The following is a 57,671-nucleotide window of genomic DNA, read 5'->3' as shown; positions in this document are numbered from 1 at the left end:
CCACGCCGTCGTCGTCGGCCCGCGGCAGGTCGCCCCCGCGGTGTGCGACGTGACGGTCCCGGGCGCGTCGTCGCCGCCCTCGCTGCGGGTGCTCCAGCACCGCTTCGCGGACGGCCAGGCCCGGCTCATGGCGATGCACTTCCGCACCGGCCGCCCCGACAAGGCCATCGTCTCGCTCGCCCGGGAGCTCAGCGCCGATCTCATCGTGGTGGCCACGCACCCGCAGTCGCCGCTCCAGCGGCTGTTCGGCGGCTCGACCGCCGATCGGATCGCGCGGAACGCGCCGTGCCCGGTCGTGGTCGTGCGCCCCAAGGAGGACGACGACGCCGACGCGGCCGAGTACGACCCCAGGCTGCGCTGACGGCCGGCGCGCGGCCTTCCCCGCGCCGCTCTTCCCCTGGCGCGACGACCTGCCGCGCGCTGACGCCCGCGCGCGCCCGACTTACCGCGCGCCGGAGGCCGGCAGCGCGCTGGCCTCCGCCGCCGGGCCGAGCTTGTCGGGCGCGCTGACGCCCTCGGCCGTGCCCCCCTCGCGCGTGTCGGCGTAGCCCCACGCCACGCCGGCGGCGTCGACGAGGATGTTGTTCGCGTCGCCGATCGGCATCGGATCCAGCACGACGGCGTGCCCCCGCCGCGCGAGGTCGTCGAGCGCGGCCTGCGGCGGCGGCGTCAGCCGCTCGACGCGCACCCGGTCCGGCATCCACTGGTGGTGGACGCGCGCGTGCCGGACCGCCTCGTCGATGGTCATCCCGTGATCGACCAGGTTGCGGAGCACCTGGGCCACGGTGTTCGGGATCGTGTCGCCGCCGGGCGAGCCGAGGAGGAGCGCGATCTTGCCGTCCCGGCTCACGAGCGTGGGCGTCATCGAGCTCGCCATGCGCTTGCCCGGCGCGACGGCGTTGATGCCCGTCTCCGAGAACGCGCCCATCGCGTTGCCGAGCAGGATGCCCGTCCCGGGGATCACGATCTTCGCGCCGAAGCTCGCCGACTGCGTGGTCGTGCACGAGACCGCGTTGCCCTGCGCGTCGATCACCGAGAAGTGCGTCGTCTGCGGGGACTCCGGCAGAAGAGCGTCCGCCGCGCTCGCGATGTCGCCCGCCGCCGTGGCGCGCTCCGGGTCGATGGGCGGGCTGCGGCGCATCAGGGTGCTCCCGTCGAGGAGCCTCGCGAGCAGCTGCCCCGTCTCGGGCGGGGCGAAATCCGGGTCGGCGCCCACCTTGCGCCGATCCGCGTACGCCCGCTTCGCCGCCTCGACGAACAGGTGCAGCGACAGCCCGGAGTCGGCGGGGGCCTCGTGCGCCTTCACCCGCTCCAGCGTGAGCATGATCTCCGCGAACGCGACGCCGCCCATCGACGGGGGCGGCATCGTGTCGACGGTGAAGCCGCGGTACGAGAACCGGAGCGGCGCGCGCCATTTGGCCTGGTAGGCCCGCAGGTCGTCCTCGGTGATGTGGCCGCCGCGCTCGCGCATCGCCGCGGCGATCTTCCGGGCGATCGCGCCCTCGTAGAACGCGCGCGGCCCCTCGGCGGCGAGCGTCTCCAGGGTGCGGGCGAGATCGAGCTGGCGCACCAGCTCGCCCTGGGCGAGCGGCCCCTTGCCCCGCCCCCAGACGGCGCTCGCGGCGCGATCGGCCCTCAGCCGCGGCCACGCCCAGCGCAGCGTCAGCGCCTGCCGCGCTCCGAGGCGGTGCCCCTGGCGCGCCAGGGCGATCGCGGGGGCCAGGAGCTCGGCGAACGGCCGCGTGCCGAACCGCTCGTGCGCCAGGGCGAGGCCGGCGACCGAGCCCGGCACACCGGCCGACGCGTAGCCGTGCGCCCCGGCGCGCACCATGGCCATGTTCGACGCGGTGGTCACCGACGCGGGCGCGGCCTCGCGGAAGTCGATCGCCTGCGTCTCGCCGTTCGCGAGGCGGACCATCATAAAGCCGCCGCCGCCGATGTTGCCCGCGCTCGGGTGCGTCACCGCCAGCGCGAACGCGACGGCCACCGCCGCGTCGATCGCATTTCCCCCGCGCCGCAGCACGTCCGCGCCGGCGCGCGTCGCGTGCTCCTCGACCGAGGTCACGAGCCCCGCGTCGCCGCGCACCGCCCGCGCGCCGCCCGAGGCGAGCGCGATCGGCGGATCCGGGGGCAGCGGCTCCGGCGCCGCCGCCGGGGCCGCAGGCTGCGCCGCGGCGCTCGCAGCCTTGGCCGCCGCGGCGGCGCTCCCGGGGGCCGGCGCGCTGGAGGCGGCGGGCGCCGCCGCGGGCGGGGCGGGCGGCGTGCGGGCCTCGCAGCCGGCGAGCAGCGCGAGGGCGAGCACCCAGCGCGGCCTCGAACGACGATGCAGGGTCATCAGGGTGGGCGCGAATCTACTACGGTGCCGGAGAAAGCCAGGCCGGGCCGCGCAGGGCGACCCGGCCCGGGGATCGGTTCATGGCGCGAGGCGCGCTCCCCGGCGGCGCGCGACGGCCGCGGAGGAGCCTCGCCTGGAGGCGCCTCCGCGGCAGCGCCTGCGCCGTCAGGGGCGCCGGGCCCCGCTCAGGACCGCTTGCGGCGGCGCGCGGCGGCCACGCCCGCGCCCGCGACGAGCGCCGCGAGCCCGGTGCCCGCGAACGGCGCGGACGAGGACGACCCCGGCGCGGCGGCGCAGGAGACGCTGGCCTCGGCCTCGGCGTGCGCGTCGACCTTGATCTCCAGCGTGCTCAGGTAGTCGAGGCAGTCCTGCAGGCTACCGACGACATCGACGTACTGGCCATTGCAGAACAGCGCGCCTTCCGGCTGGGAGCACTTCGTCTTGCACCCGCCCTCGAGATCGACCGTGCAATCCGCGTTGCAGTCGACATTGCAATCGAAGTTCGCCTCGGCCTTGCACTGCCCCGAGCAGCTCGCGTCGCACTTCGCTTCGCAGTCCGCGCTCGGCGGCGTCACCTCGCAGCTCGCGCTGCACTCGCCGTCGCAGCTCGCCTCGCACGCCCCCTCGCACTCCGCCTGCGCGCTGCCCCCGCTGGCCTCCGCCGCGCACCGGCCGCTGCAGTCCGCCTTGCAGCTCGCCGAGCAGCTCGCCCTGCAGTCGAACTTCCCGGGGTCGACTTCACACTTGGCGGAGCAATCCGCGGAGCAGTCGACGTTGCAGTCGGCCGTCACGTTGGCGTTACACCGGCCCTCGCACTTCCCGGCGCACGCCGCCGTGAGGTTGATCGGCTTGCAGCTCGTCTCGCACCCGCCCGAGGTGCGGAACTCACACGCTGCGCTCGCAGCTAGCTGGATATTTCCACAAGCCTCCGGGCCGGGCGCCGCCGACGCGGAGGAAGCAATGGCGAAAGGAACAGCAAAAGTGAATGCGCTTACAAAAAGCTGAGCAATGGTCCGTCGCATGTCAATTCTCCTAGGTTGAGAGAGCGCGGGTTCCGCGTGTGGCCTCTGCGGGTGTTGCAATCGGACGACCAGCACCCCCCCTTGAAGCATTTCCCGAGAAAAAAATCTCGATGGTCGCGCCCGCTCCGCCGTGGCGTGTCGAGGAGTTCACGGCGCGATGGCGCGACATGCCACACTGTTCGCATGTCCGGACAGGTGAGAGGACCTGCGGTCCGGTGATCAGCGGCTCACAGTGTCGGCGATCTGCCCTTTCCCGTAGCGCGCCACCACGCCCTTGCGCGCCCTGCCCGGGGTCGGCTGGCTGAGGAAGTCGCCGCCGACCGCCCAGAAGGCCCCTTCCCCGTCGGCCCAGACGGCGTGCAGGTCGGCATACGGCTCTTCCGTGAACTCGTCGATCCAGGCCCCGTCCACGAGGCGCTGCTTGAGGCCTCCATAGCCGACGATCGCGACCTCGCCCGGGCGGCCGCAGGCGACGCCGTTCACGTCGTTGGTGAGCTCGATGTCGAGGCGGCGCCACGCCGTGCCGTCCGAGCGGAGCACGTCTCTCCCGCCGACCGCGTACACCTCTTCACGGCTGCAGCCGGCGGCCGTGAACAGGGTGCCCTGCGCGATCGGCGGCTCGGACTGCAGTGCCCAGGTCGCGCCCGCGCGGTGCCAGATCACGCCGAATTCGCCGACGGCATAGAGGTCGTCGGACGACTGCCCCCAAACCTTATAGAGCGCGCGGCCGGGCTCCTCGGGCAGCGGCTCCCTCGACCATGCGCTGCCGTCCCAGTGAAGGACGATATCCTTCTCCGCCCCCGCGCCGCCGCCGGGCGTGCCGCCGACGGCCCAGGCGTCGTCGGGAGCGAAGGCGATTACGCCCCACAGCGTAGCGTCCGTCCCGGTCTCGTGCTCGGTGAACGCTGCTCCGTCCCAGCGCGCGGCGCGGCCGCGTTCGCCGACCATCCAGACGTCCTTCGGCCCGGAGCCGGCCACCCACCAGAACGTCTCCTCCCCGCCGGCCGGGAGCTCACGCCACGTCGACCCATCGTAATGCAGCGCGAGCGACGCGCGCCCGGTGTTGCCGAGCGGCCCCCCCACGGCGAACACGTCGTCCGGCGCCGTCCCCCAGATCGACAGGACCGCGCGATCGAGGTCGCCCTCGTCGAGCAGCACGCGCCACGCCGGCGGTCCGTCCTCGGACGGCGGCGTCGCAGGAGCGTCGGAGCAGCCGCCGAGGGCGGCCGCCGCGAGCGCCATCGCGGCAACGGGGTGCAAACGGGTGCGCATCGGGCAGAAGACCAGCCTGGAGCGATCCTGTCGGCGCGCGCGGCGCGCGCCTGTCCGGGGGCTCAGTTGCAGAACACGTCGTCCTGCTTCGGATAGTAATAGACGAAGATGTTGCAGTGCTCGTTCTTCTCGACGATCGGGCCGAACGTGTAGCAGCAATCCAGCCGATCCTCCGAGGTGTTGTTCTTGGTGGCGTCGTACTCGTCGAGGCCGCTGCAGCCCACGGAGGGGTCCGGCTGCTGCCACTCGTACGTGCAGCCGTACCAGACGCCGCCGTTCTTCGGGAGCTCCAGGTCGAGCTGCGGCGAGGTGAGCATCGGCGGGTCATCCCACGCGTTCGAGGTGTAGAAGCGCTCCGAGGCCGGGGGCGTGCCGATGGATGTGCCGTCCCACGCGTACATGTCGAACCGCGTGCCCCGGCTGTGGAAATGGCCGTTGGCGCCGATGATCCGCACGGGAGAGGGGCTGTTGATCTGGCACGAGCCCTCGAACGTGGGCCGCGGATTCGACTGGCAGACGCGGATGGATTGCTTGGTCGCGAAGACGGTGCCCATCTCGGCCGTCACCTGCTCGTCGGGCAACGACCAGAAGTTCACCCGGACGCGGCCGACCGCCTGGGGGGTCTTCTGCGACGTCGCGTTCACGTAATGCGTCTGCAGCATGAGCCACTCGTCGGGCTGGAGGACGTTCGCGACGCCCTCGGGGAACTCCCAGTCGAGCCGGCCGTCCTGCTGCGAGTTCGCGATGAGCGGCCAGTCGGCCCAGTTGGGGCTCTTGAAGCACTCGCCCACGCCGTTCTGGTTCTTCTGGATGAGCCCGCCCTCCGGCCCCAACCCCTTGATGGTCCGCACCCGGAAGATGTTCATGTGGTGCGAGCCGTCGCGCTGCGCGATCTGCACGCGGTGGAGGTTCACGGGCGCCTGCGGGTCGAGCCCGTTCGACGCGGCGAGCTCGCTGACCTTGAAGAAGTAGCAGTCCTGCTGCTCCACCCCCGGAGGCACCTCGATGTCCTCCGTCTGCATCTGGAAGCCGTCGCCCACCGGAGGCGGATCGAGCAGCGACGCGTCCACCGTCGGCCCCGGACCGGAGCCCGTCGAGCCCGGTCCAGGGCCCGGGCGGTCGTCAATGCAGGCGGCAGCACCCAGCGCGAGGGCAAGCAAACCGAACGTCAGCCGTCGAGCAGCCATGAGGTCCTCCAGTCAATGGAGCAGCAATGATGGAGATATACACCGTTGGGCAATTTCAGGACCATGATGTCACGCGGCCGGCAGGGATCCGGCGCGAGCCGGGCCGTCGTGGCCGAACGGGGGTAGGAGCTGCTAGGATGTGGGAGAGGTTCAACCATGGCGGCGTCCAAGAAATGCGGTCCACACACGGAGCTCGCCTCGAATGAGGCGACGCGCGTCACCCGGTGCGGGTGCGGTACCGTTCACGTGACACTCCTCGGCCCCGGCGTGACGTTTCGCATGCCGGCGGACGCGTTCCGCGGCGTCGCCTCCGGGCTCAAGGCGGCGGCCGAGCGGCTTGACGACGACGCCCGCTTCGGCACGACCTCCATCAATTAGCTTGCGCACCCGCCGCGGTGCGGCCTACCAGTTGCTTCGCCGCTGAGCATCCCGCTCCTCGGATGGCGCGGGTCGAACGAGGGCGCCTTTCGTGTACGACGACGACGCGGAGCACTGGGTCGGCAAGACGTTCGCTGGAACGTGGTGGATCGAGCGCGTGCTCGGCACCGGCGGCATGGGGAGCGTGCTGCTCGGGCGGGCGGCGGACGGCTCGCAGGTCGCGCTGAAGGTGCTGCACCCGGAGCTCAACGCGATCGCGGAGGTGCGTAAGCGCTTCCTGCGCGAGGGCTTCATCGGGAACTCGCTCGGGGGGGCGGACGCGGTACCGGGCGTGGTGCGCGTGCTCGGCTCGGGCGAGTCGCCGGAGGGGCTCGCGTACCTGACGATGGAGGTGCTCCAGGGCGAGACGCTGTTCGATCGGATGGCGCGCACCGGGACGATGCCTCCCGGCGAGGTGCTCGCGCTCGCGGATCAGGTGCTCGAGACGCTGGCGATCGCGCACGCGCGCGGCGTCGTGCACCGCGATCTGAAGCCCGAGAACATCCACCTCGGGATCGACGGCCGCGTGCGCATGCTCGACTTCGGCATCGCGCGCGTCGTCGACGGGCTCACGGGCCTGCCCGAGAAGACCGCGACAAAGACCGGCATGATCATGGGCACGGCGACGTACATGGCGCCGGAGCAGGCGACAGGCCTCATCCACGACATCGACGGGCGCACGGATCTGTTCGGGCTCGGGGCGACGATGTTCCGTCTGCTCTCGGGCCGGCAGGTGCACGGCGACGTGACGGAGGCGATGGAGGTCATCGCCGCGGCGACCGAGCAGGCCCCGCCGCTCGCCTCGGTCGCGCCCGGGATCTCGCCCGCGGTCGCGGCCGTAGTCGATCGATCGCTCGCGTTCATCAAGTTCCATCGCTACCCCAACGCGGAGACCATGCGCGCGGACGTCCGCGCGGTGCGCGCGGGCGGGCTGCCCCCGTACGCGCAAGCCGTCCTCGACGGTCGCATCCGCGCCGGCCAGCCGCTGTCGCAGCCGGCGCCGCCGCTCGCGTCGCCGCCGATGACACCGTCCCCCGGCGGCGTGTCGCCGAGCGCCCGCCCGCAGCCGACCGTGCTGGAGCACGCCGCCGCGCCGAGCCACTCGATGAGCCGGCCGGAGCGCACGCTCGACGACAGCGCGACGGTGCCGCCCGGCTCCGGCACGCCGCTCACGCAATGGTCGACGGGCAAGCTGCTCTTGCTCGTCGGCGGCGCCTCGCTCGCCACGGGCGTCATCGTGGCGGTGATCGTCGTTCTGCTGCTGCTGAGCTGCTGACGGGCGGCGCTGCCGGCGGGACCTCGGAGGGCGCCGCCGGCAGACGCGGCGTGGAGGAAGGGCTGCCGGCGGGGCCGAGGGGCCCCGCGGCGGTCAGGAGCGGTCCTCGAGCGGCGTGTAGGCGATGGCGTTCTCGCCCGTGTAGATCTGCCGAGGGCGGCCGATCTTGCCGCTCGGATCGTCGTTCATCTCCTTCCAGTGGGCGATCCAGCCGGGGAGGCGACCGAGCGCGAACATGACGGTGAACATGTTCGTGGGGAAGCCGAGCGCGCGGTAGATGATGCCGCTGTAGAAGTCGACGTTCGGGTAGAGCTTCCGCTCGACGAAGTACGGATCCTTCAGCGCGGTCTCCTCGAGCCGCTGCGCGATGTCGAGCAGCGGATCCTTGATGCCGAGCTTCGCCAGGATCTTGTCGGCGGCCGCCTTGATGAGCACCGCGCGCGGGTCGTAGTTCTTGTAGACGCGGTGACCGAAGCCCATCAGGCGGAAGCCCGAGGTCTTGTCCTTCGCGAGCTTGACGAACTTCGAGACGTCGCCGCCGTCGGCGCGGATCGCCTCGAGCATCGTCACGACCTCCTGGTTGGCGCCGCCGTGCAGCGGGCCCCACAGCGCGCAGATGCCCGCGGCGATCGAGGCGAAGAGGTTCGTCTTCGCGCTGCCGACGAGGCGCACCGTCGACGTCGAGCAGTTCTGCTCGTGATCGGCGTGCAGGATGAGCAGGAGGTTGAGGACCTTCACGATGTCCTCGTCGATCTCGTACGGCTCCGCCGGGACCGAGAACATCATGTTCAGGAAGTTCGCGCAGTACGAGAGCGAGTTGTGCGGGTAGACGAACGGCTGGCCGATCGACTTCTTGTACGAGAACGCGGCGATCGTGCGCACCTTCGAGAGCAGCCGCGCGATGGTGATGTCGAGGAGATCGGTGTTCTTCACGTCGATCGCCTCGGGGTAGTAGCTCGACAGCGAGAGCACCATCGCGGACAGGATCGCCATCGGGTGCGCCGTCGACGGGTAGCCGTCGAAGAAGCGCTTCATGTCCTCGTGGATCAGCGAGTGCCGGGTGAGCAGCGTGGAGAACCGCGACAGCTCGCTCTTGTTCGGCAGCTTGCCGTAGATCAAGAGGTACGAGGTCTCCACGAAGGTCGACTTCTCGCCGAGCTGCTCGATCGGGATGCCGCGATAGCGGAGGATGCCCTTCTCCCCATCGAGGAACGTGATGGAGCTCGTGGTCGAGGCCGTGTTGACGAACGCCGGGTCGATGCAGACGTACCCGGTCTTCGCGCGTAGGGATGCGACGTCGATCGCCTTCTCCCCCTCGGTGCCCGTGATCACCGGCAGCTCGATCGTCTGCTCCACACCGTTCTTATTCAGCGTTAACTTCGCGGTCTCCTGCACGCCTCCTCCTTCCGCCGCAGCGCGGCGTAAGCTATCACGAGGTGAGGGAAGATTGCTTCCCCAAGAAATTGAGGTGATGCGTTTGAGCGAGCCGGTCGTGCGGGGGGAGCTGGCCCACCACCCGGAGGCGCTTCGGCTGGCGGCCGAGGTGCGCCGGGTCCACGGGCGTTACGCAGACGAGGTCGTCGCTCGGTATCGCCTGTGCCCGTTCATGCGCGACGCCGCAACCGGTTTCGGACGCTTTTACGTCCTGCTCGACCGCGAGCCCGTCCTGGAGACGGCGCTGGCGGCCGTGGCCGAGGCGGAGTCCGCCGTGGTGCACCTGATTTTCCCGTGCATCCACGCTCCGTCGCCCCAGTTCGAGCGGTTCTCGTCGCGCCTGGGTGAACAGCTGCGGCGGCTGCGCAACCCCGCGCCGGTCCTCGCCGCGTTCCACCCCGAGATGGCCGGGGACGAGACGAACTCGCACCGGCTCGTCGGCCTCCTCCGGCACGCGCCGGATCCGTTCATTCAAACGATTCCAGAAGGGTTGAACCATTCGGGGACTGTCCTCGCGGGGGCGGGCGTCGAGCCCGCCGCGGACCCGGCCGAGGACAATTACCGGCGCCTTCAAGGGGCTGGGATCGTCGAGGTCAAGGCCAGGCTCGCCGAGATCATGGCGGATCGCGACGCGAGCTATGCCCCCTCCCTGGCGCGGCTCGGGCTGACCCGCCCCGGCCCGCGCTTCGGCCCCGCCCCGGCGCGCTAGCGCTCGGGCGGCCGGCCGGGCGCCTGGCTCGCCCCGCCGGCCCTGGCCTCGCGCTCGGCCATCAGCGGCATCAGGTACGGGAAGCCCGCCGCCATGGTGTCGAGGTCGGGATCGATCTGGGCGGCCAGCCAGAAGAGCAGCACGCAGGCGCGCTCGACGTAGAACCAGTCCTCGGGGTACTCGAACGAGCGCATCAGCTCCTGGAGCTCGCCGCGCTCCAGCTCGGGGTCGGCCAGCTTCTCGAGCTGCTCGGGGCGAGCGCGCATCAGCGCCGCGGGCGTGCGATCCCGGATCTTGAGCAGCTTCGCGAAATAGGTCTTCACGGTCCGCTCGAGGAGCGCGTCGTTGCCCCCGGGCGCGACGAACCCCATCCGCCGGAAGCCGCGCACCACCGCCGCGTCGTCCTGCGCGAAGATGCCCTTCAGGATGTCGAGCAGCCCGTCGATGAGCTCGTCGCGGGCCTCGCAGCTCGCGCCGAAGTCGAGGACGACCAGGCGAAAACCGCCGCCCTCGTCCGCGCTCCGCGGGGCGACGAGGAAGTTCCCCGGGTGCGGATCGGCGTGAAAGAAGCGATCCAGAAAGAGCATCTTGTAGAAGGCCTGCACGAGCTTGAGCGCGACCTCCGAGGGCAGGACGCCCGCGCTCCGCAGCGCGTCGAGGCGGGTGATCTTGATGCCCTCCATGAACGTCATCGTGAGGACGTCGCGCGTCGTGAGCTCGTGGACGACCTCCGGGAACGCGACGCCCGCGTCCCCCGCGAAGTTCTGCGCCATCCGCTCCATGCACGCGGCCTCGTGCAGGTAGTCGGTCTCGCGGCGGAGCAGGTCGACCAGCGACTCGTGCACCCGCTCGATGTGCCCGACCGGGACGAACCGCTTGTAGACGAGGATCGCGAGGCGCAGGACGCGCAGATCGACGGCGATGATCCCGCGGATGCCCGGGTAGAGGAACTTCACCGCGACCTTGCGGCCGTCGCGCAGGCGCGCGACGTGCACCTGCCCCAGCGACGCGGCCGCGAGCGGCGCGCGCTCGATCGACGCGAACAGCTCGCCCGCCGAGCGGCCGAAGCTCGCGCGCAGCGCGGCCTCGAGATCGCTGAAGGGGTGGGGCGGCACCTGGTCCTGGAGCTGCTCGAGCTCCTTGCCGTAGGCCCGCGGCAGGAAGCCGCCCATGATGGACAGCACCTGGCCGAGCTTGATGAAGACGCCCCGCAGCTTGAGCATGGCCCGCAGCAGGCGTCGGGCGTTGTTCTGATCGACGCGAGCGCGGCGCGCGACGAGCCAGCCGGGCAGCTCGCGCGCGGCGCCGCCGCTCCCGAGGCGCCTCGCGAACACCCGCCCGAGCCCCAGCTGGATCAGGTAGCTCGTCAGGATGACCGAGAATGCAAACAGCGCGCGGAGGAGTCGGACGGCGAGCGTCATGTGCGGCAGGGCAGCCGCACCATGCTACCGCAGGGGCCGCGCGGGGCCAGCCAAGCTCGCTCCCCGGGGACGATCCAGTCCCGGAGAGGGGGCCGCCGCGGGCCTTCCCCGCGCCGAGGAGCCCTCCGGCGAGCCGGGTAGGCTCAGGAGAGCGAGTCCTTGATCGCCTTGATCGGGCGAGCGCGGACCGACTTGCTGGCCGGCTTGGCCGCGAACGTCATCGGCTGCTTGGTGAACGGGTTGATCCCCTCGCGCGCCTTGGTGGCGGGCTTCTTGACGACGCGGAACTTCGCGAACCCGGGCATCGTGAAGATGCCGTTCTTCTTCAGCTCCTTGTACGCGATGTCGGTCAGCGCCTCGAGGATCGCCTTGACCTGCTTGCGCGAGATCTCGTTCTCGTTCGCCTCGACCACCGCGTTGATCAGCGCGCTCTTGCTGAGCGACGTGCTCTTCTTCCCGTCCGTTTTCTTCGCCGCCATGTTCATTCCTCCTGAGGTTTGTGGCCTCTTGCGCGCCAAAGGAAACACAACGGCCGCCGCAGATCCAGTGTCGAATCGTCGATCGGAGCTACAAAAGAAGGGGTTTCATGCCCCGGGGGGCGCGTCGCGCCGCCGGAGAGACCGCCGGGGGGGCCTGACGCGGGTCGCCAAAACCCCAGGAAAACGGCCGAAATCGACCGGTCTTCGGGCCTCGCGCGCCCTCCTCGAGGGCGGTCCGACGCCGGGCGCTCGGGGTAGGAGATCACCCGATCCCCTTCCGTTGAAGGCGATCTGGGCCGCACGCGCCCTCCTCGGGTCGAGCCTCCTCGGCCGACGGCCCTCCTCCGCCCCGCCCCGCGCGCGCGATCGCGCCGCGTCGCCCCGCTCGATCCAGCGCTGCGCGCGCGCGACGCGCCTCGCCGTCGCGCCCCGCGCGGCGGGCGAGCGGCGCTGCTCCCGCGCCCAGCAGCGGCGGCTCGCGGCCTCGCGACGGCGGCTCGCGGCCTCGCGGCGGCGGATCGGCGCGAGCCTCTCGGGACCTTTCGGCGACTCGTCGCGAGCCTAGCGGCGGCTGACCGCCGAGCCCGCGCCCCACTTCCGCTTGGCCGAGAGGCCCAGGATCGTCAGCGACTGCGGCGCCTGCGTGAACTCCATCACGTCGCCGAAGCCGACGTTCACCGAGTGGATCGGCCCGTCGAAGAAGAGCTTCGCGTCGTGCGTCTTGCTCCGCACGACGAGCGAGGAGCCCGGCTGGATCAGCGCGTGGCGGAAGCGGTACTCCTCGCCGTGGGGGGTGTACGGCTCGCGCACGACGAGCTGGAGGCGCGTCGAGGTGAGCGGCAGGACGCGCCCGCCGGCGGAGCGCTGCGCGGCCGTGGAGCCGGCCGCCGGGCCGATCCAGAAGCCGCTCGACTTCTGCTCCTCCTCGGCCTTGCCCAGCCGGATCACGTAACGCGACGTGGCCGCCGGGGAGACATGACAGAAGAGCGCGTCGTTCAGGACGCGCGCGGTGGCGAGCTTGTCGTTCACCGTGACCTGCATGCGGGTGAGCACCGTGCGGCGGAGCGAGCCGCGCAGCGCCTTCGCGATCGCGTCGGCCGCGTCCCCGCTCGTCGCGCCGCAGAAGAAGCCGACCGAGTGGCCGGGGGCGCTGTTGATGCCGAGGATCGGCACGTCGCCGACGTTGTGCGAGGCGCTGAGCAGCGTCCCGTCGCCGCCGACCGTGATCACGAGGTCGAGCTCGCCCGCGTCGAACGACTGCGCCGCGCCGGCGAGGATCTCGACGCGGGCGCCGAGGTCGTCGAGCGCCGCCTTGACCTCGCGCACGGTCTGCTCGTGCGCCTCGTGCGACGCCTTGAGGCGCGCGATGGCGGCGTCGCCGGCCTCGATGAGCCGCGTGATGCGCGGGTCCTTCCGCTCGTCGCGGTAGATCCTCCAGGCAGTGCGCTTGACGACGAGCGCGACGCGGGGCGAACGCCGCTGCGCGGGCGCGAGGGGTTGTTCCGCCATCAGAGCTCCGCGAGGCGCCGGAGCGCCACCTCCGTCTTCGCGTCCTCGATCTCGCCGCGGCGGGTGAGCTCGATCGCCTCGTCGAGCGGGACCGCCACGATGACGGCGTGCCGCTCGAGCGGGGAGCCGTCCTCGAGGGGCGCCCCCTGGCGCGCGGGATCGACCTCGACGTGGAAAAAGAAGTGCCGCTCGCCCACCATGCCCGGCGCCGGGAACGTCGACGGGCCGAGCGGCTTCAGCTCGGACGGGGGCACGTCGAACCCCGCCTCCTCGAGCAGCTCGCGCGCGGCCGAGCGCTTCAGGCCCTCGGGGCTCCGCTCGTCGAGCTCCACGAGCCCGGCCGGCAGCTCCCACAGCGCGCCGAGCGTCGGCGCCTCCGGGAACGGGCACACCTCGGGCGCGCGGGTCGCGGCCGGAGGCCGGAGCGCCGAGCGGAGGTAGACGTGACGGCGCCCGTCCGCGCCGCGGTAATGCGGGGCGATCACCACCGCGTCGAGGCGCTCGCGATCGACGCTGTCGTAGGTGAACGGGTCGCTCAGCGTCCCGTCCGGGAACTCGACGCGGAACACTTGGCGCCGCACGTTGAGGAAACCAGGGCCGTCCAGCGAGGGGATCGTCTGGACCAGCCTGAGCGCGAGCTTCGGGAAGGGAGGTAGCCGCATGCGTCGAGGCGCGAAGCATAGCGCCAAACGGCCGCCGATCGCGATCGCGCCCTCGCCGGGACGGCGACGCGCGGCCATGACGCGGGCATGGCACGCGGGCGCGTGGCACGCGGGCGCCCCCGCCCGGCCCCCGGGGGGCGCGGCCTCCGGGCTCAGCGGAGCACGAGGACCCAGACGTCGTAGAGCGCGTGGGTCCAGACGGCCGGCGCGAAGCCGCGGAAGACATAAATCCCCGTGAGCACGAGCCCGCACACCATGCGGAACACGAACGAGGGCAGGTTCCAGGGATCGCCCATCGAGCCGACGTAGTGCCAGCCGGAGAAGACGGCCGCGGCCACGACCGCCCAGCCGACGAGCAGCACCACCCCCTGGACCCCCCGGCCGAAGAAGAGCTTGATCCCGAGCGCGCCGAGCCCGTAGAGGCCGACGCGGAACGCGATCTCCTCGTAGAAGCCCGCGCCGAGCGACATCACGACCCCGGTGAAGATGTCGTTCGACAAGACGGGCGGGCCGAGCCGGAGCGAGCCGACCACGTAGGCGCCGGCGAAGCGCATCAGGATGGCGTAGAGCGCGCCCTCGGTGGCGAGCAGCGCGAAGCGCCGCGTCTTCAAAGCGTGGCCGCGGCCGAGGACGGAGAGGACGATGACGAACGCGGCGCCGACGGCGAACGTGAGGCCCGCGTAGAGCGGGAGGCTGTGCTTGGCGAGCGCCCGGAGCTCGGCGGTGACCGGATCCGCCGCGTTGCGGATGGGGAGGAAGGCGACGCCGATGTGGTAGAGGACGAAGATCGGCATCGTCAGCGCCAGATCCGTCAGCGCGTCGCTCTTCGCGGTCGGCTTGTCGCCGGGAGGAGCCGCCCCCGGCCGGGCGAGCGCCGGCCCGGCGCCGAGCATCAGGACGGCCTCAGGCGATACACGATGACCAGCACCTCCGCGGACCACAGGACGAGGTTCAGCACGAAGGGGGTGTCCCGGAGGATCTCCTGGGTGGGGCTCTCGGCCTTCGCGCTGCCGGCCACGAGCTGGAGGAACCGGATCACCCCGAAGAGCGGGTGGATCGTGGTCAGCCAGAGGTACGGGTTCTCGAAGAAGCGCTGCGTGTCGTGATCGAGCGTGTACGCGAGGTAGGTGCCGATGGTGGCGACGCCGGTCACGGCGAGCGCCGCCGTCAGCGCGCCGGGCGTGTAGGCGTCCAGCGCCGCGCGCTGCTTCGAGGCGTTGGCGCACGCGAGCTCGTGGCGGCGCTTGCCGAAGCCGAGGAAGAGCGCGAGCAGGGCGGTGCACGCGATCATGAAGCCGGAGAGCGGCGTCTTCGTCGCGAAGCCGCCGGCGAGCACGCGCAGCACGAAGAAGACCGCGATGCAGCCGACGTCGAGGTACGCGATCTTCTTGAGCCGGAACGAGTAGGCGACGTTGAGGACGTAGTAGCTGGCGGCGACCACCGCGAAGAGCGGCGGGCCGAGCAGGCTGGCGCCGAGCGCGATGACCGCGAGGCCGACCGCCATCGCCTTGGCGACCGGGATCGGCACGCGGCCCGAGGCGATGGGCCGGAAACGCTTGACCGGGTGGACCCGGTCGGCCTCGGCGTCGACGATGTCGTTCAGGATGTAGACGGCGCCGGCGAGCAGGCAGAAGATCGCGAAGGCCCCGACCGCGCTCATGATGATCGAGGGGTGGGTCAGGTGCTTGGCGAACACCACCGGGGCGAGGACGAAGAGGTTCTTCACCCACTGGTGGGGGCGCATCGCCCGGATCATCCCGCGCACGCGCCAGAGCAGCGTCCCCCTGGGGGAGTCGGGCAAGATGGGCGGCTGCGCGATCAGGCCGCCCGAGGGGGGCCCGCTCTCCGGCGGACGCGAGCTCGGCACGCCGCTCCGCGGCGGCGACGAGGGAGGCTTGCCGGCGGGGACGGAGCTCATCGCGGCGGGTGAGCCGCCCTGCTCGGCCGGCGCAGGGTTGTCCAGCGCGCCGGCGTCCGGGCGAGCATCGGCGCCTGGCGCCTCCTGGGCAGGCAAGGCGGGGGCACTGTGGCGAAAGAGAGGACCCGAGGCGGTCACGGCGGCCGGAGCATACCCGGGAGCACCGGTCACGGCCATTCCGCGGCAGGCAAAAGAGCAGGAACGTGGACGCTCGGGACTGTCGGAACCGAGCGGCGGCGACGGGCCGAGCGCCCCGGGGCCCAGCCGACGCGCCTGGGGGAACGTGGCGCAGCGCACCCGGGCCCGCGGCCCCCGCGGCGCACGTCGCGAATCCGCGTTCGCACCGGCCGCCCCGGCTTGTGGAACGCAAAATGCGCATCCCCGCAGGCTGGCCGTAACCTCGTGCTACCATCGCCCGTGATGACATCAGCGCTCTCGGTCGCGCGTGAAGCTTCGCCACTTCTTCTGAAGCTTCGCTCTGCCGTGGAGCAGGCCCTCGAAGGGAAGCCAGAGGCGGTCGAGCTGGCGCTCATCGCGCTGCTCGCCCGGGGCCATGTCCTCATCGAGGACGTGCCCGGCGTCGGCAAGACGACGCTGGCGCGAGCGCTGGCGAAGGCCGTAGGGGGCGAGCTCCGTCGCGTTCAGTTCACCAGCGATCTCCTGCCGAGCGACGTCCTCGGGGTGAGCGTCTTCGACCAGCGGCTCGGGCAGTTCGTGTTCCGCCAGGGGCCGATCTTCGCGAACGTCCTGCTCGCCGACGAGATCAACCGGGCGAGCCCGCGGACCCAGTCGGCGCTGCTCGAGGCGATGAACGAGGGGCAGGTGTCCATCGAGGGGACGGCGACGCCGCTGCCGGAGCCGTTCTTCGTGCTCGCGACCCAGAACCCGCAGGATTTCGCCGGCACCTTTCCCCTGCCGGAGTCGCAGCTCGACCGGTTCATGGTGCGGATCCGGATCGGGTACCCGCCGCCCCAGGTGGAGATGCGGCTGCTCCTCCAGGGCGGCGAGCCCGATCGCGCGCGGAACGTGCCGCAGGTCATCGATCCCGCGCAGCTCGTGGCGCTGCAGCGCGAGGTCGATCGCGTCGAGCTCGACTCGTCGCTCGCGACCTACCTGCAGGCGGTGCTCGCGGCCACGCGCTCGAGCCCGACCCTCTCGCTGGGCGCCTCGCCGCGCGCCGGCATGAACCTGGCGCGCGCGGCCCGGGGGCGCGCCGTCCTCTACGGCCGCTCGTACTGTATCGCGGACGACATCCATGACCTCGCGGTCGCCGTGCTGGCGCACCGGGTCCGGCTCTCGGCCCACGCCGAGGGCTACATGCCGACCCGCGACGAATGCGAGGCGGCGGTGCGCGATCTCGTGGCGCGGGTGCCGGTCCCGCTCTGAGGGGGCGATGGGCGCAGAGGACCGGGAGCGGGGATCTCTCAGCGGCAGCTCCCGCGGCGCCGAGCGCGAAGGCGGGGCCGCGCGCAGCGCGATCCGGCCGAGCCGCCTGAAGCGCGAGCGGCCCCCGATCGAGCAGCGCCCGCTCTTGCCCTCGCGCGGGGAGCAGGCGGCTTCATGGACGAAGGTCCTGCTGGCCCTGAGGCCGCCCCGGAAGCTCAAGTTCACCCGGGAGGGGAAGTACTACCTCGGGATCACGCTGGGCGTCGGCTTCGCGGCGATCAACACGGGCAACAACCTCCTCTACCTGCTGCTCGGGATGCTGCTGTCGCTGATCGTCGTCTCCGGCGTGATGAGCGACCTGTCGCTCCGACACCTCACCGTGACCCGGCGGCTCCCGGCCCGCGCCCAGGTGGGCCGGGCGCACCTCGTCGAGATCGAGGTCTACAACCACAAGAAGCGCGTGCCGTCGTACGCGATCGAGGTCGAGGACCTGCGCGCCGGTCAGCCGGCCGACAAGCGCTGCTTCTTCCTGAAGATCAGCCCCTCCAGCGCGCAGGTGGCCGCCTACCGGCGGACGCCGGCGAAGCGCGGCCGCGACCGGCACACCGGGTTCCGCATCGCGACCCGCTTCCCCTTCGGGCTGTTCGAGAAATCGCGCGAGGTCGAGGCCGAGGGGGATCTCATCATCTACCCCGCCGTCGATCCGGTGCGGCTCCCGGTCGAGGACGCGGGGCGGCGCGAGGGCGGCGCGAGCCTCAGCGGGCGCGGCGGCGGCGACGAGACGTTCGGGCTGCGGCCGATGCGCGAAGGCGACGATCCGCGCGACATCTACTGGAAGAAGAGCACGATGCGCGACCAGCTGGTGCTGCGCGAGCGCACCCGGGAGACGCGGCCCGACGTGCGGATCGTCGTCGACACGGTGCGGCCCGCCGGCGAGGGCGACGGGTTCGCGCAGACCTTCGAGCGCAGGATCCGCGAGGCGGCCTCGCGCGCGGTCGCCCACATCAAGCGCGGCGACGCCGTGGTCGTCGCGACGACCGTGGGCGAGCGGGTGCGCGGCGACCGCAACATCGGCTCCGACGCGATCCTCCGGTTCCTGGCGCTGCTCGAGGCGGTGGACGAGGGGCGGTTGCCGGAGCTCGGCGAAGCGCGCGCCGCTCGGGCGTCCGCGCGGCAGGTCTCCAGCCCGGGCCCCACGAGCGGCGAGCGCCGCGCCACCACGCCGAGGACCGCTTCATGAGATTCGGGATGGTGCATCGGGTCATGACCGACGCGCTCGCGGCGCTCGGCGTCATCGCCCTCGTCGCCAGCGGGCAGTTCAACCGCTACGTGAGCTGGGCCATCCTCATCGGCCTCGCGCTCGCGCTCGTCGTGCGCGAGTCCTGGCAGCGGCACCCGGCGCTCCGCCACCTCGACACCGGCGTCCTCCTGGTCGTCATCGCCGTCCAGGTGGTCCGCATCGTCGCGACCGACGCGAGCGTGCTCGACGTGCTCGTGGAGTTCGCCGCGGCGCTGCAGATCATCCGGCTCGCGACGCGGAAGGGCGCGGCGCACGACCAGCAGGTCATCGTGCTCGCGCTCCTGCACCTCATCGCCGGGACCGTCCTCGGCGGCGGCCTCGGCTACGGGCTGTGCTTCCTCGGCGTGCTCGTCGTCGCGCCCGGCGCCCTCGTGCTCAGCCACCTCAGGCGCGAGGTCGAGGGCAACTACCGGCAGGGGGCGCGCGACCGGACCGGGCTGCCCGTGGACGTGCCGCGCATCCTGCGCTCCAGGCGGGTCGTCGGGCGCTCGTTCCTCGCCGTCACCTGCCTGCTCTCGATCCCGATCTTCGTCTTCACCGCGCTCCTGTTCGTCATCTTTCCGCGCGTCGGCCTCTCGCTGCTCCTCCTGAACCGCGGCCACACGGGGCGGATGATCGGCTTCTCGGGCAAGGTCGACCTGGGCGCGGTCGGCGTGCTGCGCAGCGATCCCAAGCTGGCGATGCGCGTCGAGATCCCCGATCTCCCGGAGCCGCCGCCGCCGCGCCTCACCATGCACCTGCGCGGCACCGCGCTCGACGCGTACGACGGCCGCACCTGGACCCAGAGCGAGGCGTTCAAGCGCCCGACCGAGAGCGACGGGGGGCTCGTGCCGATCGAGCGGTACCCGGATCCGTCGGTCGATCCGGTGATGCGCATCGATCTCGAGCCGATCGATCCGCCCGTGATCTTCATCCCGCCGAACGCGACGGGGCTCCGGTTCAAGAGCCGCGGGCAGCTCGGCATCGACGCGAACACGATGGCCCACCGCGGGCCCGAGGGAGAGTTCCGGTACCAGCCCCTCGACGACCGCGGGCTCGTCTACGACGTCTTCCTGTCGCGCAAGCGGTCGCCGACGTTCCAGCGCCTGCCGGCGGGCGAGCGGCGGCGCTACCTGGAGCTGCCGAAGGACCTGCCGCCGCGCGTCGTCGAGCTCGCGCAGCAATGGACGCAGGGCCTGGAGCGCCCGGCCGACCGCGCGCGCGCGGTCCAGGATCGCCTGCGCACGGAGTACCGGTACGACCTCGCGTCGCCGTCGGGGGCGGACCCGCAGCCGCTCGATCACTTCCTGTTCGAGTCGAAGCGCGGGCACTGCGAGTTCTACTCGACGGCGATGGCGATCCTGCTGCGCGCGGTGGACGTGCCGACGCGCAACGTGACCGGCTTCGTCGGCGGCACCTACAACCGCTTCGGCCGGTTCTACGCCGTGCGCCAGGGCGACGCCCACTCGTGGGTCGAGGTGTTCCTCGACGGCGAGGGGTGGCAGACGTTCGATCCGACGCCGCCGGCCGACGCGGCGCCGAAGAGCGAGCTGGTCGGGGTCTGGGCGTACCTCCGCGACTTCATCGAGGCGACGAGCCAGCGCTGGGACAGGCACATCGTCGGCTACGACCTGAACCAGCAGGTGAGCCTGCTCCAGACGCTCACGTCGCGCTACCGGAGGTCCGGCTCGAGCGGCGACGTCGCGCTGTCGCGCCCGCGGATCCTCGCCGTCGCCGCCGTCGCGCTCGCGCTGGGCGGCGGCCTGCTCTACTGGCGGTTCCGCCGCGCGCGCCGCGGGCGCGACGAGTCGCGCGCCGACGGGGGGCGCACCCCGAGCGCGATCCTGGCGACCGCGCTCTACGAGAGCCTGGAGGTCGCCATGCTCGCGCAGGGCGTGCCGCGCCCGCCCAGCATGCCGCCGCTGCGCCACGCCGAGGCGCTGGAGCACGCGGACCACCCGCTGGCGCGCGAGATCCTGCAGCTCACGCAGGTCTACCTGCGCGCCCGCTTCGGCGGGGCGCAGCTCACCGAGGACGACAGCCGCGACTTCGAGCGACGCGTCAAGGCGCTGCGCTCGACCGATCGCCGCGCGCTCGCGGCAGGCAACGTCGGGCTCCACGCGTCGCCCTGATCGCGGGCCTCGGCGGCGCGCGGCGCGCCGCGCGCCGCGCGCGGCGACGCTCGGCCGCGCGCGGCGCCTTGCTCAGCGGCGCCGCACGGGGCGCTTCGCGATGAACGCCTGGCGGATGCCGGTGACGGCGCGGCGGGTCGGGCCGCCGGAGACGAACGGGTCCTGGGCGGCGAGCTCGCCCAGCCGGTCCACGAACGACTGCGCCACGACGCGCTCGCCCAGCAGGCTGACGACGTTCGACTGGCCGCGCATCGTGGACGCGAGGACCGTCGCCGTCGACGTGTCCGGCACCGCGGCGGCCGAGAGCGCCTCCAGCACGCGCTTGATCGGCACGATCGACTGCGCGGTCGCCAGCTTGCGATCCGAGGGGCCGAGCGGCTGCGGGGCGTACTCGAGCCAGATCCCGGCGACGTTCAGGTGGCCGAGGAGCCTCTTCGACCAGCTCGGATCGAGCTCCACGTAGAGGGGCCGGACGTCGGCCAGCGTGGAGAGCGCGAACTCGCTGGGCTCGCCCGCGAGCGCGAAGTCGCGCAGGAGCGGCGCGAGCTTGCGCTCCGCGGCGAGCAGGCTCGCCGCGACGTGGCCGCGATCGAGCAGCGGGATCGGGACCACGAGGACGTCCGGCCGCTCGCCGCGCGTGATCCGCGCCGCCCAGACCCGCCACGCGATCGCCGGCGAGCGCACGAGGATGGCGGAGCTCGGATCGAGGCTGCCGTACGCCTCGTCGGTCCAGACCTCGGCGGCCGTCTGCTCGCTCCGGTCGGCGGCGAAGCCGGCCTCCTCGCTCGTCAGCGCGACCAGCGTCAGCTGGAAGACGACGAGCAGCACCGCGCCGCTCCGCGAGAACGGCACGCGCGTGTCGAGCAGCGCCCGGACGGCGGCGTGCGCCCCGAGCGCCGAGCCGACGGCGATCGCCGCGACCGCGAGCGACCGCAGGGGGGTGAGCGGATCCGCGGAGAGCACGCCGGCCGCGCGCGCGGGCAGGAGGGTGTCGAGCGCGAGCAGCACGAGGAACGGCGCGACGAGCCACCGCGCGCGCGGGCGCAGGAGCGAGAGCGCGAGGCCGGCCGCGGCGATGAGGAGGGAGACGACGCCGATCTCGCGGCTCCACGCGGCGAGCGCCGTGGTGCGCGCGCTGGCGACGTCGGCGGCGGCGAGGCTCCCCGCCGTGAGCGCGCGGCCGATGTCGGCCCACGCGCGCGGCGCGAGCGGCCGGAGCACGAGCGGCGCGAGGAGGAGCGCGGCCGTGAGCGCGCCCGCGCCGGCGGCGGCGCCGAGCAGGCGCCGGGGCGGGCCCGCGGCCGCCGCCTCCCCGCCGAGGCCCCGGCGGGCGAGGACCATCGCGAGCGACGCCGCCATCGCCGCGAGGCCGGCGGGAGGGCTCTCGGCGAACGTGGCCCCGAGGACCGCGCCGAGCGCGATCCACGCGCGCCCCGCGTGCCGCGCCTGCTCGGCGCAGATCGACGCGAGCGCGAGGGCCACGAGCGCGCAGCAGGTGGCGAGCATGGCGCCGCCGCCGACCGTCGCCTCCCGCTGCCAGGTCGGCGACAGCGCCGCCGTGAGGACGGCGATCGCCGACAGCGCGGCGGCGAGCCGCGGGCTCGCAGCGCCGCCGGGCGCGGCCGGCGCGGGCCGCGCCGCGGCCGGGATCGCCTCGGCGGCGCCGCCGAAGAGCTTGCGGAGGAGCGAGAGCCCGGGGAGGGGCGCCGGCCGCGCGGACTCCAGGAGGAGCCGGCGGACCATCTCGTAGAGCAGGCGCGACGCGAGCGCGAGCGCGAGCGCCGATCCGAGGGCGGTGCGGAAGGTGCGCGAGCCCAGCGGGAGCAGGCTCAGCGCCTGCGAGACCGCGGTCGAGAGGCCGCCGCCGACCCCGACCGCGACGAGGCCGAGGTCGCGGACGGCCGTGAGATCCTCTCGCCATTGCCCTGACGAGGCGGCGCGGGCCAGCGAGAGCCCGAAGGGCAGCGCGGCCGACAGGAAGGCGAGCGACCGATCGAGCCAGCAGCGTTTCTCTTCGGAGCTCACCAGGCGGCCATGCCAGATCGGCCGCGGGCGGGCCAAGTTCCGGCGCACGCCCCGGCGGCGCGTGGCCCGGCGGCGGCGCGCGGCCCGATCCGCGCCCCCGGCGGCGGCGCGCGGGGCCGATCCCCGCGCGAGGGGCGCGATCATCCGGAGAGGCGGTGAGCGGCGACCTGGGCTAGAGTCGCCCCTCCCACGGAAATTCGGAGGTCGGCTCGTGTCCCGTTTCATCGATGAGCTCAAGAGGACGCACCGCTGCGGCGATCTGCGCGAGGCGGACATTGGCAAGGAGGTCGTGCTGTTCGGCTGGGTCGCGCGGCGCCGCGATCACGGCGGCTGCATCTTCATCGACCTCCGCGACCGCACCGGCGTGACGCAGATCGTCTTCGATCGCAGCTACCTCGGAGCGATCACGAAGTACGGCGTGAAGGCGGAGGAGAAGGACCTCGTCGACGCCCACGCCGCCGCCGAGCGGGCCCGGTCCGAGTGGGTCGTCGGCGTCCGGGGCGTCGTGGTGAGCCGTGAAGGCAACGTGAACGACAAGATCGACACCGGGGCCATCGAGGTCTGGGTCGCCGAGGCGACGATCTTCAATCGGGCCGAGACGCCGCCGTTCGAGATCGCGGACGAGATCGAGACGCGGGAGGAGATCCGCCTCCAGCACCGGTACCTCGACCTGCGCCGGACGCCGCTCCAGCGGACGCTGCGGATGCGCCACGAGATCAACCGGGCGACGCGGAACTACCTGTCGGACCAGGGCTGCCTCGAGCTCGAGACGCCGTTCCTCGTGAAGTACACGCCGGGCGGCGCGCGCAACTTCCTCGTCCCGTCGCGGATCTCGGCCGGCAAGTTCTACGCGCTCGCCGAGAGCCCGCAGCTCTACAAGCAGCTCTTCATGGTCGCGGGCTTCGACCGGTACTTCCAGATCGTGAAGTGCTTCCGGGACGAGGACCTGCGCATCGACCGGCAGCCGGAGTTCACCCAGATCGACGTCGAGCTGTCGTTCGTGAACCAGGACGACGTCTTCGGGCTGATGGAGGGGCTCGTCTTCGCGTTGTTCAAGGCCGCCCTCGGCAAGGACCTCACCGAGCTCTACCCGACCGGCCGCTTCCCGCGCATGCCGTACGCCGAGTCGATGCGCCGCTTCGGCAACGACAAGCCCGACCTCCGCTTCGGGATCGAGCACACCGACCTCACCGACATCATCATCGAGCACGGCGGCGGCGGGGTGCCGTTCTGGGTGGAGCTCGCCGAGAAGTACCGGTCGGGCAAGCTGCGTCGCGATCTGAAGCCCGAGATCGTGAAGGGGCTCGTGATCCCGGCGAGCGCCAACCTCTCGCGCCAGCAGACCGAGGACCTCGAGAAGGGGCTCCGCGACGTGAAGGGCTTCCGGGGGCTCGCGCGCGCCAAGCTCGCCGAGGACGGCTCCTGGACGCAGTCGCCCCTCACGAAGTCGATCACGCCGGAGCTCCGGCAGAAGCTGAACGAGGCGCTCGGCGCCAAGCCGGGCGACATCCTCTGCTTCCAGTTCGGCAAGGAGGCCGTGGTGCACACGGTCATGGCGAAGCTCCGCATCGACGTCGCCAAGAAGATGGGGCTCATCCCGGAGTACGGGCATGGCGACCAGTGGCGGTTCCTCTGGGTGACGAACCCACCCCTGTTCGAGTTCGACGAGGACACGGGGCGCTGGGCCGCCGCGCACCACGCGTTCACGCGGCCGATCGACGAGCACGTGCCGCTCCTCGAGAGCGATCCGGCGCGCGTCGAGTGCTACCGTTACGATCTCGTGCTGAACGGGTTCGAGATCGGCGGCGGCTCGATCCGGCTGCACGATCCGGAGGTGCAGGCGCGCGTCTTCAAGACGCTGGGCATCGACGAGGGCGACGCGCGCGACAAGTTCGGGTTCCTCCTGGACGCGCTCCGCAGCGGCGCGCCGCCGCACGGCGGGATCGCGCTCGGCATGGACCGGCTCTCGATGCTGCTCAGCGGCGCGCCGACGCTGCGCGACGTCATCCCGTTCCCGAAGACCAACCAGGGCACGGACCAGATGACGGGCGCGCCCGTGGCCGTCGACGGCGCGCAGCTCGCCGAGCTGCACGTGAAGACGGTCGCGCCCGCGGACGCCCGACCGGGCGCGGCGGGCACCGGCAGCGCCGGCGCCTGATGCCGGACCGGGGGGCGCGCGCGCGATCGCGATCGGACGGCTCGACCGCGGCGCCCCGGCGCTCGAGCGCGGCGGGGCGCCGCCGCCACCGCGCGCGCTGTGCCCTGCCTCGCCGCGCGCGGCCGCGCCCCTCGGCCTTTATGTTTGCAGGCCGCGCACTTCTGATAGGGTAGGGCCTGTATCCTTCGCCATGGCCTCCCCGGCGCGAGTCCTCGTTGTGGATGACAGCCCGACCATCCTGAAGGTCGTCAGCGCCATCCTCGCTCGCAACGGGTTCGATCCGACGGTGGCGCGCGACGGGCTCGCCGGGATCGAGCTCATCAAGAAGGGGCCGAAGTACGACCTCGTCCTCCTCGACTTCGTGATGCCGAGGATGAACGGCTACGCCTTCTGCCGGGAGCTGCGGTCGAACCCGTCGCACCGCACGGTCCCCGTCGTCCTGATGAGCGCCAAGGGCGACAAGATCCGGGGGCAGTTCGTCCAGCAGACGGGCGCCGTCGACGCGATCACGAAGCCGTTCGACGCGCGGGCGCTGGTCGCGGTGATCGAGGGCGCGCTCGCGAAGACGGCCGAGGGGCGCGCGCGGCCCGTGCCGGAGGGCGCGAAGATGCCCGACGAGGACACGATCGCCGAGAGCGTGCGGCCGAGCCTCCTCGCCCGGAACATGCGCCAGCGCGCCGGGGTCGACTTCGCGCAGCAGCTGGCGACGGTGATGACGCCCGCGATCATGAGCCTGTCGCCCGAGGCACGGACGAACGAGGCGGCCGTCATGCAGGCGGTCGCCCGCGTGATGACGAGCGAGGTGGTCTCGAAGCTGACCCTCACGCTCCGCGATCTCGACGCGCCCGCGGACGCGAAGGAGGTGATGAGCGGCGACGTCTCGGCGATCCCGCTCGCCGAGATCCTCCAGCTGCTCCAGATGCAGCGGCAGACGGGCGTGCTCCGGGTGACCACGAACCGCGCGTCGGTCACGATCTCGCTCCGCCAGGGGCTCATCGATCTCGTGCAGGCGCGCAACTCGTCGGACGAGTTCAAGCTCGGGCGCTACTTCATCGAGCGCGGGCTCGTGACGCGCGAGCGGCTCGAGGCGCTGCTCCGCATGAAGGCGCCGCAGACGCTCCTCGGCCAGGTGCTCGTCGAGGCGGGCGTCGCGACGAACGACGATCTCATCGCCGTGCTGGAGCGCCAGTCGAGCGAGCTGATCTACGAGGTGCTGCGCTGGCCTTACGGGCGCTTCTCGTTCACGCGCGAGCCGTTCCGCCCCGAGGTCGAGCAGGCGCGCCTCGGCCTCGCCGTGTCCGCGCTGGTGCTCGAGGGGTTCCGGCGTGTCGACGAGTGGCGGCTCATGGAGGGGACGATCAACTTCGACCAGGTGGTGGTCGTCGATCAGGTCGCCCTCGACGGCGTGGGCTCGGGCAAGCTGACGCGCATCGAGGAGCTCGTGCTCGGCGCGGTCAACGGCTCGCGCACGGTGAACGAGGTGATCAAGGAGAGCGCGGTCGGCTCGTTCGACGCGATCAAGACGATCTACCAGTTCCTGCAGTCGCGCGTGCTGAGGACCAGGGCCGCCTGAGGCGCGCGCCGGCGGCGACGCGCGCGGGCAGGGCAGCGGCAGGCACACACGCGCGCGAGCGCGCAGCACGCCGGACGCCGCGCATGCGGCATCGGCGCATGCGCGGCGACGTCCGCCGCCGTTACGTTGTCCACGCGCGGGGCTCAGGCCGCCTCACGACGGGCGTAGCGCTGAGCGCGATCACGGCGGAGAGGGCGGGATTCGAACCCGCGGATCAGTTTCCCGATCGCACGCTTAGCAAGCGTGTGCCTTCAGCCACTCGGCCACCTCTCCTGGTCTCCAGGAGGATCCGCCCGGCCCATGCTCGGCGCAGGGCCCCGTGCGGATCTCGAAGCTTCGACAGTAAAAAGAGCGTTGACTCGACAGACGCTCGGCGCGGTCCGTCGAGGGAGCGGCAACATACCAAAGAGGCTGCCGCCGTGCACAAAAAGATCGCGCGGGAAAGCGCCGGGGACGGGCAGGGCCTCCGGGGGACGGCGGCGAGGGGCAGCGGGCCGGCCGGCTCTACCCTGGAACTCGGCTCGGGAGGTGAGAGAGATCGCGAGATCGCGCCCGCGCGGAGAGAGCCTCCACGAAGACGCAAGTGTTTGATATTATTATATTTTATCGCATTCTACCCGGGCCCGCCCTCCCCGGCTGGCGGCGCAGGCGGCCGGGCGGGGGCGCCTTGCGTGACGGGTCACTGCGGCACGCCGTAGGCCAGGGCGAACAGCACCGCGCTGAGCGCCGCGCAGACCGCCCACGCCCGGGCCGCGCTGCGGGCCAGGAAGGCGACGCACATCGCCGTCACCCAGAGCGGCGCCACGAGCGCGAAGGCGAGGACGCTCCGCGTGTCCCCGGAGAGCGGCGCAAACCGCGCGACGCACGCGCTGGCGAGGACGGCGACCGGGAGCGTCCCGACGAGCGCCGCCAGCGGGCGCAGGGTCGCGCCGAGCCGGGCGAGCCGGGCGCTAACCATGACACGCTCCTGCGAGGGACAGCGCGACGACCGCGGGAGCAGACAGGAGCGCGAGGCCCCACGCCGCGCGCGGCCAGAGGGGCGCGAGCAGGACGAACAGGCTCGCGGCGCAGAGGAGCGCGGCGACGGGGACGAGGTACGCCGCGGGGCCGGCCTCGGTCCGGCGCCACAGCCACACCGACAGCGCGAAGGACACGGCGGCCAGCGCGCGGGCCGCGATGGGCCACGCGCGCTTCCCGCGCAGCCGCGGCGCGACGCCGAACGGGACGCGCTCCGGCCGCGCCGCGTGGAGCAAGGCGAAGGCGAGGTACGCCGAGAGGAGCGACGCGATCTCACCCATGGGAAGCCGTCTGCCCCCTGGCCATGAGCCGAGCGCCGCCGTGGGCCAGCGACGCCCGCGCCGCGAGCTGCCGCCGGAAGAGCGTGATCCCCCCCGACAGGAACATGACATGGAGCAAGAGCCCACCGACCACGCCGGCCCAGGCGTGCACGCCCCGGAAGGTCGTGAAGGCATGGCGAGAGAGCTTCTTGGCCATCGCGAGTCACCCTGTCCCCTCGCGCGGAGCGCCGCGCGAACCTAACGCACCTTCGCCAGGCCGTGCAGGTACCCCGGCGCCGTCAGGCCGAGCTTCGGGCCCCCCTCGGCCGTGAGCTCGATCAGCGTGCTCTCCGTGGAGTCGGCGCCCTCATCGATCGTGAAGACCCGGCCGTCGACCTCGAAGTAGGAGACGTTCGCGGGCGAGGGAGCCAGCTCCCCGATCGCCGCGGCCTCGTTCGCCGCGGTATCCCACCGCCACCAGCGCCACGCCGGCTGGCCCGTGACCTCAAAGGTCTTGGTCTCCTCCTCGATCGTGGCGAGGCTCTCGTCGAACACCCGGAGGAAGAGGCTGTCCCCGCCCGCGGGGATGGGATCGCCCGCGACCGCGCCGCCCGCCAGCTCGCTCAGGAGCAGTTGGAATTCGGGGTCGAAGGCGTCCGCGTCTCTCGGGACGCGCAGCGCGCAGGGCTCGGTCTCCAGCCGATCGAGCCGATAGGCCGCTGCCCCGAGCGCCGAGCTCACGAAGTAGGCGTCGCCAGAGGCCGTCTCGACGGACTGCGTGATCCCGCCGCACCGATCGTCGACGTTGAACCGCACGACGGTGTCCGTCTCGGTGTCGATCGCGACGAGCCCGGTCTCCGGGAGGATGGTGTCGGTCGTGTTCCAGTCGAACCACCCCACCGAGAAAAGGAGCGTCTTGCCGCGCAGGACAGACCCGTATCCGTACAGCGCCAGGTAGCCCTCGCGGTGCGTGTCCGGCAGCGGGATCGTCCCTTCCACCTCCATCGTCGTGGGGTTCCACACGACGATCTGCTCGCCCGCGCGATCCGGATGGTAGACCTTCGTCGGAGAGATCACGTAATTCGTGGGCCAGAGGCTCTCCACGCCGAAGGGCTGGAGGCCGATCGCGTCTCCCTTGACGAGCTTGTTCGAATCATCGAGCGTGTAACGCGAGATCGTCGGCGACTCGGCGTCACCGATGCCGAACCAACCTATTCCCTCGAACGCGAACAGCCTGGCCGACCCGGTGATCTCGAGCGCCCGGGTCTGGTCGACCGCCGTGGCTGCGTCGAGCGACGACACCACGTGATAGTAAGAGTTGGTGGCGGTGTCGTCCCAGATGCGCGTGGCGACGATGAACGCATCGCCGCCGTTCTGCCCGCCGCCGCCCTGCCCGCCGCTGCTGCTCTGATCGGCGGGGTTCGACGTCTCGTCGTCGCCGCAGCCGCTACCGAGCACGCCGGTCAGGAGCACGAGCACGAAGGTCGCGGCGCCCGCGCGATTCGATGGCCGCCGCTCTCGCTGGATCACTCTCATCTACTCTTTCTCCTGTCGTGCGAGGGGAACGGTTCGCCTCGACGTCGTCGTCACATCTCCAGCGTCGCCTTGGAGGAGAGCGTCCGCCCGGGCCGCTGGACACCGTGGAAATCGGAGGCCCACGCGTCGGTCAGGTTGTGAGCCTCGATGGTGAAGCTCACCACGCGCGGCGCGTCGCGCACGACGTAGGTCAGCGCGAGCGAGTGCAGGAGCTGCGAGGGCAGCTTGGCCTTGGACTCGCGCAGCCCGACGTTCGCCCAGCCGACGTAGAACTCGTGCACATAGCGCGTGTCCCAGGTGAGCGAGATCGTGTCGCGCGGCGCGAAGAGCTGCTGGAGCTGCACGCGCGCCGAGCCGTTCGCGACGAGCCACGGCCGGTTCGGCATCCGCTCGCCCTCGGAGCCAGCGAAGTTCCCCTCGTCCGACGTCTTGCGAAAATCCTCATAGGTGATGTTGCCGTCGAGGGCGATGTACTCTCCCGGCGACGTCCAGCCGGCGACGGCCTCGATACCCAGCGACCGGGCCCCCGTGACATGCACGTAGGTGGACGGCTGAGTGTGGTCGTCCAGCACGATGAGCCGGTCGATCGCGCGGAGAAAGCCGTTCGCGTCGAGGCGCCACGCGCCCGAAGACGTGTCGCGCGCGTCGATCGTGAAGCCGAGGTTTCCATTGTGGCTCGTCTCGGGCGAGAGACCGAGGTTGGCGACGATCATCGCCCCGTCGCCGAACACCTCGTCGGGCCGCGGGAGCCGCGTCGCCCACTCGTAGGACGCCTTGGCATAGAGCCACTCGGAGAAACGGTAGCGGAGGCCGTCGCCGACGCCGACGCGATGGGTGTCGCGATCCCGCCGGCCGAAGCGCCCGTCGAGCCCCGGGAGGCGCTCCTTCGCGCGGAGCATCTGCACGTAGTCTTTCACGAAGAAGCTGTTCTCCAGCCGATCGTCGAGCACGTTGAGCTGGTGCTCGACGCCGAACACCCAGGTGAACAGGCTGCGCTCGGCGCTGAGCCGAGCGCGGGCCTGGGGGTTGTCCGGCCTCCGCTCCTCTCCCGTTCGCGAGACGAACGTCGGAGACAGGGAGAGCTGCAACGCGTGCTCCGGGTGGGGCCGGTAGCGGAGGTTGAGGCGGCCGAGGCCGCTGTGCTCCCAGAACACCTGATCCCGGGGGGGCGACTGCTCCTCACCAGGCCTGGTGCGCTTGCGGATGCAGCGCCCGAACCAGTCGTAAATGCAGTCGCTGACGTCGAGGAAGGTGCCGCGCCCGAGCGTGTACCCGAGGAGCGCGTCGAGGGCGACGCCGCGGCCGAGCCCTTGCGCGTACTGGAGTGTCACGCCCGGCGAGAGCTCGCCGCTCGTGACCTCGCCATAGGGGATGTCCATGCGGCCCTGCTTGTGCTGCTGGTCCTTGTCGCCGTCGGTGACGAAGGCGCGCAGGAGCAGCCGCCGCGCCCAGGGCCGGTTCACGAAGCCGAGCTCGGCGCTCCCGCCCACGGCGCGGTAGGCGTCGTGGAAGCGATAAGCGCGGGCGGGCCGCAAGCGCCCGGTGCGCTCGTCCGCCACCATGACGTCCACCGGGTAGTCGTTCTTCGCGTAGTCGAAGAAGCCGCCCACGCGGGCGAAGAAGCCGCTCGGCTCGTGCAGGTGCCGCGCCGAGAGCGTGAGCCGGTGGGTGTCGTACGAGCCGATCTCGTAGGACGCCGCGCCATGCGTGCCGCGGACGTCGGGATCCGTGACCAGGTTGACGGCCCCGCCCAGCGCGTCGGCGCCGAAGCGCACGGGAACCACGCCGCGGTAGATCTCGACGCGCTCGATCAGGTTCACGGGCACGTTCGAGACGCCGAACGGGTACCCCGCGAGCGCGAGCGGCACGCCGTCGAGGAAGAAGCGGATCTGATCCTCCGTGAGGCCGTTCAGCGAGAACCGCGCCCACGACCCGAGCCCCGCGCTCCGCCGCACGCTGATGCCCGCGGTGCGGGCGAGCACCTCGCCCATGTCGGCGGTCCTCCGCTGCGCCTCCTCGGTCTCGATGACCGTGATCGCCTGCGCGGATTGCCGGAGGCGCTCGGCCTCGGCGCCGCGCACGGTCACCTCGACGGGCGCGGCGCCGGCCGCGGCCGCAGGCGCTGCGCCGATCGCGGCCGCAGGCGCTGCGCCGGTCGCGGCCGCAGGCGCTGCGCCCGTGGCCGGGGCGGACGCTGCGCCCGTGGCCGGGGCGGACGCTGCGCCCGTGGCCGGGGCGGACGCTGCGCCCGTGGCCGGGGCGGGCGCTGCGCCCGTCGCCGGGTCGGAACCCGGGATCGACCGGGGCGCGATCGCCGCCGCGCCCGCGACCCCGGTCGGGGGCGGCTCGGCCGGGGGCTCCTCGGGGACCTGGAACTCGTAGGCGTAGAGGATCTTTGAAGCGACCGGCGCGCCGCCCCGGCGCGCCGGCGTGAAGCGGAACCGGAGCGCCGCCGCACGCGCCGCCTCGTCGTAGCCGTGGCCCATGGAGCCCACGACCTCGGCCTCGGCCACGCGCCCCGTCGCGTCGATCAGGAGCTTCAGCACGACCTTGCCCTCCCGCCGCGCCGCCCGCGCCTCCGGTGGGACCTCGGCCTCGGCGCCCTCCACGAGCTGCGGCGGCTCGACCCGCGCCTCCCCGGCGCCGGGCGGCGAGCGCTCGACGCCCCCCGCGCCGGCAGCGGGCGCGCGCGCCCCCGCCTCACCGTCGCCCTCCGCCCGCCCGCGACCGCCCGGCTCGCCGCCGTCCTGGGCGCGCGCCGACGCAGGCACGCCGGGCAGCAGAACGACCAACATGCCTGCAAGCAAGCCTCGGAGCGCGAGCGAGCGCCGCGTCACTGCATCCCTCGTCGGCCTGAAGCGCGCGTCGGTGCAGCAACGAACGGGCAAACCGAGCGGGTGAACATGTCCGGATGGCTTCGCTACTCCAGCTGAAAACCAAAATCAATTTCATGTTCACAGGGCGGAACCGACGTTCAGCGCATTCGATTTTCCTTGACACGCGCTGGAGCGAGCCCTCACGCGGCGCGCGATCCCAGGGCGCGAGCGGGACGAACAGGCTCACGGCGCGGAGGAGCGCGGCGAAGGCGAGCTACGTCGAGAGGAGCGGCGCGATCTCAACCATGGGAGGCCGTCTGGCGCCTGGCCATGAGCCCCGCGCCGCCGTGGGCCAGCGATGCCGGCCGCTCGTCCTGCGCCGCCTGCGGCGGCGTCGCGTGCCTCGAGGCCGCCCGGCGGAGCGCCCAGGCCGAGGCGCAGAGCGCCGCGGCCGCCGCGAGGAGCGCGACGTCCACCGCGACGACGGCCGCGAGCTTCGGTCCCGCGCCGAAGAGCCCCGCCCCCGACCAGCGCGCCGCGAGCGCGGGGACGGGCAGCAGCAACAGCCCCGCGAGCCCGATCTGCCGCCACCACAGGCTCCCGCCGTCGCGCGCCGCGAGCGCCCACGCGACGCACAGCCCGAGCGCCCCGAGGAACGTGAGCTCCTCGGCCGCCATGCGGCCCGCCCAGTCGAGCGGGAGCGCCCGGCTCGCCAGGAACAGCGCCGCGATCGCGACGAGCGTCCCCGCCCCGAAGCCCACGGTGAGCCGCGCGAGAACGCGGTTGCCCAGGCTCTCGCGCCGCGCCTCCCGCCGCGCGAGCCAGATCCAGTTGCCGGTGAGGATCGTGGCGCACGTGGCCACGGCGAGCACGAAGAACAGGACGCGGAGGGTGACGCCGCCGAAATCGGCGAAGTGCAGGCCGTAGATCCAGCGAAGCACGCCGCTGCGAGCGCCCTCCGCGCCCGGCACGTCGGCCGAGACGACCGCGCCGTCGGTCGCCCGCAGGCGCACGAGGCCGCGCCCGAAGGGAACTCCCTCGATCGAGCCGCGGATATCGACGGTGCCGCTGTCGAGGCCGAGATGCCGGACACGGTACCTCTCGGGGACGAACCGGGGCTCGATCGCGCGCGCGCGCGCCGTGAGCTCGTCCAGGGTGAGGCCGCGCGCCGGGGCCCCTCTCGCCGGCTCGTCGACGTACGAGGCCCCCCAGGCCGCCCGGTCCGCTCGGCCGGCGTCCCCGCCGAACACGGGGCCCGTGAACGCCGGCACCAGCACGCCCAGGAACACGATGAACGCGCCGGTGTACGCGTACAGGACCTGGAACGGCAGGCCCATCACGCCGAGCACCTTGTGCATGTCCGACCAGAGGACACGGGGCTTTGCGTCCGGCCGGAACCGATGAAATTGCCGGACGAGGTCCTTCAGGTGGATGAGCACGCCGGTCGCGAGCGCGAGCAGCAGCGCGACGCACAGGAGACCGGCGACGTAGTAGAGCCACACGCCGGTCGCGCGGTGCCAGAGGTAGTGCAGGTCGTAGAGAAAGCTGGAGAGCCCCTCGCGCTCGGGCACGAGCCCCTCGCGGACCCACGACGAGAACCGCTCGCCCTGCGCGTAGTAGCCGAGCCGCGCGGCGCCGAGTCCGTCGGCCGGCAGGTCGAGCCAGAACTCCTCGGGCGTCGTGCCCGCGGCGGCGAACCCCTGATCGAGCGTGGCCTGGAGACCCCCCTGCTCGATGACCGAGCGCTGCTGGGTGATGGGCTCCTCCCACACCGCGAGCTGCCTCCGGAAGAGCGTGATCCCCCCCGACAGGAACATCACGTAAAGCAGGAGCCCACCGACCACGCCGGCCCAAGCGTGCACGTCCCAGAAGGTCGTGAAGGCATGCCGGGAGAGCTTCTTGGCCATGTGGTTGTCTCGCGTGAGCGCGCGTCCTTTACCGGACGGAGACCTTTGGCCCAACGCGTGGTCCAGTACGTCGGGATCGAGGAACCGAGCTGACGCCCATGTCCAAGATCCCCGGTACCCCAGATGAAAACAGAAATCAATTTCGCTTTTCTGTGGACACGTGAAACGACACGGAAATTTCATCCTCACTGAAATTTGCCGCGTGCCTCGGCGGCGGTCGTGACGGGATGGCGGGCGGCGGAGGCGCGCGCCGCGTGGAACCGGCGCCAGCCGCGACCCTGCTCGGCCCGTGGTTCGAGGCGGCGCATCGCTCCGAGCCCCGCTCACCCAGCGACGATGGGGTGCTTCGGATTACTTTTTTCTTGACATTCCTTTCTTGAACACCCTACATGGTTTCTGTTCAGAAAATGAAAATGATTTTCTTTTTCTGAACATGGACGGGGGTGACACGCGCGGGGGCGCTCATCGGCATCTCGCGCTCACGAGGAACGGCGTCACGACGTGCGGTGCTCGCCGCCGGGGCGCGAGCCGGCCTCGGGCTCGATCATTCCTGTTCAACTCCTCAGGCCCGCGAGACTCGCGCGGTTGCCGTGGACGGCAGCAGGGGGATATCGAATGACGACCGCGACGCTCCAGCGCAGATTCACCGCGATATTGGCGTTCTTGGTCCTATGGCCGCCAGTACATTTCGCCCTCGCACGGACCCTGGATGTCAATCCATGGAAGCTGTTTGGGCTGGCGATGTACGCGAACGCACACGAGGCAAAGGTCGAGCTCTGGGATGAAACCCGGGAGCCGGCGGTGCGGCTCGAGCACGAGTCGCTGAGCCCCGCGACAAAGAAGGCCGTCGGGGACTTGATGTACTGGCGTGGCACGCTGGGCAGGTTCGTGGATGTGGCGCCGTTCGCTGCCCGGATGTTGAAGGAGAACCCCGGCGTCGAGCGGCTGCTGATTCGCTTCGGAGTGCAACGCCTGGATACGGCGACCTCCAAGCTGACCACGACGTGGACCACGCACAGGTACACGTCGACGTCCGTCCCATGAGCGGCGGACGACGAGCGTGAACGGGATGCCCGACTCGGGAGGGAATCGACCATGTCAACGGTTACCGTGGAAGCCAGCGCTCAGCGAAAGTTCGATCCTCTGGCGATGATGCTCGCTCCCCCGGCGACAGCCACGCGGCCGTTCGTCGCCTGGGCGTGGCGCTACTTGCTGGCACACCTCGCCTTCCGTTACACGGAACGGCTCCTGACGAGCGACGAGATCCGGGCGCTGCCGTCGCTTTGCCTGGCGCTGATGACCGCCGCGCTTGTCGCCTCCTTCGCAGGCGTCCGATGGGCGCGCGCCTCGAAGGCGATCGCCGCGGTGGCCGTCGCCATCGAAATGGCGAGCAGATTTCCGTTCAACTCCAATCATTCGTTCGCGGAGACCCTGCTGCTGATCCTGTTCGTGCTCGTGGATTTCTCGGAGGCCGAGCAGCGCGATCTGCTCGTCGCCATGGGACGCTGGATCATCACCCTCATCATGTTCCACAGCGGGCTGCAGAAGATCCTCCATGGCACCTACTTCGACGGGATGTACCTCGCGACGAGGCTCGACAATGACAGGTTCCAATGGCTGCTCAGACACGTGTTGCAGCCGGAAGAATTCACCAGCCTGCATCGAGCCCTGCAAGCGGGGAGCGAGGGCCCCTTCGCGTTTCACAGCCCGGCCGCGATCGTCTTCTCCAACGCCGTGTACCTGTCCGAGCTGTTTGTCGCGCTCCTGCTGGTGAGAGAAAGAACACGAGCGCTGGGCACGGCGCTCGGGGTGATGGTGATCGCCGCGATAGAGGTGGTGGCGCGCGAGATTACCTTCGGAATACTGGCGCTGAACCTCTTGATGCTGTTCTCTCCGCTGCCGTGGCGCAAAGCCGTGGCGGCGCTCTCCATCGTCGCCTACGTCGCCCTGCTGGCGGCGCAATGGTACGTGGGGCCGGACGTCTTTCTCTTCGTATGAGCCCGGACCGGCCGAGCTAGCGCCGCGGTTCGAGCATTCCCGGCGGAGCAACGACCGGCCACCTCCCGGGGTTCGGCCGCGCCCCCGCCCGCCGCCCCAGCCACCCAAGCTCCCTCGCACCGAGCCAGCAGCGCGACCCCGCCGCGGCCCATCCGCGCCGCATGGCCCCGCGTCGCCCGAGAGCGCGGCCCGCCGCGCACGGCGCCCTCGACCTCACCGGGCGGAACCGACGTTCAGGACAGCATTTTTCCCTTGACGCGCCTCGCACCGGTGTTCCATACAACCGCCTCGCCGATCTTGATCATCATTTTCATTTTCAATTAGGTGCCAACAAGCGCATGCTGCGGGCGCTGACGGTGCCGTCCGGCGCTTCGCGTACACGGCGCATTGCGTCATCAGGCTCAGAGCCCGGGCCTGGTGAGCGGGAGCGCTTTGTCGTCGGGCTGCCTTTTTCGACCGGAGCTGAGGTGGCGATGGAGTCGAACCGATCACAGACGGGTGCGATCAGCGATCGCGACGCAGCCGAGCCCGCGACGCTCGTCGCGCTGCTGCGGCGTCGCGCGGAGCAGCGCCCGTCCGCGCGCGCCTATACCTTCCTGCTCGACGGGGAGACGGACGCTCGCTCGCTGACGTACGGCGAGCTGGACCAGCGGGCGCGCGCGCTCGCCGCGGAGCTCCAGCCCGGCGCGCGGGCGGGCGAGCGCGCGCTGCTCCTGGTGCCGCCGGGGCTCGACTTCATCGCGGCGTTCTTCGCCTGCCTCTACGCGGGGCTCGTGGCGGTGCCGGTGCCGCTGCCGCAGCGGAAGAGCGGGCTGCTCCGCGTGCTGGCCATCGTGCGCGACTGCCGCCCGAGCGTCGTCCTCACCACCGAGGCGTTCCTCGGCGCCGCGGCGATGCTCCGCGAGGATCCGAGCCTCGCCGAGCTGAGCCAGCTGCGCTGCGTGGCCGTCGACGCGGCCAGGGACGGCCAGGGAGACGCGTGGCGGCCGCCGCGCGTGACCGCCGAGACCGTGGCGTTCCTCCAGTACACCTCGGGGTCGACCGGGGCGCCCAAGGGCGTGGTGCTCACGCACGAGAACCTGCTGCGCAACGAGCGCATGATCCAGCGCGCGTTCGCGCACACCGAGGAGAGCGTGATCGTCGGGTGGCTGCCGCCGCACCACGACATGGGGCTCATCGGCAACATCCTGCAGCCGCTCTACGTGGGCGTGCCGTGCGTCCAGCTCTCGCCCGACCAGTTCCTGATGCGGCCGCGGCGCTGGCTGGAGGCGATCTCGCGCTACCGGGCCACGACGAGCGGCGGGCCGAACTTCGCCTACGAGCTGTGCGTCCGCAAGATCCCCCCGGAGCAGCGGGAAGGGCTCGATCTCGCCTCGTGGAAGGTGGCGTTCAACGGGGCCGAGCCGGTGCGCGCGGCGACGCTCGATCGCTTCGCCGAGGCCTTCGCGCCGGCGGGCTTCCGGCGCGCGGCGTTCTACCCCTGCTACGGGCTCGCCGAGGCGACGCTGCTCGTCAGCGGCGGCGCGGCGGACGCGCCGCCGGTCGTGCGCGCGGTCGACCGCGCGGCGCTGGAGCAAGGGCGCGCGGCGTTCGATCCGCGCGATCCAGAGGCCGCCGTCGCCCTCGTGGGCTGCGGGCGATCGCCGGACGGCGACGAGGTGCGGATCGTCGATCCCGAGACGCAGAGGCCCTGCGAGGACGAGCGCGTCGGGGAGATCTGGGTGGCCGGCGCGAGCGTGGCCCAGGGCTACTGGGAGCGGCCGGAAGACACGGCGGCGACGTTCGAGGCCCGGCTGGCCACGGGGGGAGGGCCGTTCCTCCGGACCGGCGATCTCGGGTTCCTGTCGCGCGGCGAGCTCTACGTGACCGGCCGGCTCAAGGACCTGATCATCGTCCGCGGGCGCAACGTTTACCCGCAAGATCTCGAGCTCACCGCGGAGCAGAGCCACCCGGGCCTCCGCGCCGGCGGGGGCGCGGCGTTCTCGGTGGACGTGGACGGCGAGGAGCGCGTCGTCCTGGTCCAGGAGCTCGGAAGGGGCGCCGCCGCGTCGGCGGATCCGGCGGAGATCGGCGCGGCGATCCAGCGCGCCGTGGCCGATCGGCACGAGGTCGCGATCCACGCGGTGGCGCTGATCAAGCCGGGGAGCCTGCCGCGGACCACGAGCGGCAAGGTGCAGCGGAGGGCGTGCCGCGCGCGGTTCGTCGACGGCTCGCTGAACGCGGTCTGGCGATCGGCGGTCGAGCCGCCGGCCGGCGCGGACGCCGCGCGCGAGGAGCCGCCGCGGACGGCGCTGGAGCGCGCGCTGGCCGGGATCTGGGCGGAGGTGCTGGGGCGCGCGCGGGTCGGCCGGGACGAGGAGTTCCTGAGCCTGGGCGGCGACTCGCTGCGGGCGATGCAGGTGAGCGGCCGGGTGAGCGAGGCCCTCGGCGTCGAGGTGGGGCCGGCGCAGCTGTTCGCGACGACGACGGTCGCGGCGCTGGCGGCCTGGATCGAGGGCAGGCAGGGCAGCGCGCCGGCGGGCGGCGCCGCGCCGCTCGCGCCGGAGGAGCGGCCAGAGCGGCTGCCGCTGTCCCTCGTGCAAGAGCGCCTGTGGTTCCTGGAGCAGCTGGTCGCCGGGGCGCCCGTCTATCACATCGCGGCGGCCCTGCGGCTCTCCGGGGCGCTCGATACGGGCGCCCTGGAGCAGGCGGTGACCGCGCTCGCGGCCCGCCACGAGGCCCTGCGCACGAGCTTTCCGTCGGCGTCCGGGCAGCCCGTGCAGAGGATCGCGCCGCCCGCGGAGGTCGCGCTGCCGGTCGAGGACCTCCGCGCGCTCGCCGAGGAGGACCGGGAGCCAGCGCTGCAAGCGCGCCTCCGGGAGGAGGCGCGGCGCGCGTTCGATCTCGCCGAGGCGCCGCCCGTGCGCTGGACGCTCCTCCGCAAGGGCGAGCGGGAGCACGTGCTGGCGGTCACCTGCCACCACCTCATCGCGGACGGCTGGTCGATGAACGTGCTCTTGCGGGAGCTCGCGCTGATCTACGGCGCGCTCGCGGCGGGGCGCGCTCCGGAGCTCGCGCCGCTGCCGATCCAGCCGGCGGATCACGCGTTGTGGCAGCGCCGGACCGAGCAGGCGGCGGCGCGCGAGCGGGAGCTCGCGTACTTTCGCGAGCGGCTGAAGGGGCCTGTGCCGCCCCTCTCGCTCCCCACGGATCGACCGCGGCCGTCGGTGCAGAGCTACGCGGGCGCGCGCGAGGAGCTCGCGCTGCCGCCGGAGCTCGTGGCGCGGCTCACCGCGCTCGGGCGGGGGGCGGGCGCGACGCTGTTCACGACGGTGGCAGCGGGGCTGTTCGCGCTGCTGCACCGGTACACGGGCCAGAGCGACGTCTGCATCGGAACGCCGGTCGCCGCGCGGCCGCGGGCGGCCCTGGAGGGCGCCGTCGGCTGCTTCCTCAACACGCTGGCGCTGCGCGTCGACCTCGCGGGCAACCCGCGCGTCGCGGAGCTGATCGCCCGCGTCCGGGCGGCGGTCACGGAGGGGCAGGCGCACCAGGAGGCGCCGTTCGAGCGGGTGCTGGAGGCGCTGTCCCTCGAGCGGAGCCTCAGCCACTCGCCCCTGTTCAACGTGATGCTCGCCATGGATCCGGCGCCCGAGCGGGCGCCGGAGGTCCCCGGCCTGTCGATCGAGGCGCAGCGGGTGGACACCGGGACAGCGCAGTTCGATCTGGCGCTCAACCTGACCCTGGAGGGCCAGGGAGCGCGCGGCGCCTGGGAATACAACACCGACCTCTTCGACCGAACCACGGTGGCGCGCATGGCGCGGCACCTCGTCGCGATCCTCGAGGGGTTCGTCGCCGCGCCGGAGGGCCGGCTGGCCGATCTGCCGATGATGGACGCGGGCGAACGGAGGCAGGTCCTCGCCGGCTGGAACGCGACGGAGCGCGGCTATCCGGAAGACCTGCGCGTGCACGAGCTGTTCGAGGCGCAGGCCGAGCGGACCCCGGACGCGACGGCGGTGATCTTCGATGCGCGGCGGCTGAGCTATCGAGAGCTCGACGCGCGCGCCAACCAGGTGGCCCACGCCCTGCGCCGGCGCGGCGTCGGGCCCGACGGGCTCGTCGCCGTCGCCGCAGAGCGCTCGGTCGAGCTGGTCGTCGCCCTGCTCGGCGTCCTCAAGGCCGGCGCCGCCTACGTCCCCATCGACCCCGATTACCCCGCCGAGCGCATCGCCTTCATGCTCGACGACGCCGCCGCTCCCGTGCTCCTCACCCAGTGGCCGGTCGCCTCGCGCCTGCCGCCGCACCGCGCACAGCTGCTGTGCCTCGACGCCGATCGCGCAGAGCTCGACGGCGAATCGACCGCCAAACCCGCGGTCGCCGTCTCGCCGGACAACCTCGCTTACACCATCTACACCTCGGGCTCGACCGGCCGCCCCAAGGGCGCGGGCAACACCCACCGTGGCCTGCTCAACCGACTGCAGTGGATGCAGGAGCGGTACGCGCTGACCGCCGAAGACCGGGTGTTGCAAAAGACCCCCTTCAGCTTCGACGTCTCGGTCTGGGAGTTCTTCTGGCCGCTCATCACCGGCGCCGGCCTCGTCGTCGCCCGTCCAGGCGACCACCGCGACGGCGAGCGGCTCATCGAGCTCATCGCCCGCAACGGCGTCACCACCCTGCACTTCGTCCCCCCGATGCTCCAGGCCTTCCTGGAGACGCCCGGCGCCTCGTCGTGCGCGTCGCTGCGCCGGGTGATCTGCAGCGGCGAAGCGCTGCCGGCCGAGCTCGCGCGGCGATGCTTCGAGCGGCTCCCTCACGCCGAGCTCCACAATCTGTACGGGCCTACCGAGGCATCCATCGATGTCACCGCCTGGGCCTGCCAGCCACTCGACACCTCGGCCTCGGTGCCCATCGGCACCCCCATCGCCAACACGCAGATCTACCTGCTCGACCATCATGGCCATCCGGTCCCGGTGGGCGTGGCCGGGGAGCTCCACATCGGCGGCGTCGGGCTCGCGCGCGGATATCACAACCGGCCCGCGCTCACCGCCGAGCGCTTCGTCCCCGATCCTTTCGGCGCCGCGCCCGGAGGGCGGCTGTACCGCACAGGCGATCTGGCCCGCTATCGCCCCGACGGAGCCATCGAGTTCCTGGGACGGCTCGACCATCAGGTCAAGCTCCGCGGCCTGCGCGTCGAGCTCGGCGAGATCGAGGCGCGCCTGCTGCTGCACCCCAGCGTGGGCGAGGCCGTCGTCGTCGCCCGCGACGAGGCCCACGGCGGAAAGCGCCTCGTCGCCTACGTCACCGGCCGCGACAGCGCCACGCCGCAGCCCGAAGCGCTGCGCGCCTGGCTCGCCGACGCGCTCCCGGCCTACATGGTGCCTGCCCCCATCCTCGCGCTCCCGCGGCTGCCGCTGTCGCCCAATGGCAAGGTCGACCGCCGCGCCCTGCCCGCGCCCGAGCAGGTGGACGCGCCGACCAGGGCCACCACGCCGCCACGGACCGACCTCGAGCGCGCCATCGCGGCGATCTGGAGAGACGTCCTCTCGATTCCGCAGGTGGGCGTTCACGACAACTTCTTCGATCTGGGCGGACACTCGCTCTCGCTGGCCAAGGTCCACAGCCGCCTGCGCGAGGAGGTGGATCGCGCGCTGCCGATGCTGGTCCTGTTTCAACACCCCACCATCGCGTCGCTCGCAGCGGCCTTGAGCCGGGAAACCAGCGAGCCGGCGCCCCAGGAGGGAGAGCGGAGCGGGGAGCGGGCGAGCGCCGCGCAAGAGCGGCGCGGGGAGCTCTTCGCCCGGCGGCGCGGCGGGCGCGGCGCGCTGGAGACCAAGAAATGACGACGCCGAGCAGCAGCGAGCCCCGCGCGGGCCTGGAGGTCGCGATCGTCGGCATGGCCGGGCGGTTCCCCGGCGCGCGCGACGTGGCGACGTTCTGGCAAAACCTCTGCGCAGGCGTCGAGTCGGTCGCGATCCTCACCGACGAGGAGCTCCTCGCCGCGGGCGTGGATCCGGCGCTGATCGCGCGGCCCGACTACGTGCGGGCGCGCGCGGTGCTCGACGACATCGACCTGTTCGACGCCGAGCTGTTCGGGTTCACGCCGCGCGAGGCGGCCGCGCTCGACCCGCAGCACCGGCTGTTCCTGGAGTGCGCGTGGGAGGCGTTCGAGAACGCCGGGATCGACCCGGAGCGCGCCGGCGGGCCGGTCGGCGTGTATGCCGGATCGAGCCTGAGCGGGTACCTGACGCACCTCTTCCCGGGCGGGCCGCGGCTGCAGTCGGCGGCCGACGTCGCGGCGCTCCTCGCGCTCGACAAGGACTTCCTCACGACCCGCGTGTCGTACAAGCTCAACCTGGAGGGGCCGAGCATCGCGGTGCAGACGGCCTGCTCCACGTCGCTCGTCGCCGTGCACCTGGCCTGCCAGGGGCTGCTCACCGGCGAGTGCGACCTCGCGCTGGCCGGGGGCGTCTCGATCGGCGTCCCGCAGAAGGTCGGGTACCTCTACCAGGAAGGCGCGATCGCGTCGCCCGACGGCCACTGCCGCGCCTTCGACGCGCAGGCCCGCGGCACCGTCGGCGGCAGCGGCGTGGGCGTGGTCCTGCTCAAGCGGCTCGACGACGCGATCGCCGCTCGGGACGCGATCATCGCGGTGATCAAGGGCTCCGCCGTCAACAACGACGGCCGGGCCAAGGTGGGCTACACCGCGCCGCGCGTCGAGGGCCAGGCCCGCGTGATCCGCGCCGCCCACGCGGCCGCGGGCGTCGACGCGGACTCGATCGGGTACGTGGAGGCGCACGGCACCGGGACGCCGCTCGGCGATCCGATCGAGATCGCCGCGCTGACCCGGGCCTTCCGGGCGACGACCGAGCGGGAGGGCTTCTGCGCGATCGGATCGGCGAAGACCAACGTCGGGCACCTGGACGCGGCCGCGGGCGTCACCGGGCTGATCAAGGCGGCGCTCGCCGTGGCGCACGGGCGCATCCCGCCCAGCCTGCACTTCCGCGCTCCCAACCCCGCGCTCGACCTCGAGAGCAGCCCGTTCTACGTGGCCGCCGGGCTCGCGGCGTGGACGCCCGAAGGGGCGCCGCGCCGCGCCGGCGTGAGCGCCTTCGGGCTCGGCGGGACCAACGCGCACGTGGTCCTCGAGCAGGCGCCGCCCCCGCCGGAGGCGGACCCGCCGCGGGCGTGCGAGCTGCTCGTGCTCTCGGCGCGGTCGAGCGCGTCGCTCGAGCGGCTGACCGACGCGCTGGCGGAGCACCTCGAGGCGCACGCGGAGCTCGCGCTCGGCGACGTGGCGCACACGCAGCAGCTCGGGCGCCGGGCGTTCGCGCACCGCCGCGCGGTGGTGTGCCGCTCGCGGGAGGAGGCGGCGCTCGCGCTGCGCGATCGCGGCGGGGCGCTGCGCACGGGAGGGCCCGTGGCCGGGCCGCGGCCGGTGGCGTTCCTGTTCCCGGGGCAGGGCGCCCACCGGCCCAACATGGGGCGCGATCTGTACGAGACCGAGCCGGTGTTCCGGGCCGAGGTCGACGCCTGCGCGTCGCGGCTCGAGCGCCACCTGGGCCTGGACATCCGGGCGCTGCTGTTCCCCGCGCCCGCGGAGCTCGAGGACGCCGCGCGGCGCCTCGACCGCACGTCGATGACGCAGCCCGCCCTGTTCGTCGTCGAGTACGCGCTCGCCCGGCTGTGGATGGCGTGGGGCCTGACCCCCGACGCGATGCTCGGGCACAGCGTTGGCGAGCTCGTGGCCGCGTGCGTGGCCGGGTGCCTGTCGCTCGACGACGCGCTCGCGCTGGTCGCGGCGCGGGGGCGGCTGATGGAGGCGACGCCGGAGGGCGCGATGCTCGCGGTGTCGGCGTCCGAGGCGGAGGTGGCGGGGTGGCTCGGCGAGGAGGTCGCGCTGGCCGCGGTGAATGGGCCGCGGCAGTGCGTGCTGTCGGGGCGGACGGCGGCGATCCAGCGGGTCGAGCGCGAGGCGGCGGGCCGCGGGGTGGAGGCGCGCCGGCTGCGGGTGTCGCGCGCGTTCCACTCCCACCTGATGGAGGGGGCGCTCGATGGGTTCCGAGAGGCGGTGGGCAGGGTCACGCTGCGCGCGCCGCGGATCCCGTGGGTCTCGAACGTCACCGGGACCTGGATCACCGCGGCGGAGGCGCAGGATCCGGGCTACTGGGTCCGGCACCTGCGGAGCACGGTGCGCTTCGCCGGCGGCGTGACGGCGCTGCGGGAGGAGCCGGAGCGGATCTTGCTGGAGGTCGGGCCGGGGCAGACGCTCACGGCGCTGTGCCGGCAGGTCGCGGGGGAGTCGCTCGCGCTGGCGTCGATGCCCGCGGTCCGCGAGGCGGGAGCGGCGGGAGCCGGGGGGGCGGCGGGGGCGGCGCTGCTCGACGCGGTCGGGCGGCTCTGGGTGGCCGGCGCTCCGGTGGACTGGGCAGGCCTGCAAGCGGGACGGCGCCTGCGGCGCGTCGCGCTGCCGGCAACCCCGTTCGAGCGGAAGCGGTACTGGCTGGAGCGCCCGGAGGCGACGGGGGCGACCTCAACCACGGTCGGGGCCACCTCAACCCCGGTCGGCTCAACCTCGGTCGGCTCAACCTCGGTCGGGTCCACCTCAACCCCGGTCGGTTCAACCTCGGTCGGCTCAACCCCGGTCGGGTCCACCTCGACCCCAGCGTCTGACCTGGGTGGATTTTTCTACATCCCCTCGTGGAAGCGCGCTCCGCTGGAGCCGCTCCCGCCCGGGGACGACGGGGCGCACTGGGTCGTCTTCGCGGACGAGGCGGAGATCGCCCCCCGGATCGTGGAACGCCTCGAGCGCGCCGGGCGGCGGGTCACCCGCGTCAGGAGCGGCGAGCGCTTCGCGCGCCCCGCGGAGCGCGCCTTCACGCTTCGCCCGGATCAGCCCGAGGACTACGCCGCGCTGGCCCGGGAGCTCGGCGCGGACGCCGGGCAGCCCGCGCGGATCATCCACGCCTTCAGCCTCGACGGCGCCCCGCAGGCGCACCTCGACCCCGGCGCGTTCCAGGATGCGCAGCGCCGGGGCTCGCTCAGCCTGCTCTGGCTGGCGCGCACGCTGAGCCAGCTGCCGGCAGGCGCCCACCTGATCGCGCTCGCCTGCGGCCTGCACGACCTGACCGGGCGAGAAGCCCTGCGCCCGGAGCACGCCACGCTGCTCGGGATCTGCCGGAGCATCCCGCTGGAGTACCCGCACGTCCGCTGCCGCGTGATCGACCTCGAGGCCGCCACCCCGGACGCCGCAGAGGCCGACCCCATCGCCGAGCGGATCCTCGCAGAAGCGCGCTCCGACGCCGGCCCCCCCGTCGTCGCCTACCGCGGCCCCCATCGCTGGGCGCCCGCCGTCGAGCCGGTCCCGCTCAAGCCGGCCCAGGGCGCCCCCGCCCTGCTGCGCGAGCGCGGCGTCTACCTCATCACCGGCGGGCTGGGCGGCGTCGGGCTGTGGCTCTCCGACTACCTCGCGCGCACCGTGCGCGCGCGGCTGATCCTCACCGGCCGCTCGGCGCCCACCGACGAGCAGCGCCTGCGGCTCGCGGCGCTCGAGCAGGCCGGCGCCGAGGTCGTGACGGTGCGCGCCGACGCCACCGACGCCGCGCAGATGCGCGCCGCCGCGCGCGAGGCGCTGGCGCGGTTCGGCGCCCTGCACGGCCTGATCCACGCGGCCGGCGTCGCGGGCGGCGGGCTCATCGAGCGGCTCTCGGCGGACGCGCTCCACGCGGAGCTCGCCCCCAAGGCGCTCGGCGCGATGGCGCTCGACGAGATCGCCCGCTCCCTCCGGCCCGACTTCGTCCTGCTCTGCTCCTCGGTCACCGCGCTGAGCGGCGGCCTCGCGCGGGCGGGGTACGCGGCCGCAAACGCGTTCCTCGACGCGTTCGCGCAAGCCTGCGCGCGCCGCCCAGGACCGTACACGGTCTCCGTCGACCTCGATCGCTGGCGCAACGTCGGCATGGCCGCCCGCGCCGAGGCGCGCCTCCTCGCCCTGGGGCTCGACGACGTGATCCTCGACGGGATGCGCCCGGAGGAAGGCCAGCAGGCGTTCCACCGCGTCCTCAGCCAGGCCGCGCTGCCGCAGGTGATCGTCTCGGCGCGCCCGCTCCAGGGCCTGCCCAGCGACGACGAGGGCGCCGCCTTGGCCCGGCGGCTCGGCGCCGGCGACGCCAGAGCCCCCGGCGACGCCGCCGCGGCTGCCGGTCGCGACGAGCCGCCCCCGCGCGCCGGGGCGGCCGCCGCCGGCGCCGCCGAGCGCCTCTCGCCCGAGGCGGTGACGGCGGAGGTGACGGCGATCTGGGCGCGCGCGTTCGGCCTGGATCCCCTCGATCCCAAGAAGGACTTCTTCGAGCTCGGCGGCGAGTCGCTCCTCGCCTTGCAGATCCTCAACCGCGTCCGCGAGACGTTCCAGGTGGAGCTGTCGCTCCGCGACTTCTTCGAGCGGCCGACCGTGGCCGCCGTCGCGCAGCGCATCCAGGCCGCGCGAGGCCAGGCGCCCGCGAGCCCCGAGCCGGCGCTGGTCGCGCTGCCCCGGACCGCGCGGCGGCTCCCCGCCGCAGGAGGCCCGCAGGCGCCGGCGCGCCCGAGCGGCGAGCCGGACGACGCCTCGAAGGCGCCGGCAGACCCGAAGGAGAAGCGGCGATGAGCGCGCTCGGCTTCCTCGTGCGCCGCGCCCGCCGGCCCCTCCTGATCGCCGTCGCCGCCGGCGCGATCAGCGGGCTCGCCGGCGCCGGCGTCATCTCCCTCGTCCAGGAGGCGCTCTCGGGCGACGGCCGCCCCGCGGCGCAGCTCGCGTGGGGCTTCGCGGGGCTCGCCGCCGTCGGCGTGCTGAGCAGGGCCGTGTCCCAGGTGCTCCTGACCCGCCTCGGACAGGCCATGATCGCGGAGCTGCGCATGCAGCTCAGCCGGCGCATCCTCGACGCGCCGCTGCGCCACGTCGAGCAGCTCGGCGCCCACCGGCTGCTGGCGGCGCTCAACGACGATCCGGCCGTCATCACGCAGGCCTACGTCGTCCTGCCCCTGCTCTGCGTCAACGTGGCCACCGTCCTCGGCTGCCTGGCGTACATCGGACACATCTCGGGGTCGGCGCTGGCCATCGTGCTCGGCGCGATGGGGGTCGGCGCCGCGCTCTTCCGGTGGCACGCGCGGCGCGCGATCGGCGCCTTCACGCGCGCCCGCGAGACGAGCGACGCCCTGTTCCAGCACTTCCGCGGGCTGACCGGCGGGATCAAGGAGCTCAAGATGCACGGCCGGCGCGGCCGGTCGTTCCTGTCCGACGTCCTCGGCGGCAGCGTCGCCACGTACCAGCGCGAGTTCGTGGCGGGCACGACCGAGTACGCGGTCGCGATGGGCTGGGGCGCGCTGCTCTTCTACGCCGTCCTCGGGCTCGCGCTGTTCGCGCTCCCGGCCTGGGCAGGCCTCGCGCCGCCGGCGGTGTCCGGCGTGGTGCTGGCGATGCTCTTCCTGATGACGCCGTTCGCGCAGACGGTCGAGTTCCTGCCGGCCGTCGGGCGCGCCAGCGTCGCGCTCTCGAAGGCGAGCGCGCTCGGGCTCGCGCTGACCCCGGAGCAGGGGCCGACGCCGGCCCCCGACGCGCCCACGGGCGAAGGCCGCGCGGAGGGCCCGGCCACGTTCGAGCGCATCGCGCTCTCCGGCGTCACGCACCGGTATTACCGGGAGAAGGAAGAAGGCAGCTTCCAGCTCGGGCCCATCGACTTGACCTTCCGGCCCGGCGAGCTCGTGTTCCTCGTCGGCGGCAACGGCAGCGGCAAGACGACGCTGTCCCTGCTGCTCCTCGGCCTCTACGCGCCGGAGTCCGGCGAGATCCGGCTCGACGGCGCGCCGGTCGACGACGCGAGCCGCGCGCGGTATCGGCAGCTCTTCTCGGTCGTCTTCGCGGAGTACCACCTCTTCGAGCACCTGCTCGGCCTGGACGACCCCGGCCTCGACGAGCGCGCCCGGCGCTACCTCGAGCGGCTGCAGCTCGATCACCGGGTGCGCGTCGAGGAGGGCGCGCTGCGCGTGAGCGGCCTCTCGCAGGGTCAGCGCAAGCGCCTCGCCCTGCTGACTGCCTATCTGGAAGACCGGCCGTTCTACGTCTTCGACGAGTGGGCGTCCGACCAGGACCCGCAGTTTCGAAGGGTCTTTTACACCGAGCTTCTGCCGGAGCTCCGCGCGAGGGGCAAGACCGCCCTCGTCATCACCCATGACGACCAGTACTTCGCGCTCGCGGATCGCTGCCTGCGGCTCGACTTCGGCCGTCTGACCGAGCTGCCCGCGGCCCCGGCCGCGCCCGGCGCAGCGCCGCGATCGACGCGGGACGAGCGCGCCGCGAGCGCCCGCGTCGACGAGCCAGGCCGGGTCCTGTCCGCGGAGGCCCTCCGCCTGCACGTCGATCCGCAACAGGCCGCGCTGGAGCCCGGCGCCCGCGGCCACGAGGCCCTCACGGCCGCAAAGCAGGAGCTCTGATGCGCAACGTCCGCTCACTCCACCTCTCGGCCCTCCTCTCGCTGGCGATCGCCGGCTGCGCGGAGGGAAAGCAGGCCGACGTCCGCGCCCCGGCGCCGCGCGCCGGCAGCGCGACGACCGTGTCCGGCCTCGAGGGCGCGGCGACGATCGCCTACGACGGCCTCGGGATCCCCGCGATCCGCGCCGCCTCGCGGCTGGACGCCCTCCGGGCCCTCGGCGTCGCCACGGCGCGCGACCGGCTGTTCCAGCTGGATCTGCTCCGCCGGAGCAGCGGAGGGCGCCTCGCCGAGGTCCTCGGGCGCGATCTGCTGGAGGCCGACACCCGGCAGCGGCTCTACGGCTTCCCGCAGGCGGCGCGGGCGATCCTGGCGCGCCTGCCCGCGAGCCAGCGCGCCGCGCTCGACGCGTACGCCGAGGGCGTCAACGCCTATCTCCGGAGCGCGGAGACGCTGCCTGTCGAGGTCCAGCAGCTGGGCTATCGGCCCGAGCCGTGGCGCCCCGAGGACAGCGTCCTCGTCGTGCTGGGGATGTTCAACGCACTCAGCGTCACCGAGGACGCGGAGCGGACGCGCACGGTCCTGACGCGCACCCTCCCGAAGCGCGTGACGGCCTTCCTGTTCGAGGACACGGACCCTTACACGAAGGCGCTGCTCGGCGCCCACGCGCCCGCGACGCCGCCGCTGCCGGGCGAGGAGCTGCGGGCGCTCGTGGCCGAGAGCCGGGAGCGCGCGTGGGCCGCCGCGGTGCTCAGCGACGACGCCGGCGAGGCGCCGGTCGGCTCGAACGGCTGGGCGGTGGCCGGGCAAAGGACGCGGGACGGCCGCGCCATCCTCGCGAACGACATGCACCTCGAGCTCGGCGTCCCCAACATCTTTTATCGCGCGGAGCTCCGCTATGAAGGCCGCGAGATCACGGGCGTCGTGCTGCCCGGCGTGCCCATGGTCATCGCGGGGACCAACGGCCATGTCGCCTGGGGGATGACCAACCTCGACGGCGACGCGATGGATCTCGTCCAGATCGAGACCCACCCCGAGCGCCCCGGCGAGTACCGGACGCCCGCCGGGTGGAAGCGGTTCGACGTCGCGCAGGAGACGATCGCGGTGCGCGGCGAGCCCGACGTCGCCGTCACCGTCCGCGGCACGATCTGGGGGCGCGTCGCGCCGCGGCCGCTCCTCGGAGCGGAGGTCGCGGTCCGCTGGACGGCGCTCGATCCCGAGGGGGTCGACCTCGGGCTCCTCGAGATGGATCGCGCCCGCAGCATCGAGGAGGCGGCCGCGGTGATGAACGCCGCCGGCGGGCCCGGGTGCAACGTCCTCCTGGCCGACCGGCGCGGCCGCGTCGCGTGGACCGTCACCGGGCGCGTGCCGCGGCGCCGCGGCTTCGACGGCTCGGTCAGCGTCTCGTGGGCGGACGGGCGCGCGGGCTGGGACGGCTACGTGCCCGCCGCCGCGCTGCCGCGCGTCGTCGATCCGCCGTCGGGGTTCGTCGTCAACGCCAACCACCGCATGCCGCTCGGCGAGGGCGCGCCGGCGCTCGGCCGCGACTACGCGAACGGCTACCGCGCCTACCGCATCACCGAGCGCCTGCGCGAGGCGCGCCCGGTCACCGAGGCGGACCTGTTCGCGCTGCAGCTCGACACCGAGGCGAGGTTCTTCGACGTCTACCGCGACCTCGCGCTGCGCGCGCTCGACGGCGCGGCGCTGTCCCGCCGGCCGGCGCTCGCCGAGGCGCGGCGCGCGATCGCGGCGTGGGACGGCCGGGCGGACGTGTCCGGCGTCGGACTGCCGCTCCTGATGCGGTTCCGGCGCGCCCTCGCCGACGCGGTGTTCGCCGCGTGGCTCGGCGCGGGCCGCGCCGCGGAGCCGACCCTCTCGCTCGCGCTGCCGGACATCGACACGCCGCTCCAGCGCGCGCTCGACGAGCGGTCGCCCGACCTCGTGCCGGCGCCGGAGGGCGGCTGGGACGCCTTCGTCCTCGCGGCGCTGGAGAAGGCCGTGACCGCGCTCCACGAGGAGCACGGCGGGCGACCCCTCGACCAGATCCCCTGGGGCGCGGTGAGCCGGGTGCGGATCGCGCACCCGCTCGGCCGGGCGCCGGAGCTCGCCGCGCGCCTCAACATGCCCGACGAGCCGCTCCCGGGCTGCGGCTTCTGCGTGCGCCTCGCGACCCGCACGCTCGGCGCCAGCGAGCGGCTCGTCGTCGCGCCGGGCCACGAGCCCGATGGCATCCTGCACATGCCGGCCGGCCAGTCGGGAGATCCGCTGTCGCCCCACTACCGCGATCAGCAGCGCGCCTGGGTCGACGGGCGCCCTCTGCCGCTCCTGTCAGGCCCGGCCACGCGCACGCTCACGCTCGTTCCCGAGCGCCGATGACATCGAACACCACATCTCGAACGGAGGAGTCTATGGCCAGCGAAGAGCATGAAGACAACACCATTTACAAAGTCGTCGTGAACCACGAGGAGCAGTACTCGATATGGCCCGAGTACCGGGAAAACCCGCTCGGGTGGCGCGACGCGGGCAAGGCCGGCACCAAGGCGGAGTGCCTCGATCACATCAAGGAGGTCTGGACCGACATGCGGCCGCTCAGCCTGCGCAAGCAGATGGACGCGCAGGAGGGCCGGTCGTCGTGACGGAGCTCCACGCCGTGTCGCCGGCGGCGCCGCGGGGCGAGGCGGACGGCCTCGCGCGGTCCTGCCTCCCCGGCGCCGCGTTCCCCCTGATCGCGAGCCCGCTCCGGCGCGGCGACGCCTCCGCCGTCCCCGCGCTCGCCGCGGCCGTCCGGGCGTGCGCGGACGAGGCGCTGACCTCGTACGGAGCGGTGCTGTTCCGCGGGTTCCCGGTGCGCGCGCTCGCGGACTTCGAGGCCTTCGTCAAGCTCGTGACGCCGGAGCTGCTCGACTACACGTTCGGCTCGACGCCGCGCTCCCACCTGCAGAGTCGCATCTACACGTCGACGGAGTACCCGGCCCACCAGCACATCCCGCTCCACAACGAGCAGTCGTACACGCTCGAGTGGCCGCTCAAGATCTGGTTCCACTGCGCCCAGGCCGCCGCCGAGGGGGGCAGCACCCCGCTCGCGGACAGCCGAGAGGTCTTCCGCCGCGTCCCTGCCCGGATCCGCGAGCGCTTCACCGCGAGGAAGGTGATGTACGTGCGCAATTACGGCAGCGGCCTGGACGTCCCGTGGCAGCAGGTCTTCGGCACGAACGACCGGGCCGCGGTCGAGCGCTTCTGCCATGAGCACGGCATCGCGTGCGAGTGGAAGCCGGGCGGCGAGCTGCGCACGCGGCAGGTGTGCCAGGCCGTGGCCACCCACCCGCGCACCGGAGAGCACGTGTGGTTCAACCAGGCTCACCTGTTCCACGTCTCCAACCTGGAGCCGGCGGTGCTCGAGGCGCTGCTCGCGGTCTTCCCCGAGGACGACCTGCCCCGCAACGCGTGTTACGGCGACGGGTCTCCCATCGAGAGCTCGGTCCTCGACGAGATACGCGAGGTCTACAGGCAGGTCGCCGTGGAGTTCCCCTGGCAGGAGGGGGACGTGCTGCTCGTGGACAACATGCTCGTCGCCCACGGACGCACGCCCTTCCGGGGCCCGCGCAAGGTCCATGTCGCGATGGCCGAGCCCTTCCGGGCCAAGGCCCGCTGAGGTTCTTCCATGCAAGAGGACGTCTTCGTTTTCCCGATGAGCTTCGCCCAGGAGCGGCTCTGGTTCCTGGCCCAGCTCGAGCCCGAGAGCGCCTCCTACAACCTGGCCGCCGCCGTGCGGCTCACCGGGTCGCTCGACGCCGGCGTGGTGGAGCGGTGCGTGGCCGAGATCGTGCGGCGCCACGAGATCCTGCGCACGACGTTCGGCGTCGTCGACGGCCAGCCGGTCCAGGTGATCCGGCCGGAGGGCGCGCCGCGCGTGCCGCGGATCGATCTGACCGGCCTGCCCGAGCCCCAGCGCGACGCGGAGGCCCGGCGCCTGATCGAGCGCGAGGCGCGGCGCCCCTTCGACCTCGAGCGCGGCCCGCTGCTGCGGCTCGCGCTCCTCGGGCTGCGGGAGGACGAGCACGTCCTCGTCTGGGTCGTTCACCACATCGCCTTCGACGGGTGGTCCACGGGCCTCGTCCTGCAGGAGTTCGCCGCGCTCTACGCCGCGTTCGCGGCGGGCCGGCCCTCCCCGCTGCCGGAGCTGCCGCTGCAGTACGCGGACTTCGCCCACTGGCAGCGCGAGCGGCTCGCGTCGGGCGCGCTCCGGTCCCAGCTCGACTTCTGGACCCGGCGCCTCGCCGGCCAGGACGCGCTGCTGGAGCTGCCGACGGACCGGCCCCGGCCGGCCATCCAGCGCTACCGCGGGGCGCGGTACTTCTTCCGGCTGCCGGCCGCGCTCACCGGCGCGCTGCGCGCCCTGGCGCGGCGCGAGGAGACGACCCTCTACGCCGTGCTGGTCGCGGGGTTCAAGGCGCTCCTCGCGCGGGTCACGGGCTCGCTCGACATCCGCGTGGGCACGCCGGTGACGAACCGGAGCCGGGCCGATCTGGAAGGGCTCGTGGGCTGCTTCGCCAACACGGTCGTGCTCCGCACCGACCTCGGCGGCGATCCGACGTTCGCCGCGCTGCTCGCGCGCGTGAACGAGACGGTGCGGGAGGTCCAGGCGCACCAGGAGGTGCCGTTCGACCAGGTCGTGGAGGCGCTGCGCCCGGCGCGGGACCTCTCCCACGCGCCGCTCTGCCAGGTGCTCTTCGCGCTGCAGCCCGCGCTCCGGCAGGCCCCCGAGATCCCCGGGCTCGAGGCGCGCCTCGTGGATCTCGACGCGGGCGGCGCCCAGCTCGATCTGTCGCTGGAGATGGCCGCCGACGAGGGCGGCCTCGCCGGGGCGATCGAGTACGACACGGACCTGTTCGACGAGGCCTCGATCGAGCGCCTCGCCGGGCACCTCGAGCGGCTGCTCGCGGGCGCCGCGGCGAGCCCGGAGGCGCGCCTGTCCGAGCTGCCGCTGCTCGCGCCGGAGGAGCGCGCGCGCGTGCTCGCGTGGGGCGCGGCCGCGGCAAAGGAGCGCGCGCCGCGCGCCTTGCACCGGAGCTTCGAGGCGCGGGCCGCGCTCGCGCCGTCGGCCGTGGCCGTCGTCCACGAGGGGCGATCGATCGCGTACGGCGAGCTCGATCGGCGCGCGAACCAGCTCGCGCAGCGCCTGCGGCGGCGCGGCGTCGGGCCCGAGGCGCGCGTGGGCGTGTGCCTGCCGCGCTCGATCGAGATGGTCGTCGCCGTGCTCGGGGTGCTCAAAGCAGGCGGCGCCTACGTGCCGATCGATCCGACCACGCCGCGGGATCGGATCGCCGCGATGGTCGCCGACGCCGGCGTCCGCGTGGCGGTGACCGGCGCGGAGGCGGCGGACGGGCTGTCCGGCGTCCCCGCGCTGATCCGCCTCGATCCGGGCTGGACCGAGCTCCGCGGGGAGCCGGCGGCGCCGCCGCCGGGCGATCCGTCGCCCGAGCAGGCCGCGTACATCCTGTACACGTCCGGATCGACGGGCGTGCCCAAGGGCGTCGTCGTCCCGCACCGGGCGATCGCGGGCTTCGTCGAGGCCGCGGCGGCGCTCTACGAGATCGCGCCCTCGGACCGCGTGCTGCAGTTCGCGTCGCTGAGCTTCGACGCCAGCGCCGAGGAGATCTTCCCCTGCCTCCTGCGAGGCGCCGCGCTGGTGCTGCGCACCGAGGCGATGCTCGAGTCGCCGGCCGCCTTCCTCGAGGCGTGCGCGGCGCAGGGCGTGACGGTGCTGGATCTGCCGACCATGTACTGGCACCGCGTGGCCGCGGAGCTCGCGCACGGAGGGCGCCTGACCCTGCCGCCCGGCCTGCGGCTCTGCATCATCGGCGGCGAGGCGGCCCTGCCCGAGCGCGTGAGCGCCTGGCGCGCGTCGGCGGCCGCGCGGGTGCGCCTCGTCAACACGTACGGGCCGACCGAGGCCACGGTCGTGGCGACCGCGTGCGATCTCACGGCCCGAGGCGCGGGCCCCGCGTCCGCCGTGCCGCCCATCGGCAGGCCCATCGCGGGCGCGCGGGCCTACGTGCTCGACGCGGCGGGGCGGCTCGCGCCCGTGGGCGTGGTGGGCGAGCTGTACCTCGGCGGCCAGGGGCTCGCGCGCGGCTACTGGGCGCGCCCCGGGCTGACCGCGGAGCGCTTCGTGCCCGATCCGTTCGCGGGGCGGCCGGGCGAGCGGATGTACCGGACCGGCGACCGCGCGCGGTGGCGGGCGGACGGGCAGCTCGAGTTCGCCGGGCGCGTGGACCACCAGGTGAAGCTGCGCGGCTTCCGGATCGAGCTCGGCGAGATCGAGGCGCGGCTCGCCGAGCACCCCGGCGTGCGCGGCGCGGTCGCGATCGTGCGCGAGGATCGGCCGGAGGATCGGCGGCTGGTCGCCTACGTCGCCGCCGCCGAGGGCGTCTCGCCGGAGCAGCTCCGGCGGGCGCTGCGGGAGCAGGTGCCCGACTACATGGTGCCGTCGGCCTTCGTCGTGCTGGACGAGCTGCCGCGCACGCCGCACGGCAAGATCGACCGGCGCGCGCTGCCGGCGCCCGCCGCGGAGGGCGCGGGCGAGGCCGCGGCCCCGCGGACGCAGGCCGAGGAGGCCCTCGCGGGGATCTGGGCGGAGCTCCTCGGCCGGACCGCGGTCGGCGTCCGCGAGAACTTCTTCGAGCTGGGCGGCGACTCGATCCTGGCGCTCCAGGTGGTGGCGCGCGCGCGCGCGGCGGGCCTCTCGATCGCGCCCCGGCAGATCTTCCAGCACCAGACCGTCGCCGAGCTGGCCGCGGTGGCCGAGGCCGCCCCCGCGGCGAGCGCGGCCGCCGAGCCGCTCGACGGCGACGTGCCGCTCACGCCCATCCAGCGCTGGTTCTTCGAACACGTCGGGGAGCATCCGCACCACTGGAACCAGTCCGTGCTGCTGGAGCTGCGGGCGCCGGTGGCGGCGGAGGCGCTCGAGGCCGCGGTCGTGGCCGTGGCGGAGCACCACGAGGCGCTGCGGCTGCGGTTCACCCGCGAGGGCGGCGTGTGGCGGCAGCGCCACGGGGGCGCGGCCGGCGCGGCGGTCGCGCGCGTGGACCTGTCGGGGGTGCCGGACGCCGAGCGAGCGGCGGCGCTCTCGCGCGCGGCGGGGCCGTGGCAGGCGCGGCTCCACCTGAGCGAGGGGCCGCTGCTCCGCGCGGTCCTGTTCGACCTGGGCCCGGAGCGCCGCGGCCGGCTGCTGCTCGTCGCGCACCACCTCGTCGTGGACGCGGTCTCGTGGCGGATCCTGCTCGAGGATCTGGAGACCGCGCTCCGGCAGCGGGCGGCCGGCGAGGAGATCCGGCTCCCCGCGAGGACCACCGCCTTCGGGTCCTGGGCGCGGCGCCTCGCGGCGCGCGCCCAGTCCGAGGAGGTGGCGCGGCAGGCCGACGCGTGGATCGCCGCTGCGCGGGGGACGGCGCCGCTGCCGGCGGACGATCCGGCCGGCGCCGGGCTCGAGGGCGACACGGTCCGCCGCATCGATCGGCTGGACGAGGGCGAGACCCGCGCGCTGCTCGCGGCGACGTCGGCGTACCGGGCGCGGGTCGACGAGCTGCTGCTCACCGCGCTCGGCGGGGCGCTCGCGCGGTGGACGGGCGATCCCGCGGTGCTCGTCGAGGTGGAAGGCCACGGGCGCGACGCGCTGGACGACGCGGATGTCTCGCGCACGGTCGGGTGGTTCACGAGCCTCTACCCCGTGCGGCTCGAGGTCGCGCCCGACGCGGCGTGCGACGAGGCGCTCAAGGGGGTGAAGGAGCAGCTCCGCGGCGCGTCGTGCCGCGGGGGCACGTACGGCCTGCTGCGCTACCTGAGCGAGCGCGGCGCGGCGCTCGCGGGGCAGCCCGCGCCCGCGGTGAGCTTCAACTACCTGGGGCAGTGGGACGACCTGTTCGCGGCGAGCCAGCTCTTCGCGCTCGCCGAGGAGGACGCCGGGGCCGAGCGCGATCCGCGGGCGCCGCGGGGCTACGAGCTGGAGGTCGACGCCGCCGTCGTCCGCGGGCGCCTCCAGGTCACGTGGAGCGCGAGCGGCGCGCGCTACCGGCCGGAGACGATCCAGCGGCTCCGCGACGACTTCGCGGCGCGGCTGCGCGCCCTCGTCGCCCGCTGCCTCGAGCCCGGCGCGGGTGGGTGCACGCCGTCGGACTTCCCGCTGGCGCGGCTCGATCAGGCGACGCTCGACCGCCTGCTCGGGCCCGGCCGCGACGTGGAGGACGTGATGCCGCTCAGCGCGCTCCAGCAGGGGCTGCTGTTCCACAGCCTGTGGGAGCCCGGCGACGGGGCCTACGTCGAGCAGGTGACGTGCCGGCTGCTGGGGGCGCTCGACGCAGGCGCCTTCCGCCGCGCCTGGGAGGCGGTGGTGCAGCACCACGGCGTCCTGCGCACGACCTTCGCCTGGGAGGGCGCCGACGAGCCGCTCCAGATCGTGCGGCGGCCGGGCGCGGCGACCGCGCTGGAGATCGAGGTCGAGGACTGGCGCGGCGCGGGCGCGGAGGAGCAGCGGGCGCGGGTGGCGGCGCGCCTCGAGGCGGACCGCGCGCGCGGCTTCGATCTGGCCCGGGGTCCGCTGATGCGCCTCGCGCTCCTGCGCGTGGACGACGAGGCCCACGTCGTGCTGTGGAGCCATCACCACCTGCTCCTCGACGGGTGGTCGGCGGCCCTGGTGCTGCAGGACGCGTTCTCCGCGTACGACGCCCTGCGCGCGGGCCGCGCGGTCGCGCTGCCTTCGCGCCGGCGCTACCGCGAGTACATCGCCTGGCTGCGCGGGCGCGACGCGCGCGGCGAGGAGCCGTTCTTCCGGCGGGCGCTCGCGGGGTTCGGCGCGGCGACGCCGCTGCCCCTGGAGCGGCCGGCGCCGGCCGAGGGGGCGACCGGGTACGGGACCGCGGCGGTCGCGCTGCCGGAGCCGGTCACGGCGCGCCTCCAGCGCTTCGCGCAGCAGCACCACGTGACGTCGAGCACGCTCGTCCAGGCCGCCTGGGCGCTGCTGCTCGGCCGGACCGCGCGGACCGACGACGTGCTGTTCGGCGTCACCGTCGCCGGGCGGTCGGCGCCGCTTCCGGGGATCGAGTCCATGGTGGGGCTCTTCATCAACACGCTCCCGCTGCGCGTGGCCGTGCCGCCGGCCGCCACCGTCGCGGCGTGGCTGCGCGATCTCCTGCGGGCGACGACCGAACTCGGGCCACACGAGCACACGCCGCTCGCAGAGGCGCGGGCCTTCAGCGAGATCCCGGCGGGACAGCCGCTGTTCGAGAGCCTCCTCGTCGTCGAGAACTATCCGAGAGACCCCCGGGTGCAGCAGGGGTTGCCCGGGCTCGGGGTCCGCGACGTCGCGTTCGAGGATCAGACCAATTACCCGCTCACCTTGACCGTCCTGCCGGGACAGCAGCTGACGCTGCGCCTCTCGTACGATCGGCGGCGCTTCGATGACGCGGGCGCCTCCCGCTTGCTCGGCCTCGTGGAGGCGGCGCTCCGGCAGA

General features: G+C 73.2%; 36 protein-coding genes and 1 tRNA gene (2 of these 37 cut by a window edge). 18 read left to right on the top strand and 19 right to left on the bottom strand.

What is annotated here, in order from left to right:
• Positions 1-361 carry the 3' portion of a universal stress protein gene (locus WMF26_RS46900; RefSeq protein ID WP_061621733.1) on the top strand. The gene continues 350 nt to the left of window position 1, outside the view, so only the last 361 of its 711 coding nucleotides appear in the window; the start codon falls outside the window, past its left edge; its stop codon occupies positions 359-361.
• Positions 362-442: 81 nt separating this feature from the next.
• On the opposite strand, the gene ggt is transcribed toward WMF26_RS46900, so the two are convergent.
• From ggt to WMF26_RS46880, 4 genes are all read right to left on the bottom strand, one after another.
• Positions 443-2,335: a gamma-glutamyltransferase gene (gene ggt, locus WMF26_RS46895; RefSeq protein WP_437998008.1), complete on the bottom strand. Its 1,893-nt coding sequence runs from the start codon at positions 2,333-2,335 to the stop codon at positions 443-445.
• 185 nt (positions 2,336-2,520) lie between these two features.
• Entirely contained in the window at positions 2,521-3,126 is a 606-nt protein-coding gene (locus tag WMF26_RS46890) for a hypothetical protein (RefSeq protein ID WP_437998007.1), read from the bottom strand.
• Between the two features lie 450 nt (positions 3,127-3,576).
• Positions 3,577-4,617, bottom strand: coding sequence for a WD40/YVTN/BNR-like repeat-containing protein (locus WMF26_RS46885; RefSeq protein WP_437998006.1), 1,041 nt, complete (start codon positions 4,615-4,617; stop codon positions 3,577-3,579).
• 74 nt (positions 4,618-4,691) lie between these two features.
• A complete protein-coding gene (locus WMF26_RS46880) occupies positions 4,692-5,816 on the bottom strand; it encodes a hypothetical protein (protein WP_437998005.1) in 1,125 nt (374 codons plus the stop codon).
• Between the two features lie 246 nt (positions 5,817-6,062).
• Between WMF26_RS46880 and WMF26_RS46875 the strand changes: the two genes are divergently transcribed.
• Positions 6,063-6,194 carry a hypothetical protein gene (locus WMF26_RS46875; protein WP_437334494.1) on the top strand — a complete coding sequence of 44 codons (132 nt, stop codon included), beginning with the start codon at positions 6,063-6,065 and terminating at the stop codon, positions 6,192-6,194.
• 91 nt (positions 6,195-6,285) lie between these two features.
• Positions 6,286-7,509, top strand: coding sequence for a serine/threonine-protein kinase (locus WMF26_RS46870; RefSeq protein WP_061624709.1), 1,224 nt, complete (start codon positions 6,286-6,288; stop codon positions 7,507-7,509).
• A 93-nt stretch (positions 7,510-7,602) separates the two neighbouring features.
• On the opposite strand, the gene WMF26_RS46865 is transcribed toward WMF26_RS46870, so the two are convergent.
• Positions 7,603-8,880 carry a citrate synthase gene (locus WMF26_RS46865; protein ID WP_187346073.1) on the bottom strand — a complete coding sequence of 426 codons (1,278 nt, stop codon included), beginning with the start codon at positions 8,878-8,880 and terminating at the stop codon, positions 7,603-7,605.
• 100 nt (positions 8,881-8,980) lie between these two features.
• Here WMF26_RS46865 and WMF26_RS46860 point away from each other — a divergent pair, with 100 nt between their 5' ends.
• Positions 8,981-9,652 carry a hypothetical protein gene (locus WMF26_RS46860; protein ID WP_437998004.1) on the top strand — a complete coding sequence of 224 codons (672 nt, stop codon included), beginning with the start codon at positions 8,981-8,983 and terminating at the stop codon, positions 9,650-9,652.
• On the opposite strand, the gene WMF26_RS46855 is transcribed toward WMF26_RS46860, so the two are convergent.
• From WMF26_RS46855 to WMF26_RS46830, 6 genes are all read right to left on the bottom strand, one after another.
• On the bottom strand, positions 9,649-11,073 hold the full coding sequence (locus WMF26_RS46855; RefSeq protein ID WP_437998003.1) for an ABC1 kinase family protein: 1,425 nt from the start codon (positions 11,071-11,073) through the stop codon (positions 9,649-9,651). The genes WMF26_RS46860 and WMF26_RS46855 overlap by 4 nt on opposite strands.
• Before the next feature lie 143 nt (positions 11,074-11,216).
• A complete protein-coding gene (locus WMF26_RS46850; protein ID WP_044989678.1) occupies positions 11,217-11,552 on the bottom strand; it encodes an HU family DNA-binding protein in 336 nt (111 codons plus the stop codon).
• Between the two features lie 561 nt (positions 11,553-12,113).
• Positions 12,114-13,061 (bottom strand): NAD(+)/NADH kinase, encoded by a 948-nt coding sequence (locus WMF26_RS46845; protein WP_061622300.1) that lies wholly within the window; start codon positions 13,059-13,061, stop codon positions 12,114-12,116.
• Complete coding sequence (locus WMF26_RS46840; RefSeq protein WP_437998002.1) at positions 13,061-13,723, bottom strand: NUDIX hydrolase; 663 nt, start codon at positions 13,721-13,723, stop codon at positions 13,061-13,063. The genes WMF26_RS46845 and WMF26_RS46840 overlap by 1 nt, the downstream gene beginning before the upstream one ends.
• 152 nt (positions 13,724-13,875) lie before the next feature.
• The gene (locus WMF26_RS46835; RefSeq protein WP_437998001.1) at positions 13,876-14,616 is read right to left on the bottom strand and encodes a CPBP family glutamic-type intramembrane protease; all 741 of its coding nucleotides are present in this window, start codon (positions 14,614-14,616) and stop codon (positions 13,876-13,878) included.
• Positions 14,616-15,641 (bottom strand): decaprenyl-phosphate phosphoribosyltransferase, encoded by a 1,026-nt coding sequence (locus WMF26_RS46830; RefSeq protein WP_020741494.1) that lies wholly within the window; start codon positions 15,639-15,641, stop codon positions 14,616-14,618. Before WMF26_RS46830 ends, WMF26_RS46835 begins: the two co-directional genes overlap by 1 nt.
• Before the next feature lie 420 nt (positions 15,642-16,061).
• Between WMF26_RS46830 and WMF26_RS46825 the strand changes: the two genes are divergently transcribed.
• Genes WMF26_RS46825 through WMF26_RS46815 form a run of 3 tightly spaced genes read left to right on the top strand, consistent with a single transcriptional unit; the run spans position 16,062 to position 20,438 of the window.
• On the top strand, positions 16,062-17,027 hold the full coding sequence (locus tag WMF26_RS46825; RefSeq protein WP_020741493.1) for an AAA family ATPase: 966 nt from the start codon (positions 16,062-16,064) through the stop codon (positions 17,025-17,027).
• Positions 17,028-17,034: 7 nt separating this feature from the next.
• Positions 17,035-18,267: a DUF58 domain-containing protein gene (locus WMF26_RS46820; protein ID WP_437998000.1), complete on the top strand. Its 1,233-nt coding sequence runs from the start codon at positions 17,035-17,037 to the stop codon at positions 18,265-18,267.
• Positions 18,264-20,438, top strand: a complete 2,175-nt coding sequence (locus WMF26_RS46815; RefSeq protein ID WP_437997999.1) for a transglutaminase TgpA family protein — start codon at positions 18,264-18,266, stop codon at positions 20,436-20,438. Before WMF26_RS46820 ends, WMF26_RS46815 begins: the two co-directional genes overlap by 4 nt.
• A 72-nt stretch (positions 20,439-20,510) precedes the next feature.
• Here WMF26_RS46815 and WMF26_RS46810 read toward each other — a convergent pair whose 3' ends face one another.
• Positions 20,511-22,463, bottom strand: a complete 1,953-nt coding sequence (locus WMF26_RS46810; protein ID WP_437997998.1) for a hypothetical protein — start codon at positions 22,461-22,463, stop codon at positions 20,511-20,513.
• A 211-nt stretch (positions 22,464-22,674) separates the two neighbouring features.
• Between WMF26_RS46810 and aspS the strand changes: the two genes are divergently transcribed.
• Positions 22,675-24,621, top strand: coding sequence for an aspartate--tRNA ligase (aspS, locus tag WMF26_RS46805; protein WP_437997997.1), 1,947 nt, complete (start codon positions 22,675-22,677; stop codon positions 24,619-24,621).
• 217 nt (positions 24,622-24,838) lie between these two features.
• Entirely contained in the window at positions 24,839-26,194 is a 1,356-nt protein-coding gene (locus WMF26_RS46800; RefSeq protein ID WP_437997996.1) for a DUF4388 domain-containing protein, read from the top strand.
• Positions 26,195-26,380: 186 nt separating this feature from the next.
• On the opposite strand, the gene WMF26_RS46795 is transcribed toward WMF26_RS46800, so the two are convergent.
• The 7 genes from WMF26_RS46795 to WMF26_RS46765 form a co-directional block, all read right to left on the bottom strand.
• Positions 26,381-26,467, bottom strand: a tRNA-Ser gene (locus WMF26_RS46795).
• A 406-nt stretch (positions 26,468-26,873) separates the two neighbouring features.
• On the bottom strand, positions 26,874-27,152 hold the full coding sequence (locus WMF26_RS46790; RefSeq protein WP_437997995.1) for a hypothetical protein: 279 nt from the start codon (positions 27,150-27,152) through the stop codon (positions 26,874-26,876).
• On the bottom strand, positions 27,145-27,492 hold the full coding sequence (locus WMF26_RS46785; RefSeq protein ID WP_437997994.1) for a hypothetical protein: 348 nt from the start codon (positions 27,490-27,492) through the stop codon (positions 27,145-27,147). Before WMF26_RS46785 ends, WMF26_RS46790 begins: the two co-directional genes overlap by 8 nt.
• The gene (locus WMF26_RS46780) at positions 27,485-27,688 is read right to left on the bottom strand and encodes a hypothetical protein (RefSeq protein WP_437997993.1); all 204 of its coding nucleotides are present in this window, start codon (positions 27,686-27,688) and stop codon (positions 27,485-27,487) included. Before WMF26_RS46780 ends, WMF26_RS46785 begins: the two co-directional genes overlap by 8 nt.
• A 41-nt stretch (positions 27,689-27,729) precedes the next feature.
• Complete coding sequence (locus tag WMF26_RS46775) at positions 27,730-29,007, bottom strand: hypothetical protein (protein WP_437997992.1); 1,278 nt, start codon at positions 29,005-29,007, stop codon at positions 27,730-27,732.
• Positions 29,008-29,057: 50 nt separating this feature from the next.
• Positions 29,058-31,802, bottom strand: coding sequence for a TonB-dependent siderophore myxochelin receptor MxcH (gene mxcH, locus WMF26_RS46770; RefSeq protein WP_437997991.1), 2,745 nt, complete (start codon positions 31,800-31,802; stop codon positions 29,058-29,060).
• Positions 31,803-32,122: 320 nt separating this feature from the next.
• The gene (locus tag WMF26_RS46765; protein WP_437997990.1) at positions 32,123-33,730 is read right to left on the bottom strand and encodes a PepSY-associated TM helix domain-containing protein; all 1,608 of its coding nucleotides are present in this window, start codon (positions 33,728-33,730) and stop codon (positions 32,123-32,125) included.
• 615 nt (positions 33,731-34,345) lie between these two features.
• On the opposite strand from WMF26_RS46765, the gene WMF26_RS46760 reads away from it, so the two are divergent.
• The 9 genes from WMF26_RS46760 to WMF26_RS46720 form a co-directional block, all read left to right on the top strand.
• Positions 34,346-34,774, top strand: coding sequence for a hypothetical protein (locus tag WMF26_RS46760; RefSeq protein ID WP_437997989.1), 429 nt, complete (start codon positions 34,346-34,348; stop codon positions 34,772-34,774).
• 51 nt (positions 34,775-34,825) lie between these two features.
• The gene (locus tag WMF26_RS46755) at positions 34,826-35,728 is read left to right on the top strand and encodes a hypothetical protein (protein ID WP_437997988.1); all 903 of its coding nucleotides are present in this window, start codon (positions 34,826-34,828) and stop codon (positions 35,726-35,728) included.
• 473 nt (positions 35,729-36,201) lie between these two features.
• Positions 36,202-41,544, top strand: a complete 5,343-nt coding sequence (locus WMF26_RS46750) for an amino acid adenylation domain-containing protein (RefSeq protein WP_437997987.1) — start codon at positions 36,202-36,204, stop codon at positions 41,542-41,544.
• A complete protein-coding gene (locus WMF26_RS46745; RefSeq protein WP_437997986.1) occupies positions 41,541-46,343 on the top strand; it encodes a type I polyketide synthase in 4,803 nt (1,600 codons plus the stop codon). Before WMF26_RS46750 ends, WMF26_RS46745 begins: the two co-directional genes overlap by 4 nt.
• Positions 46,340-48,166: a cyclic peptide export ABC transporter gene (locus tag WMF26_RS46740; protein ID WP_437997985.1), complete on the top strand. Its 1,827-nt coding sequence runs from the start codon at positions 46,340-46,342 to the stop codon at positions 48,164-48,166. Before WMF26_RS46745 ends, WMF26_RS46740 begins: the two co-directional genes overlap by 4 nt.
• Positions 48,166-50,538, top strand: coding sequence for a penicillin acylase family protein (locus tag WMF26_RS46735; RefSeq protein WP_437997984.1), 2,373 nt, complete (start codon positions 48,166-48,168; stop codon positions 50,536-50,538). Before WMF26_RS46740 ends, WMF26_RS46735 begins: the two co-directional genes overlap by 1 nt.
• Positions 50,539-50,570: 32 nt before the next feature.
• A complete protein-coding gene (locus WMF26_RS46730; protein WP_020741476.1) occupies positions 50,571-50,798 on the top strand; it encodes an MbtH family protein in 228 nt (75 codons plus the stop codon).
• Positions 50,795-51,814 carry a TauD/TfdA family dioxygenase gene (locus WMF26_RS46725; RefSeq protein ID WP_437997983.1) on the top strand — a complete coding sequence of 340 codons (1,020 nt, stop codon included), beginning with the start codon at positions 50,795-50,797 and terminating at the stop codon, positions 51,812-51,814. The genes WMF26_RS46730 and WMF26_RS46725 overlap by 4 nt, the downstream gene beginning before the upstream one ends.
• A 9-nt stretch (positions 51,815-51,823) precedes the next feature.
• Positions 51,824-57,671, top strand: the 5' portion of a protein-coding gene (locus WMF26_RS46720; protein WP_437997982.1) for an amino acid adenylation domain-containing protein. The gene runs 1,976 nt beyond the window's last position; only the first 5,848 of its 7,824 coding nucleotides appear in the window; the start codon lies at positions 51,824-51,826; the stop codon falls past the right edge of the window.

Source organism: Sorangium sp. So ce185, assembly GCF_051526825.1.
In the GTDB taxonomy this organism is placed as follows: Bacteria; Myxococcota_A; Polyangia; order Polyangiales; family Polyangiaceae; genus Sorangium; species Sorangium cellulosum_D.
Note: the sequence above shows the minus strand (reverse complement) of the source record. Positions and strands in the feature narration are given on the sequence as shown.

Coding starts and splice junctions, on each gene's coding strand:
- WMF26_RS46860 (WP_437998004.1), top strand. CDS start 8,981: ATGCGTTTGAGCGAGCCGGTCGTGCGGGGGGAGCTGGCCCACCACCCG.
- WMF26_RS46830 (WP_020741494.1), bottom strand. CDS start 15,641: ATGAGCTCCGTCCCCGCCGGCAAGCCTCCCTCGTCGCCGCCGCGGAGC.
- WMF26_RS46780 (WP_437997993.1), bottom strand. CDS start 27,688: ATGGCCAAGAAGCTCTCTCGCCATGCCTTCACGACCTTCCGGGGCGTG.
- WMF26_RS46820 (WP_437998000.1), top strand. CDS start 17,035: ATGGGCGCAGAGGACCGGGAGCGGGGATCTCTCAGCGGCAGCTCCCGC.
- ggt (WP_437998008.1), bottom strand. CDS start 2,335: ATGACCCTGCATCGTCGTTCGAGGCCGCGCTGGGTGCTCGCCCTCGCG.
- WMF26_RS46855 (WP_437998003.1), bottom strand. CDS start 11,073: ATGACGCTCGCCGTCCGACTCCTCCGCGCGCTGTTTGCATTCTCGGTC.
- WMF26_RS46730 (WP_020741476.1), top strand. CDS start 50,571: ATGGCCAGCGAAGAGCATGAAGACAACACCATTTACAAAGTCGTCGTG.
- WMF26_RS46840 (WP_437998002.1), bottom strand. CDS start 13,723: ATGCGGCTACCTCCCTTCCCGAAGCTCGCGCTCAGGCTGGTCCAGACG.
- WMF26_RS46850 (WP_044989678.1), bottom strand. CDS start 11,552: ATGGCGGCGAAGAAAACGGACGGGAAGAAGAGCACGTCGCTCAGCAAG.
- WMF26_RS46760 (WP_437997989.1), top strand. CDS start 34,346: ATGACGACCGCGACGCTCCAGCGCAGATTCACCGCGATATTGGCGTTC.
- WMF26_RS46845 (WP_061622300.1), bottom strand. CDS start 13,061: ATGGCGGAACAACCCCTCGCGCCCGCGCAGCGGCGTTCGCCCCGCGTC.
- WMF26_RS46765 (WP_437997990.1), bottom strand. CDS start 33,730: ATGGCCAAGAAGCTCTCCCGGCATGCCTTCACGACCTTCTGGGACGTG.
- WMF26_RS46825 (WP_020741493.1), top strand. CDS start 16,062: ATGACATCAGCGCTCTCGGTCGCGCGTGAAGCTTCGCCACTTCTTCTG.
- mxcH (WP_437997991.1), bottom strand. CDS start 31,802: ATGTTGGTCGTTCTGCTGCCCGGCGTGCCTGCGTCGGCGCGCGCCCAG.
- WMF26_RS46745 (WP_437997986.1), top strand. CDS start 41,541: ATGACGACGCCGAGCAGCAGCGAGCCCCGCGCGGGCCTGGAGGTCGCG.
- WMF26_RS46750 (WP_437997987.1), top strand. CDS start 36,202: ATGGAGTCGAACCGATCACAGACGGGTGCGATCAGCGATCGCGACGCA.
- WMF26_RS46815 (WP_437997999.1), top strand. CDS start 18,264: ATGAGATTCGGGATGGTGCATCGGGTCATGACCGACGCGCTCGCGGCG.
- WMF26_RS46790 (WP_437997995.1), bottom strand. CDS start 27,152: ATGGTTAGCGCCCGGCTCGCCCGGCTCGGCGCGACCCTGCGCCCGCTG.
- WMF26_RS46785 (WP_437997994.1), bottom strand. CDS start 27,492: ATGGGTGAGATCGCGTCGCTCCTCTCGGCGTACCTCGCCTTCGCCTTG.
- WMF26_RS46740 (WP_437997985.1), top strand. CDS start 46,340: ATGAGCGCGCTCGGCTTCCTCGTGCGCCGCGCCCGCCGGCCCCTCCTG.
- WMF26_RS46755 (WP_437997988.1), top strand. CDS start 34,826: ATGTCAACGGTTACCGTGGAAGCCAGCGCTCAGCGAAAGTTCGATCCT.
- WMF26_RS46835 (WP_437998001.1), bottom strand. CDS start 14,616: ATGCTCGGCGCCGGGCCGGCGCTCGCCCGGCCGGGGGCGGCTCCTCCC.
- WMF26_RS46880 (WP_437998005.1), bottom strand. CDS start 5,816: ATGGCTGCTCGACGGCTGACGTTCGGTTTGCTTGCCCTCGCGCTGGGT.
- WMF26_RS46735 (WP_437997984.1), top strand. CDS start 48,166: ATGCGCAACGTCCGCTCACTCCACCTCTCGGCCCTCCTCTCGCTGGCG.
- WMF26_RS46775 (WP_437997992.1), bottom strand. CDS start 29,007: ATGAGAGTGATCCAGCGAGAGCGGCGGCCATCGAATCGCGCGGGCGCC.